The sequence below is a fragment of the Paraburkholderia bonniea genome (assembly GCF_009455625.1).
GTDB lineage: Bacteria > Pseudomonadota > Gammaproteobacteria > Burkholderiales > Burkholderiaceae > Paraburkholderia > Paraburkholderia bonniea.
Genome location: NZ_QPEQ01000002.1, coordinates 1 through 57,671, shown reverse-complemented (window position 1 = coordinate 57,671; position 57,671 = coordinate 1). Strand labels below are relative to the sequence as shown.

Sequence of the window (57,671 nt, the reverse complement as noted above, 5' to 3'; positions counted from 1 at the left end):
CGCTTTGATAAAGATCAAGACAAGCGAGCGCATCACAGTATTTGTTCCTCTCCTGACATGCCCATTCTTCTAGCGGCCCATCCTTGTTCGAGCGCGCATGGTTAAGAAAATGCAAAGCCATCTCCGGCGGGATACGCTCCTTAAGTTTTTTGGCAAGCCAGTTATCCTTTGGCGGAGCATCAAGATCCTCTCGTCCCAACCGATCTCGAACAACATATTCACAGACCCGCTCTAGCGGCGAATGACCCTCACTAGCCAGCGCGGGAATAGACACACCATATGCAAGCAACAGCGCCACGCTTTTGTAGTCGGCCAGACGCAACGCTAGCTCCAGCGTGCGATGCGACGGCACGAACCCTCCGGCCTTAAGCAGCGCCTGCGTAATATCTGAGCGCCGCAGGGTAAAAATCATGCCGCTATCAACCAGCGTCCGTTGAACCTTGCCACGGCTCCCGGCGCAATCCATATCGAGATCAATCAGCACCTCCACCGCCTGCTGCACATACTCCAGTGGCAAGTTCTTCAGAAACCACTGGATGACGGGCACTTCGTTGCTCTCCAGAACGTCTTTTCGCAGCGTCAGTTGCCATGGAGAGCACATAACGCTGGACAAAAGGCGTGCCAGCTCGGCACAAGACTCTTGCGAAGGCTCGCTCTGTATGAGGATGGCCAGTCTGTTCCAGACAGCGCCATGATCAGGCGGTGCCGCTCGCTTGCTCGTGGCGGAGAAATCGAGCACGGGGAGAACAGACATCGGGCCAGCACAGATTTCCTGCCCTTGTTGCAACGCCCGGGGCTGTACAGGCTCAACAACAGCGCCAACGTCCTCCATCGAAATGTCCTGCTTTGACGCACCGCCTGATCGAGATACACCGTTTAAAGACATAAAAATTTATTCAAATTGGACCACTATTCGTAACGCCCATCAGGCAAACGTTCCGCTAGCACATTCTCTATTGCGCTCTATTTCTGGTGTCATACACTTCGTCAGGCCAACCGCTGAGCAGGGCAACCATTTCCCTCTCGCGTGTTGTGCGTCTACTCCATCTAGCGCGCTCACCACGGCCCGCGCATCCCGCTTCGATTAACCCGCCCCACCTCAAGGAGCACCTGATGTCCTCATCTTCCGTCAAGCCCATTCCTGAAGGAATGCACACCATCACGCCCTATCTGGTGTGCGGCGGTGCCGCTCAGGCAATCGAGTTCTACAAGAAAGCCTTCGATGCGCTCGAATTAATGCGCATGGCAGGGCCAGGCGACAAAGTGATGCATGCCGAGCTGAAAATTGGCGACTCGGTGCTTATGCTCGCGGACGAATCTGCCGAATGCGGCATGCCTGGGCCCATCGCACTCAAAGGCTCGCCAGTAGCGCTTCATCTGTATGTCAAAGACGCGGATGCGGTATTTGCCAAGGCCACCGCAGCCGGGGCCACGGTCAAGATGCCGCTGACCGACATGTTCTGGGGGGACCGTTACGGTCAGGTGCAAGATCCGTTTGGCCATGTGTGGTCGATCGCCACGCATGTGCGCGATGTCAGCGAAGAAGAAATTCAGGCCGCGAAGGCCGCGATGCTAAAGCAATAGGCTTCTGCCAGCGCGCACGCCACGGTGGCGTGCGCCTGGTTTAACAGCGGGTTTTAAGCGGGTGGTTAAACCCCGCGTTTGTGATTGTGACAAGCCGGGCAAATCTCACAGGCCCCGGCGCGAGATGTCGGCGGCAGCGCCGCAGATACGGCTGTACCGGCGTTAGCTTTTGCACCTGCACCCATGCCCACGCCCGTGCCCGTGCCCGTGCCCGCCTCAGCTTCAGGCACGCCGCTTTGCCGCAGCAACGCGCGCAACTCGTTAATCACCGGGAACACCTCGTGATTCCAGTCAGCGCCCTGGCGGTCATGCGCTTGCTGCTCCTGCTCAACAATCCAGCGATCTTCCTTGAAGATGCGTTCGGTGAACCACACCAGTAGCGGCCAGGCCAGATCCAGCACCAACGGCATGCCGGGCCGCTTGATCGACAGCAGTCCAAACGTGCGGTTAGTGCGCTGCGCCGCATCGAGCGGCACGTAGACAATCCACAGATCCATCACGAGCGTCGCATCGGCCGTGCGGATTTGCAGCGTCTGGTACGGATACTGCGTGCGGATCGTCATCACGTCCTGATCGTTCTGCTCTTTGCCTTGACGGTTCTGGCCAAACACCAGCGCTTCGCCCAAGGGCTGCTTGCCCTTCATCCGCGCGAAGGTGTAATCGACTTCGACCCAGCCTTCGCCACGCCTGCGTCCCAGCGAGCGGGCCCGCATTTGGCCCATTTGCCGCCGGTGCAAAAACTGGTGGTTCATGTCCATCAAGTTCTCGTGCATGAACGAATAGTGACAAGCCACTTCACGGCCAAAGCGACGCGTCTTGTAGGCCTTGTCACCGGCCGAACCCAGTTCGGGCAACGCGCGCTGGGCAGCCAGCGCAGCGTTGCCCGGAAATACAAACACCAGCCCTTGCGCTTCACGGCACGGATAAGCCCGCACGCCATTGGGCAAACGCTCGCGGCCCAGATACGGCACATCGGTGCAACGGCCGCTGCTGTCATAGGTCCAGCCGTGATAGCCGCAACGCAGCGACTCTCCATCCACCACGCCAGCGTGCAATGGCACCTGCCGATGTGCGCAGCGGTCCTCCAGCGCGAACACCGCCCCGGACGCGGTGCGCACCAGCACGATCGGCTCCCCCGCAAAACGCACCCCATGCGCCTTGCCACGCTTGACTTCGCGCGACCACGCCAGCGGATACCAATGATCGGGATGCAACGGCACCCGGCGTAAATCCCGCACAGCGGCAGATGCAGATTCAGGAGTAGAAACAGATTCGGAAACGGGCTCGGTAGCGGGGCTTTCGAGCGGATGAACGATATGCATGGGTAACGCCTCCAGATACAGCAGCACGTAACAACGCGTATTGGAACTGAGGGAACTGAGCTTGATACACCACGGAGAACGACGAAAAGACAGGAAGACAGGAAATGACAAAAGAAAAGCGTGGCAAAACCGTGAGCGCCGCCCAGTCTACTCGAAGCCTTGTCCCGCGAAAGCGGCTGAAACCACGCGATGCCTCACACCATCCTTGCATGCAGCAGGTTCTTTCCTAGACTAAGAAGCTAGCGCCACCGTTTGCTCAAGGAGCCATCATGCGTCTGACGATTTTGCTCAAAGGACCGGACCCCGGCACAGCACGCGATTACGCCGTGCTCTGGCTAGATACCGAACAGCATCGCTGGTCGAGAGAGGCTCACGATGGCGTTGATTTACCGGCGTGGGGCAAGCTGCGCGAAGAGCATGGCGTCACGATGTTGTGCGCCGCAGGCAATGACGTGCCGTTGTGCACGCTGTATGACCTGAATGTCTCCGCCGTCGACGATGCCCAGGCGCGCGGGCCTGTGGCATGGCCGGGGCTCTCAGGGCACCATGCGCCACCGGGCGGCTCGTGGCGGCTGCAGGCCATCGACCGCCAGCCAGTCCGCGCCGAACGCAGCCTTTTTGCTCATTAAGTTTGCTCATTCAGCCCATGCATTAATTTCGCTCATTAATTTCGCTCATTAAGCCGATCGAACTCACTCCCGCCACTGAACTCGCTACGCGCTCCAGGCCTCGTCCCGAGCTTGACGCCAGCGGTGAACGGAACGCTATACTCTCGCCCCCGTTCACCGCTCGTCTGCTCCGTCTGATTCATGAAGAAATGGCTTGTCTGTTTGTTGCTCGCGCTGGCGGGCCATGCGGTGGCGGCACCGTCATGCACCGAATTCACGCCCAATGGGCAATGGCCGGTTCTGACCAACCCGAAGATGGTGCCCGGCACGCGCCTGCTGTGCTACAGCGATTTCGCAGTGCTGCATTCCGGTATCACGCATGGGCCGCTCTGGTCGGCTGAACACCTCAGCCGCGCGCATATCGAAGCCGCCAAAGACATGGTGCGCACCAACCGCTTTTTTGAGGATGCTCGGCTGCCTGAAAGCGAGCGCGCGACGCTGGCCGATTACCGCCGCAGTGGCTTCGACCGGGGCCATATGAGCCCGGCGGGGAATCGCTGGAATGCGGAGGCGATGGCGCAATCGTTCTCGCTGGCCAATGTCGTGCCGCAAAACCATCTGCATAACCAGCAGTTGTGGTCACGGCTTGAAACCGCTGTGCGCAAACTCGCGCTGAAAGATGGCGAAGTGTATGTGCTCACTGGCCCGATGTTTGTCGGTGAACAGTTGCAAACCATCGGAGCCAATGGCGTATTCGTGCCGACGCAATTGTTCAAGCTGATTTATGTGCCGTCACGGCAACTGGCGTTTGGCGTGGTCAGTGACAACGCCGCCACACGCAGCTATCAGATCAAAACCGTGCATGAGCTGGAAGCCGCGAGCAATCTGCGTTTCCCAGGGATTCCAGAGAATCTGAAAGACCAGCGTCCAGGAGGGCTAAAAGGTGTTTAACGCGTATTCGAACGACGATGTGCTGAACCTTCAGGGTGACGCGCTCACGGTCAGCAATAGTGCGACCCAGGTTGAAATTAGCGGCACGCTGGTCTTGACGCGCGACCAGCGCAGCCTGAAAGCGGCGCTGGCGTTAAAACAGGCGCTGGATAGCGTGGTGGCCACATTGCAGGCGCAAGCAGAACTGCCCGAGCGCCGGGCAGCCGAACGTGAGCACGAACGCGGAGAAAGCGGGCATACGTCAACGCCAGAGCTGGTGAAGAACCCGTTCAAGCGCTAACTAGGCATTCTTGCCATGAACTCTGAACTGGATATCTCTTTCAATGACGAACAACCGCTCCAGCCTCGCATAGGCATCGTTCATCAATTCAGGATCAAATTTCTTGCACGCTGTGATCAGTTCGAGGTCTTTCAGCGATTCTGCTGGCAGCCATTTGTGTTTATTTTCCAGATTTATCACTAGATCGGTTATCAGCTTGCGATATTGGGCCCGCGCGTTGAGGGCCAGCGCTTGTTGCTCACTGGTCTGCTTTAGTACATAAGTAATAATATCTCGCACCGCCTCGAAATTCTGGTTGAATATGGAACTCATATAATCAAAAATCTGGTATGCCAGATCATTCCATTCGTCGTAGCGAATATCAATATTCTCATCCTTCAACCGATTTAAAATATCCTCTCTTTTCTCATCCGTCAATTTGACGCGATCTTTTTTCATTAAAGCAAACATCTGCAGCAAATCATCTTTGTTTTTCCTGCGAGCGCTCTTCAGCACACTACCACGCTTAATAGAGTTCGAATAAATTCTGATAAATTCCAGGCTATCGGCTACTTCTTTTTCAGTGTCACCCGGATGCGCGGTTAGTTTTAGCGCCAGATTTCGAATGAAAATATCATGCTCACCAAAATTTCCTGCCTCTATTTTGTCACTTAACGCCAAAAATATCTGGCACAAAAAAACTGAAGGGTATTGGGTATTTTTTAGCTTACGTCCTTTTTCTTCAAGTTCTTTGAGAAAATTGTCAGTCAACTGGTCAAATGCAGCAAAATTCGGGGGTTTTTCCCGTGTCGCCTTGATAATATTCAGCGCGCACTGCACCGTATCTTGTTTGATTGCCGGATATTGGCTAACAATACGCTCAAGCATCAGCACCGCACTTGAGCGTCCGTTGTGATCCTTCTGGTGAGGGTCCGCGCCCTTGCCCAGCAGGTGCCGGGCCATGCTGTCATCGCCGTTTTCCAGTGCGAGATGTAACGGTGCCTGGCCGTTCTTATTAAGCTGGTTGAAATCAAGATTATCTATATCAGCCAGAATTTTAAGAACGAGTTGATTACCATTGCGCGCAACTTCATGCAGCGGTGTATCACCGTTATCCGCAACCACGTTACAGTCGACATCATAATTTAAAAGCTCCCGCACTATTTTGCGCACTCCGGGGAAATTATTCCTGATTACCAGATGCAGCAGCGTATAACCATCTGAAAATTTTTTCTCAAAAGTTAAGTAATTTGAATTTTTAATAAAATGGATAATATCGGCACAAGTTCTCCGGTTAAGTATTGTTTTAATATCAGCGGAATCCCCCGCTTCAATTTTCTTAAGCTCCGCTTGCAACTCAGTATTTCTGGAAACGCCTGGCATGCAGTTATTCCATACTCTGCCAGATGAAAGATGATTGATTTCCTGCTTATGCAGATCACTGCGTGATGCCTCAACAGAGACATTAGCTAGATATAGTTGTGAATTTTCCTGGGCTCGTGGCATTTGCCGCATGCCAACCAGATTTCTGAAAAACTGCTGTATCTCTCTCATTTTTATACTTTCAATTTAGCCAACCCACCTCCCGAATGCAGTTTTACATTGCGAGAGCCTCTATGCGCAATAGATAACACGTCAAAATTAAAATCACAATTAATTTATTATCTGCATGCGGCAGATAATAAATTTTCAAAACTGGTTTTAAACAAGCCACAACGGCAAAATACAGCGCACGGCAACCACCAAGCGAGGCCTCGCCATGAAAACGCTGACCAGCCAGTTCGCGCAATACGCGGCCTACCATCAGGACCGGCGCAATCTCGTCACGCACTTCGTCGGCATTCCACTGATTGTGCTGGCGCTGGTGCTGCTGCTCAGCCGTCCGGCGCTGCCACTGACGCCATGGCTAGCCCTCTCGCCTGCGTGGGCGCTAGTGGCTGGCGCAACGCTGTATTACCTGCGGCTCGATCTCGCGCTCGGCCTGATGATGGCGGGCATCTTGCTGCCCTGCCTCGCGTTTGGCCAATGGCTGGCCGCGCACGCCACACTCGCCTGGCTCGGCAGCGGCATCGGCCTATTCGTGCTGGGATGGATTTTTCAGTTTGCCGGGCATCTCGCTTATGAGCATCGCAAGCCCGCCTTTGTCGACGATCTGGCTGGTCTGCTCATCGGGCCGCTGTTTGTGCTCGCCGAAGCGCTGTTCAGTTTCGGCTGGCGGCCCGCGTTACGCGCGGCCATCCATGCTGAACCCACGCGCCGCGTGAGCGGGCCATCCGTTGATTAGTGCTGGTTGACTAGTGCTGACTTAACCGCTATTACCGCTGCGCCCGTCGCAACCCGCCCCCAAGCCCAGCCGCACCTTAATGCTGTTCGAAGCGGTCGTAACGTTTTTCGCTCGCCCGCTCTTCGCCGCTGACCTCCGTCACCCGCGCCGCTGGCGGCCCATGCCGCAGCCACGACAGCATCCGGTCCACCTGGTTGGCCGGCCCTTGCAGCAGCGCTTCCACCGAACCATCTTCGAGATTGGCCACCCAGCCGCCCAGACCCAGCGCGTGAGCCTGGCGCACGGTCGCATGACGAAAGCCCACACCCTGCACCATGCCGCGCACTTTCACGTAATAAGTTTCGATACGTGTATCCAGATCCGGACCGCTCATGCCTGCTTCTCCTGACAATTTTTCGTGCGCGCATTCTAGCGCCAGCGCGGCCGCCTCGCGGGCACTGCCGCGCCGCCACGCCACGTACAATCCGGCCACCGCTTTGCATGGAAACCTGAAACAGCATGACTGACCCGAATCGAGATCTCGTCCTGGTAACCGGCGCTACCGGTTTTGTCGGCTCGGCCGTAGCCCGCATCGCCTTGCAAAAGGGCTTTGCCACCCGCGTGCTGGTTCGTGCCACCAGCCCCCGGCACAACCTCGAAGGGCTCGGCGCTGAGATCGTGATGGGCGACATGCGCGACGAGCAAGCAATGCGCGCTGCGTTGCGCGGCGTGCGCTATCTGTTGCACGTCGCGGCTGACTACCGGCTCTGGGCTCCCAACCCGCAAGACATCGAACGCGCCAATCTGGATGGCACCCAAGCCACGATGCGGGCCGCACTGCGTGAAGGTGTCGAGCGCATCGTGTACACCAGCAGCGTCGCCACGTTGAAAGTCACCGGTTCGGGGGCTTCAGCTGACGAGCGCTCGCCGCTCACCGCCAGTCAGGCTATTGGGGTCTACAAGCGCAGCAAAGTGCTGGCGGAACGCGCCGTCGAACACATGGTCGCGCACGACGGCTTGCCTGCCGTGATCGTCAATCCGTCCACCCCCATCGGCCCGCGCGATATCAAGCCCACGCCAACCGGACGCATCATCGTCGAAGCCGCGCGCGGCAAAATTCCCGCGTTCGTCGATACCGGGCTCAATCTCGCGCATGTCGATGATGTCGCGGCAGGCCATTTTCTGGCGCTCGAACGCGGACAGATTGGCGAGCGCTATATCCTCGGCGGCGAAAATCTCTCCCTGCAAACTATGCTGGCCGAGATCGCCGCGCTGACCGGGCGCAAGCCGCCCACCTTCAGCCTGCCGCGCTGGCCGCTGTACCCGCTGGCGCTGGGCGCAGAGGCCGTGGCGCGCTTCACCCGGCGCGAGCCGTTTATCACGGTGGATGGGCTACGGATGTCGAAGAACAAGATGTATTTCAGTTCGGCCAAGGCGCAGCGTGAACTGGGCTACAGCGCCCGGCCGTATGGCGAAGGGCTGCGTGATGCGCTCGACTGGTTTCGCGCGGCGGGGTATCTGGATTAGCGGGTGCGGGTGCGGGTGCGGGTGCGGGTGCGGGTGCGGGTGCGGGTGTCAGTGTCAGTGCCGGCACTGGTGCGGGTGCCCGTAGCCATGCCTGCCGCTTGAGAGCGCACGATTTTGCGACGAATCAAGCGTCAAACTGCATAGGCGCAGGTAGAATCGCCGCACTTCTCAGAGGCCTACGCATGAATCTTCAGGAACAGATTGGCGCACTCGAAGCGGGCGTAGCCCAGCTTATTGATGCAGTAGCCGCTCCCAGCACCGGGAGCGCGGCCGAACAGCCACCCGCTACAGCCACACCAGCCACTGCCCCAGCCGTGGCAAACAGCAAGCCCACACTGCAAATTGCCCGCCCAAGCCAGAACCAGATCACGATGACCGTGGGAGATCACACCGTCTCGCTGCATCCAGAACAGCTTGACCAGTTGCTCGATGAACTCGCTAGCGCCCGCGCCTCAATGCAGCCCGAAGTACCGATGAGCCTGCCCGCAGGCTGGCGTTTCGCCGCCACCCGCAACCCGGTGATGGCGACGCAAAAACAGTCGAACGGCGACCGCATGCTCATCATGCGGCACAGCGGCCACGGCTGGGTGCCGTTCAGCTTCTCGCCCGACCAGGTGATCCAGATGTACATGCTGCTAACGCAGCGTTAAGCACCAGGCCGCTGGCCTCGGTGCTTTCATGCATTCAAAAAGCAGCTCAAACAGCTCGGCTCGCATGGCTCGCCTGATTCAAGCGCACCTAAACACGCACCTTAGGCACGCACCTTAGGCACGCGCCTTAAACGCACCTTAAACACGCCCCAAAGCACCCCACACACCTCACTGGGCAAACCCAGGAGGATTCGCCAGCGTGGTGTCCTGTGGCTTCTCCCTTTGCACCCCCAGTGCCCGCTCGAAACGCTGCGTGCGCTGGCTCACTTTTTCAGCGTAAGCGCGCGAGCCGCCGTAACTTTTCAGCGCGGCTTGAAGGTCTCCGCCCGCCGCTTGCAAATAACCATGCAAAATCGCTGAGCCCAGCTCGATATTGACGCTGGGCTCAGTCAAATCCTTCACCCCCTTCAACAACCGCCGGTGCGCGGATGGCACGACCTGCATCAAGCCAGTCGCACCATTCGCGCCATGCGCTTTTTCCTTAAAGCGGGATTCGATCGAAATAATCGCCAGCAGCAAAGCAGGCGGTAACGCGTATTTTTCAGCCGCGAGCTGGACTTCAGCGGAGATCAATTCGGCTTTCGCCTGAGCGACACCAAATTCACGCACCAGATAATCTGGCACCGGCTCGGCTTGCGCCAGCGGCGCAAACGTTAATGCCAGCGGCAGCAACGCGAATAAAAATAAAAACGGCCGGACAGCAGAAGGCATCACGCACCAGACAAAAAAGAAATAGCGCGCATCATCCGGCGAAAACAACCACAGGTCAAACCCAGCTGAAAAGCACCCAGCGGTTTAAAACACAGCGATGGAACGCAATCGAGGAAGCTGTTACTAACTCACCCGCAATGCATAACCGGCACGCCACCCATCCTGTGACAAGGGCCGGTAATTGTTCCTGCAACGCAGCCAGGGCATCGCACCGCAACGCCCTGGCTGGAATCAAACCGCATCGTTCGTGTTTGAACTGCGGTCATAAAAATGATCGACATCGAGAGACGCATACTGTGACGCACATACTTCGCCCTTCCCAAATTCACCCTTCCCAAACAACGCAACGCGCCCCTTTTCAATCTCCGTGGCCCTGCACACCGAAATGGATGAGGCAAACCGGAACGTCACGCACCTTCAGCTGTTCCACTGCTCCAAGCACTCGAATTCAATCGCTGACCACCACCCATTCATCTGGAACATGCCGCCGGGTGCTATCTCCCCAGCAAAAAACTCTGCAAGACCAGCTCAGCGCCATGCTGGATGCCGCAGAGATGAAAGACAAAGATGGTGGAATGGATCCGACCGAATTGGCAGCCATCAAAGCCACCCTTACCCAATTGGACAGCTTCAATCTTCAATATGGAAAAAAGGGCAACCTGCTGCATCGGCTGGCAGCCTTACCCGACATGCAATCGGGGCTGAAAAGCATTGAAAAAATGTTGCTGGAAAAAGATCATGAGAATTTGTTCACACAGAAAAATAACGACGGCATGACTCCGATGATGCTTGCCATCCGGCATGGCAATGTTTCTTTGGTCGAGCTATTTTGCAAATTAAATGCTCATGAAATTCATGATGAAAACTCCGATTCGCCACTGCATTACGCTTGCAAGAAAATTATTCTGGAAGAATCTGAAAATTTGAACAATGCTTTTTTAAAAATTATTGCGATTTTAATCAAAAATCAATGCGACCCGCATGAATTAGTCAACGTAGAGAATATTGAAAATAAAGCCTATCTTTCCGAAATATTAATCAAAACAGGCAATCTTAATATTTTCCGGAAATTCTTTAATCCGGAAAATGCTTTTTCCATTTTTGACGCAAATGGCAACGATCTGGTTAAGTTTCTGAAGCAAAAAATCGCTGAAATGCAGAACGCCCGGAACGCCTGGATACCCGGTACGCCCGACGATTCTTTTAGAAAACTAGCGGATTACGAAGGCATCCTGTTTTTGTTCCAGATGAACGGCACGGCAAGCGCATAGCGCTAGCAGCGCCCATCCATTCGCGCGGGCCTGGCTGCGCATCACGCCATGCCAGCACATGGATGGCCGGCTCCGTCACCTGCGCTAGCGCTCCTGAACCGGTGCCTGGACCCGGGCTTTCCACTGCCCGCCCTTACCGCGCCAGTACCGCCACGCCGAGGCGCAAGTCGCGCCGACATAAAACAGCGCCACCAGCGGCAAGAATGGTGCCCATAGTGGCGAGCGGCCGTAATAGCGCAGCATCGGCGCATACGCGCAGCACATCGCCGCCCATGCCAGCCAGCCCGGCCAGCCCAATGGTCCAAGCACCAGCGCGGCCAGCGGGGGCACCAGGTAAATCAGCGTCATCCCCAGCAAGGTGCCCGCCAGCCGCCACGCGCTATAGCGCAGTTGCGTGAAAGCGGTGCGCGCGATCATGTTCCAGATCTCGCGCCAGTCGTTATATGGCCGCAGCGAGACGCTGCGCACCGCCAGATCCAGCCGGATCGGATGCCGCCCAGTGCCGCGGTGCTTGATGCGCGCAGCCAGGCTGCAATCATCAATCAGCTCAGCCCGAATCGACTCGATGCCACCCGCCTCTTCTAGCGCCGTACGCCGTACCAGCATGCACCCGCCCGCAGCAGCGGCCGTGCGGCGACGCGGATGATTGACCCAGGCAAACGGGTAGAGCTTGGCGAAGAAAAAGACAAACGCTGGAATCAGCGCTTTTTCCTGCAACGAATCGCAGCGCAGCCGCACCATCAGCGACACCAGATCCCGTTGTTCCGCCTCAGCGCGGGCGACAAGCTGCGTCACGGCATCCGCTGGGTGGCCAATATCAGCGTCGGTCAGCAGAAAAAAATCCGCTGGGGCACCCCGCGCACGCGCCGCCTCCAGACCCTGCGCCTGGGCCCAAACTTTGCCCGACCAGCCTGGTGGCAAAGGTTTAGCCGTCAACACCGTGAGCCGCTCTGGGCACTGAAGCCGCAACGCGGCCGCGCGGGCCACGTCCGCCGTGCCATCCGTGCTGTGGTCATCGACGACGATCACGTGGAACGCCCCGGCGTAGTCCTGAGTCAGCAGCGAGGTCAGCGCCTCATCAAGCACATCGGCCTCATTGCGCGCCGGAACCACCGCGACCACCGCAGGCAGCGGCTCAGCGGCATCGTGCGGCGCTAAGCCCGATAAAGCCGATGCCGCCGGGGACACCGGCCGCACCAATGGCGCGAGCGGCCGCGCGAGCCGGACCCGCCAGAAACCACCCCGAGCCAGCAGCAGCACGCCCCAAATCAGCAGCGAAACGCACGCCAGACTAAACAGAAACAAGATCGCCAACGTGCTCATACGCCCCCCTCCAGCGGCGGCCGTGATCCCATCCGGCGCGATACGCGCATTGCCAGCGTGCGCACAGCGATCACGCACCAATCGAAACCGCCCAGCACCGGACGCCGCCGGAACACGTCGTAATCGGCTTTTTCAATCCGTTCGAGAATGCGCAGGCCGCCTTGCACCACGCTGCATAGCTCCAGCCCGAAGCGCCCCGGCAAGCGCAACGCCAGCGGCGCGCCTCGCACCAGCAGCGCGCGCGCCTCAGCGACTTCATGCGCCATGAGCGCGCGCCAGGCATCGTCAACCCGGCGCGCTTCGATCTGCGCTTCGGTGACGCCAAAACGCGCCAGATCGGTTTGCGGCAGATAAACCCGGCCTTTGTTCCAGTCGATGGCAACGTCCTGCCAGAAATTGATCAGTTGCAGCGCGGTGCAGATCGCATCTGAATCCGCCAGGTTGGCGGGCGTTGCCGCATCGAACAGATGCAGCATCAAATGCCCCACCGGGTTGGCTGAGCGGCTGCAGTAGTCGAGCAGCGCGGGCCATTCGGCGTAACGCGTGGTGTCGATATCCTGGTCGAACGCGGATACCAGGTCGTAAAACGGCGTCAGCGGCAACTGGTATTGCGCCACCACGCCCGCCAGCTTGCCAAACAGATGTGCATGAACCGGTGCCGCCCGCCCAGCGGCCACTGCATCCAGTCCGGCGCGAAAATCTGCGAGCCGCGCGTGACGCTCGGCGGGGCTCCAGTCGCCTTCATCCGCGATGTCGTCAGCCGTGCGGGCCACGTGATAAATCACGCCCACCGGTGCACGCAACGCCTTGGGTAACAAAATGCTGGCGACCGGAAAATTTTCGTAATGATCGACTTCCATCTTGTGGGCCTCAACAGACTTGGAGTAATCGTTGTGAAATGCAACGGCGCATGCTGCGCCGCAAGGCCGCCTAGTCTAAGGCTTCCCGGGGCGCATGGACACGCCCCACGCTGTCTTTCGCCCAGACGTTCCACGTCACGCGCTTGTGGCTATCTGGCGCTGCAGCACAGGGGCAGCGATAGCGTTAGAATGCGCGTCTGGTTCACAAGGCACCCGGCACCCGGCAGCTAGATTCAGGCCCGCTTCAAACGCCTGGCGTGCATCGGGCCAGATTCTTTCCGCATTCCCCTAATTCATCTAAACCCGCGTCAGTCGGAGTTCGTCTGCCTATGCAAGTCATCCTTGCCCAGCCTCGTGGCTTCTGCGCGGGTGTGGTCCGTGCGATAGAAATCGTTGACCGCGCGCTGCAACAACATGGCGCGCCTGTCTATGTCCGCCACGAAATCGTGCATAACCGGCACGTCGTCGATAACCTGCGCCACAAAGGCGCACGTTTTGTCGAAGAACTGGACGAAATTCCTGAAGGTGCCGTCGCCATTTTCAGCGCGCACGGTGTCGCGCAAAGCGTCGAAGAAGCCGCCGGGCAACGCGGGCTGGATGTGCTCGATGCGACTTGCCCGCTGGTCACCAAGGTGCATGTGCAAGGGCGGCAGTATGTGGCCGCTGGCCGCACGCTGATTCTCATCGGTCATGCAGGCCACCCCGAAGTCGAAGGCACCATCGGCCAAATCCCCGGGCCCGTGCTGCTGGTGCAAAGCGAAGCCGAGGCCGACAACATTGATCTCGCAGCGGATGCCCCGCTGGCCTACGTGACCCAGACCACGCTGTCGGTAGACGACACACGCGGCATTATCGACGCGCTGAAACGCCGCTTCAGCAATCTCGTCGGCCCCGATATCCGCGACATCTGCTACGCCACGCAAAACCGCCAGGCGGCGGTGCGCGAACTCAGCCAGCAAGTCGATGTGCTGCTGGTGGTGGGCGCGACCAATAGCTCGAACTCCAACCGGCTGCGCGAGATCGGCAGCGAAATGGGCGTGCCCAGCTACCTCGTGGCCGATGGCTCAGAGGTCAAAAGCGCATGGTTTGCGGGCGCACACAAGGTGGGCCTGACCGCAGGCGCATCCGCACCCGAAGCCATGGTCGAGCACGTGATTCAGGCGCTACGCGCGCTCGGGCCCGTCGAGCTAACGACGATGGCGGGCCGGGAAGAAAAAGTCGAATTCAAATTGCCGTCGAAGCTGACGCAACCTCTCGCTGCACGCGAAGTTTAAGGAGGACCCCTTGTCTATTCCGCTGCTACAGAAAGTCCGGGTTGGCGCATACATCATGCGTCAGCATCTGTCACGCAACCGGCGCTATCCGCTGGCCTTGATGCTTGAGCCGTTATTCCGCTGCAATCTGGCCTGCAATGGTTGCGGCAAGATTGACTATCCCGATCCGATCTTGAACCAGCGCCTGTCGCTCGAAGAATGCCTCGGTGCCGTGGATGAATGTGGCGCGCCGGTGGTATCGATTGCCGGTGGCGAGCCGCTGTTGCACAAAGAAATGCCGCAGATCGTACGCGGCATCATCGCGCGCAAGAAGTTCGTTTACCTGTGCACGAACGCGCTGCTGATGGAAAAGAAAATGGACGACTACGAGCCGAATCCGTATTTCGTCTGGTCGGTTCACCTGGATGGCGACCGTGCGGCGCACGACCATTCGGTGTCGCAGGATGGGGTGTATGACAAGGCCGTGGCGGCGATCCGCGAAGCCAAGCGCCGTGGTTTCCGCGTGAACATCAACTGCACGCTGTTTAACGACGCAGTGCCAGAACGCGTGGCCGCGTTTTTCGACACACTGGGCCCGATGGGCGTGGACGGCATCACCGTGTCGCCGGGCTACGCTTACGAGCGCGCGCCAGACCAGCAACACTTTCTGAACCGCGACAAAACCAAGCAGTTGTTCCGCGAGATTTTCAAGCGCGGCAATCACGGCAAGAACTGGTCGTTCAGCCAGTCGGCCATGTTCCTCGACTTTCTCGCGGGCAACCAGACATACGCTTGCACGCCCTGGGGTAACCCGGCGCGCACCGTGTTTGGCTGGCAAAAGCCGTGCTACCTGGTGGGCGAAGGCTATGTCAAAACCTTCCGCGAACTGATGGACACCACCGACTGGGATGCCTACGGCACAGGCAACTACGAAAAATGCGCGGACTGCATGGTGCATTGCGGTTTCGAAGCCACAGCGGTGATGGACACCGTAGCTCATCCATTGAAAGCGCTGAAGGTCAGCCTGCGCGGCCCGAAAACCAGCGGCGCATTCACTGAAGATATTCCGCTCGATAAACAGCGCCCCGCTGAGTACGTGTTCTCACGTCACGTCGAAATCAAGCTGGAAGAAATTGGCCGCAGTGCTGGCAAGGGCAAAAAAGTGCAGGCCGCAGCCGCTGAGGTGCATTGAGCTTTGCTGCTGGACGGTGCCGAGCGGTGCTAAACGGTGCTGGACGGGTATGAAACACAAACCCCACGCTTTTCATCGGAGCGTGGGGTTTGTTTTTTTGCGCAGCGTTGCAGGCGTTGAGATCGAATGTCTTGCTGGCACGGCCATGACAAGATCGGTGTACTTCGCCAGCCAAGCATCTGCAGCAAGCAAACGACGTAGCCGCCAACACAGCCTGTGCGGCTAGAAGCCCATCAAATGAATCACGCTGCCTGCCTCGCAGATCACCCCATGAACCAGCGCAACCTGAAGTGGGCTTATCCATGCAGGCGTTCACGGTAAACTCTGCGTCCCTCACGCCAATCACTACAACGGACGCGTCAATGTTGTCCGCCGCATCGCGCCTGCCAAGATGAGCCAAAAAATAATCCCGACCTCGTATTTCAGCAGCATTCAGGCGTTACGGGCTATCGCAGCGTTGCTCGTGCTGGCCTTCCACCAGTACGCCGTCGAAGGCAAGTATTTCGGCGCGCATGCGATACCGCACGTCCTTGGCTTGTTTGGGACTTGTGGCGTCGATCTGTTTTTTGTCATTAGCGGGTTTGTGATGACCAGAGTGACGCGCGGACGATTCGCTTCCCGCGAACAGTCAAAGGTCTTCCTGCTACACCGGTTTTTGCGGGTGTACCCGATCTACTGGTTCTATAGCTTGATTGTTCTGGCAGTGATGCTGGTCATGCCACAGTGGGTCAATGCAACGACGGGGCATCAGGCGAACCTCCTGAGCTCATTCCTGCTTCTGCCAAGCAGCACGCTGCCATTGCTGCTGCAAGGCTGGACCCTGACGTACGAGATGTTCTTTTACCTCGTGTTTGCCGGTCTGGTTGCGTTCATCGCCGAACGCTTTCTGCCGGTAGCGTTGCTCATCTGGGCGATATTGACTGGTGGCCTTGCCTTCTGGCTGGGGCGCGCTCAGCTCACCAACCCGTTCCTGGAGGTTGTGAGCAATCCGCTTGTGCTTGAGTTTATTGGGGGGTGTTTCTGTGCGTTGCTCTGCCCGGCCGTGAAGGGCGCGCGCTCAATAGCGGTGCTCGTCATTGGCCTGGCTGCGCTGCTTGCGGCATTCGTTATAGGCGAGCACGCGGGCTTATCTGCGGTGGTCCAGTGGCGCGCGCTCTATTTCGGCGTGCCCGCATGTCTGCTGGTGCTCGGCGCAACGTCCTGGGAAATGAACACCGGGCGCACAGCGCCCCGGTTCCTTCGTCTCCTGGGCGATGCGTCTTACTCGCTCTATCTCTCACATGTCCTTGTTATTTCGGCAGTTGGGCGCTTGTATGCGCACCTGGCACCCGCGGCGCTTCCCGCTGCATTCGGCACGTTGCTATGCCTCTGCGCCGCAATCGCAAGCGGCTATCTTGGCTACCGGTTGATTGAGCAGCCATTGAATTCAAAGATCAGGCAACTGGTGCGCCGCTCAAAATTCATGTCCGCAGCGTAGATGAGGGCACGGGTGCGAAATGAACGTTGCGCTGGCAGCCGCCATCTCTGTCAGCGAAACATGCTGGGGCGGCAATGATGCTCCCGCGCTGGCCAAAACGATCGGTAGCGGTTGAGTTGAGCTGAGCTCAACGCCTGGAACACCGGCGCCAGTGAAACAGGCAACGCTGGAATGGCGGGCCTACTTCAATCACCCTCGATTGCTGGGGCCCCTTCCGTCATAGCCCGCTCGCTGAAGCTGAGACAGGCTACTATCGGCAACCTGCAACCTCTGCCGCCAAACCCGCAGCCACTTAAACCAGCCAGCCTCTACGATTTTCGGGGCGGTGCCCCGTGCGGCATGAGCGTCGCACTTTCCGACTGGCCTACCCATCATTAGCCTATGAGCAACGCTGCGCGTTTTCCCCACTTCGACACCCTTCGTCTCGCCTTTGCCATACTCGTCATTTTTTCGCACAGCTTCGAGCTGCTGCGCTATCCCGAGCCCCTGCTTCACTACGGCGGGCTTTCTTCGTTAGGCGGGTTGAGCGTCGCTGGCTTCTTCCTGATTAGCGGCTACCTCATTACCGGTAGCTGGCTCGCTGATCCATCCATGGGCCGGTTTCTACGCCGTCGCGTGCTGCGTCTATATCCAGGATTCATCGTCGCTTCGCTCATCTCGGTGATGATCGTGGGCCCCCTCGGGGCTGAGGTAAGCCAATATTTCAACGACCTCAACATCGGGAAATCACTGCGCGGCCTGCTCACGCTGCGTGACCCGCAAACGCCGCGCGTTTTCGCGGGCACCTACGCTGAAGCCGTCAACGGCTCGTTGTGGACCATCTCATTTGAATTTCGCTGCTATCTGCTGTTGCTCGCCATCGCCTTGCTGGGCATTTTCAAGCAACGCCTGGCGTTGCTCTGCCTCACCGTCGTCATCGCTTTCGCCGCCTGCTATGCACGCGCGAACGACCTGAGCCATGTCACGCTTGGCCTGCGCATGCTGCGCGTGTCCGATTCGATGATCTGGTTTGCGGCGCTCTTTCTCACCGGCAGTTGCGCTTATGTCTTCAGGGAGCGCATTCGTTATAGCGTCGTACCCTGCATCGTCGCGTTCGCGGTGCTGGCGGCTTGCGTGACCGACCCAATATTGTTCCGCCCCGCCGTGCTGCTCGCCGGGGCCTATGTGGTGTTCGCCGCGTCAACCTCACCGGCATTGCATCGCTTTGCGCCGAGCCGCATCGACCTTTCATACGGCGTCTATCTCTACGGCTTCCCGGTGCAAAAACTATTGAGCTGGTACCTGCCAGCCATTACGCCCCTCGTGCTGTTTGCCGCGACACTAGCGCTCTGCCTCCCGCTGGCCGCATTGAGCTGGCGCTATATCGAGTTGCCAGCGCTGCGGCTCAAACCGCGCCGGGCCCCCAGCTCAGCAACACTTTCCCGCCCCTGAGCGATAGCGTGCGTTTTGCCGTTCACGGAAAAATTCTTCGTAAGTCATCGCTTCTTGTTCCGGGTGAGTCGTGCGCATATGCGCCACATACGTGTCGTAATCCGGAATCCCTACCATCAGCCGCATCGCCTGGCCCAGATAGCGGCCTGCGGTACGCACTTCGTCTCGCAGATCAGAAAACATCGCGGACCTCCTGCCCAGTCGGGCATCAATGAACCTGTGAGCAGCTCAAAGGTGAGTGCAGCGCCTTGACGCACTCCACTCACCTCAAGCTGCATTAACGCGCTGCGCCGGTGTTCTGGCTCGCTGGCATCGCTTCATACGGGGTTTCGCGCACGGTCGGGTGATTCGTCCGGCGAGCCCGCACCACAGCAAGCACACCATACGCCACGATGCTCACCACGACAAAGATGAAGAGCCCGCACAACGCCGCATCGACGTAATCGTTAAACAGCACGCGCCGCATTTCTTCCAGTGACTTCGCCGGTGCTATCACCTTGCCGGCATCAATCGCTTCACGCAGCTTGGCAGCATGGGCGAGGAAGCTGACGCGCGGGTTGTCGTCGAAAATCTTTTGCCAGCCCGCCGTCAGCGTGCAGATCAGCAGCCAGACAGTCGGCACTAACGTCACCCATGCGTAACGTTCGCGTTTCATCTTGAACAACACCACCGTGCCAAGCACCAGCGCAATCCCGGCCAGCATCTGGTTCGAAATGCCGAAGAGCGGCCACAGCGTGTTGATCCCGCCCAGCGGATCGACTACGCCCTGATACAGGAAATAACCCCATGCGGCGACGCACAGCGCCGTGGCAATCAGGTTCGCGGGCAGCGACTCAGTACGCTTGAGCGCCGGGTGGAAGGTGCCCAGCAGGTCTTGCAGCATGAAACGGCCCGCGCGGGTGCCCGCATCCACTGCGGTCAGGATGAACAGCGCTTCGAACAGAATCGCAAAGTGGTACCAGAAGGCCATCATCCCAGGCCCGCCAATCAGTTGATGCAGGATCTGTGCCATGCCGACGGCTAGCGTCGGTGCGCCGCCAGCGCGCGCGATGATGGTGCTTTCGCCGACCGCTTTGGCGGTTTGCGTCAGCATCTCCGGCGTCAGCACAAAGCCCCACTGGGTGACAGTTTGCGCCACGGCTTCCGGCGTTGTGCCGAGCACCGCAGCAGGCGCATTCATCGCAAAGTAAATGCCAGGTTCAATCACCGAGGCAGCCACCAGCGCCATGATCGCCACGAACGATTCCATCAGCATCGCGCCATAGCCGATAAAACGCGCATTGGCTTCGTTGTCCAGCAGCTTGGGCGTCGTGCCCGACGAGATCAGCGCGTGGAAACCCGACACCGCGCCGCAAGCAATCGTGATGAAAAGGAACGGGAACAGGTTGCCGGACCATACCGGGCCGGAGCCGTCGATAAAGCGAGTGAGGGCAGGCATCTTCAGCTCAGGCGCGACAACCAGAATGCCGATGGCCAGCCCGAGGATGGTGCCGATCTTCAGAAAGGTGGACAGGTAATCACGCGGCGCGAGCAGCAGCCACACCGGCAGCACCGAAGCCACAAAGCCATAACCGATCAGAATCCACGTGAGCTGGGTGCCGGTGAAATCGAACCACACTGCCAGTGCCGGGGTGTCATGCACATACTGGCCGAACACAATCGAGGCCATCAGTAGCACAAAGCCGATGATCGACACTTCGCCAATCCGGCCAGGCCGGAAATAGCGCATGTACAAGCCCATGAAAAGCGCAATCGGGATCGTCGCGGCGACGGTGAAGGTGCCCCATGGCGAATGGGTCAGCGCCTTCACGACGATCAACGCGAGCACCGCAAGAATAATGACCATGATCAGGAATGCGCCGAAGAGCGCGATCACGCCCGGCACAGTACCCAGTTCCATCTTGATGAGATCGCCCAGCGAGCGGCCATCGCGGCGGTTCGAAATGAACAGCACGATGAAATCCTGCACCGCGCCAGCGAACACCACGCCCGCCAGAATCCACAGCATCCCAGGCAGATAGCCCATTTGCGCGGCCAGCACGGGGCCGACCAGTGGCCCCGCTCCGGCAATCGCCGCGAAATGATGGCCAAACAAGACGTACTTGTTGGTCGGCACGTAGTCGAGCCCGTCGTTGTACTTGACGGCCGGTGTCATGCGCATGGGGTCGAGCTGCAGCACCTTGCTGGCGACAAAACGGCTGTAAAAGCGATACGCGATCAGATAGACGCACACGGCGGCAATCACGATCCATAGCGCGCTGATGCGCTCACCTTGCGCGAGCGCAATCGTGCCCAGCGAGAATGCGCCAAGTAGTGCAACCACGCTCCAGAGCAGAAATCCGGAAATCCGGTTCATGAAACCCCCTGTTAATAAATTATTCTGTCCGCCGGTTTTAGCGGCAGCAGCCTTGCAACACGCTTATTCCGCACTGCGTGCGTTATGGCGCGTCAAATATTGAATCAGTCCGTCAATCCCGCCCTTGGCAAGCTGGTCGGCGAACTGCGTTTGATACACCTGAATCAGCCACGCTCCCATCATGTTGATGTCGTAAATCTTCCAGCCGTTTGCAGTTTTTTCCAGGCGGTAGTCGATCGCATCGTCACCGCCGTTGGTCAGCACGTGCGACTGAATCACGGTGTCTTTCGCATCAGCCGCCGCGCTGGAAGGTGCAAACCGGAACTTCACGTCCTGATCGCGCAGCTGCGACAGCGACGCCGCGTAAGTGCGCACCAGTAATAACTGGAACTGCTCATAGAGTTTTTGCTGCTGCTCGGGCGTGGCCGTGCTCCATGCACGGCCGACGGCAATGCGGGTGGTGCGCTGAAAGTTGGTCGAGGGGACAAAACGTGTTTCAACGATGCCAGTGATTTTCGCCATGTCGCCGCCCCGCGCTTGCGGGTCGGCTTTCATCGCACTCACCGTGCCTTCGACAGCACGCTTCACCACGACATCTGGTGCGCTTTGCGCAAGAGCCGTTGAGCTCAGCACGGCAGCAGCCAGAAAAGCAGATAAATAACGTTTCATGGGCTCGTCAGGAGAATTGAAAAAGGTCCCGGCCCCCCGCTGGGCAGACCGGTGCCGCAGTGTATAACGACTTAATTCAGTTGGCCTTTTAGCGCACGTGCATCGTTCGGCCATTGCTCCAGCTCGCTCTATATCCGCTCTAAACCCTTCCCACACCCGCTCCAGATTCACCTCAAATCCAACCTCAAGACTGACCTGCCGCACCGGTAGCGGCCATGTCGCACGCCGCCGATGGCTCTGTATACTCTGGCACTTCCGTTTGCCTACCCGTTTTGCCCGAACCCCACTTGCCTCCATGCTGAAGTCCTCCATCGTTCGCCTCGTCGCCGGGTCGGTGCGTCATCCCGCGCGGGTTATCGCGCTGTCGCTAGTGCTGGCAGTGGCCAGCAGCGTGTATGTCGCGCAGCACTTCAAGATCAATACCGACATCAGCCGCCTGATCGACACCGATCCGCAATGGTCCGCCCTCGATAACGCCACCAACCGGGCCTTCCCGCAGCGCGGCCAAACCGTGCTGGTCGTCGTCGAAGCCGCTGCGCCAGAGTTCGCCGACGCCGCCGCCAATGCGCTCACCACCGCGCTGCAAAAAGAGCCCGGGGAATTCGCCTCGGTCACGCAACCGGCTGGCGGAGCGTTTTTCGAGCGCAACGGCTTGCTGTTTGCTCCGCTCACCAAGGTCGAAAGCACCACCACACAACTCATTCAAGCGCGCCCGCTGCTCAACGCGCTGGCCAAAGATCCGAGCCTGACCGGGCTCGCAGGCGTGCTTAGCACCAGCCTGATGCTGCCGCTGCAATTGGGCCAGGTGAAGCTGGCCGACATGGAGCCACTGCTCAGCCGCAGCGCCCATACCCTCGATCAAGTGCTGGCGGGCCAGCCCGCTGCGTTTTCATGGCGCGCGCTGCTCGACACAAGCGCGGCCAGCGTTCCTGCGCGAGCCTTTATCACCGTGCAACCCGTCGTCGATTACGGCGCGCTTGAAGCGGGCGCGCGCGCCTCGCAGTCAATTCGCGCGACAGCGGCCGCGCTCAATCTGACGGGCCAATACGGCGCACATATCCGCCTCACCGGCGAGCAGCCACTCGCGGATGAAGAATTCGCTTCAGTGCAAGATGGCGCGGTGCTCAACGGCATCGCCACCTTCCTCGTCGTGCTGTTGATCCTGTGGTTAGCGCTGCGCTCCGGGCGGCTGATCCTCGCCGTGTTCATCACGCTCTTCGTCGGGCTGGCAATCACCGCGGCACTTGGGCTGATGATGGTCGGCGCGCTGAACATGATCTCCGTGGCGTTCATGGTGCTGTTCGTCGGACTGGGGGTGGACTTCGGCGTGCAATTCGGCGTCAAGTACCGCGAAGAACGGCACCGCGATAACCGCCTGCCCGCTGCATTGATGAATACCGCGTACAGCATCGGTGCACCGCTGACGCTGGCCGCCGTGGCGGTCGCCGAAAGTTTTTTCTCGTTCATGCCCACCGCTTACCGGGGTGTATCGGAGCTCGGACAGATCGCCGGGGTCGGGATGTTCGTCGCGTATCTGAGCAACATGACGCTGCTGCCAGCGCTCATCAAAGTGTTCAACCCGCCTGGCGAAGCCGCCTCGCCGGGCTTTAAGCAACTGGCCCCGGTCGATGACTTTCTCGCCCGGCAGCGCAAGCCGGTGCTGTTCATCACGCTGGCGCTCGTGGTGGGTGCACTGCCACTGCTCGCTCATCTGCGCTTCGATTTCAACCCGCTACACCTGAAAGACCCGAATACCGAATCTATGGCAACGTTGCTGGCGCTGAAAAATTCGCCGGAAGCAGCGGTCAATAACGTGCATGTGCTGGCCCCTTCGCTGGTGGCAGCCAACCGGATCGCCACGCGTCTGGCGGCACTACCAGAAGTTGGCCGCACCACCACGCTCTCCACCTTTATCCCCACCGGGCAACCACAAAAACGCGCGCTGATCGCCACGGCCGCGCAACAATTGCTACCCGCGCTGACACAGCCCACCGCACCACCTGCCAGTGACGCCGTGCGCGTCGCCGCGCTGAAACGCGCCGCAGCCCAGCTCGCATTTGCCGCCGAAGACCACCCCGGCCCGGGGGCCGCCGCAGCGGCACATATGTCGGCCACGCTCAAGCAGCTTGCCGCCGCCGACGCTGCCACCCGCGAGCGCGCCGAGCATGCGCTCAGCACACCACTGCGGCTGGCGCTTGGGCAACTCACCCTGCTGCTGCAACCCGGCGAGATCAACCGCGCGACACTGCCCGCCAGCATCGTGCGCGACTGGCTCTCGCGCGACGGTCAGGCGCTAGTCGATATCGCACCCAAAATCCCACCTGGCGCAGACCCCGGCGACGATGCGCTGCTCCGCCGTTTCGCCCATGCGGTAAAGGCCGCCGAACCGCTAGCGATCGGCGGGCCAATCTCGATCCTGCATTCAGCCGACACCATCATCACCGCCTTCCTGCAAGCCGCCTGCTGGGCTATCGCAGCGATCACCATCCTGCTGTGGCTAACACTGCGGCGCATTGGCGACGTGCTGCGCACGTTGGTGCCGCTGCTGGTTTCGGCCGTGGTCACGCTGGAGTTATGTGTGGTGTTCGGCATGCCGCTGAATTTCGCCAACATCATTGCGCTCCCACTGATGCTGGGCGTAGGCGTGGCCTTCAAGATCTACTTCGTGATGGCTTGGCGCAACGGCCATACCGGCTTGCTGCAATCGAGCCTCACCCACGCCGTGCTGTATAGCGCCGCTACCACCGCCACCGCGTTTGGCAGCCTGTGGCTGTCACACCATCCCGGCACCTCCAGCATGGGCAAATTGCTGGCGCTGTCGCTGTTCTGCACCCTGATTGGCGCGGTGGTGTTTCAACCTGTGCTGATGGGCCAGCCGCGCATGCCACGAGCACTCGGCAACAAGCAGGAGCAACGCCCATGAAGCTGAAGCTACGTCCCCTCGTTCTCGCGGTGCTGGCCGCGAGCCTCGTCAGCGGCTGCGCCAGCGGGCCCACGCGCAAGCCAGGCGACCCGCTGGAGCCAATGAACCGCGCGTTCTTCAAGTTCAACGATGCGCTGGACACCGCAGTTGCCGTACCGCTTGCCAAGGGTTACCAGAAGGTGACGCCGCAGCCTTTGCGCACCGCCGTGAGTAATTTCTTTTCGAATCTCGGCGATCTCTCCAATGCCGCGAACAACCTGCTGCAATTAAAAATCACCGATGCCGCCGAGGACGTGATGCGCTTTGCGTTCAACTCGACCTTTGGCCTAGGCGGGCTGCTCGACTTTGCCACGCCAGCGGGCTTGCCCAAGCATCGGCAGGACTTCGGTTTGACGCTGGGGCATTGGGGCGTGCCGTCGGGGCCGTACCTGGTGCTGCCGGTATTCGGGCCGAGCTCGCTGCGAGACAGCATGGGACTGGTGGTGGATGTGCGCTTTAATCCGCTGAATTATGCGGAGCCTGCGGTGCGCTATCCGCTGTATGTGACGCAGTTTGTCAGCGTGCGTTCGGACTTGCTGGGAGCGTCGGAGCTGTTGAACCAGGCGGCCCTGGATAAATACTCATTTGTCCGCGATGCGTTTACCCAGCAGCGGCGCGCCCGTTTGCAGGGGGCGACCACCGCGCCGATGCCATTGCCGGATTACGGTGATTACGGTGATCCCGATGACGATACTGGTGCGGCGGGGGCGGCGAATGGGCTGGAGCCATCTGCTGTGACTGGTGCTGTGGTGGGAAGTCGTGAGGGTGATGCGGCTACCACGGCTACCACGGCTGGCTCCGCTGCCAGCGTTTCTGCTACGGCTATCGCCAACTCCGCTGCCAGCGCCATCGCTCCGGCTACGGCCAACTCCGCTGCTAGCGCCATCGTTCCGGACACGGCCAACTCCGCTGCCAGCTCCATCGCTCCGGACACGGCCAACTCCGCTGCCAGCTCCATCGCTCCGGACACAGCCAACTCCGCTGCCAGCTCCATCGCTCCGGACACGACCAACTCCGCTGCCAGCTCCACTAACAAACCAGCCGTGGCCCCTTGAGCAATTGATGTCTGCCATCGCGCTCCCAACCCTCTATTTGATTACGCCCGAGCCGGACCTCGCGCAGAGTGGCTCCGGAGCGTTTCTTGAGCGCCTTTCCACCGCGCTACTCCGTGGCATCAAACTCGTGCAGCTCCGCGCCAAAACCATGACGCCCGAGGCTTACGCCCTGCTCGCGCACGCCGTCGCGCAACGCTGCCACGCGCACCACGCCAATCTGATCCTGAATGGCCCGGCGCTATCGCACGCCACCCTCGACAGCATCGGTGCCGATGGCATCCACCTCGGCAGCCGGCAACTCATGGCAGCCTCCGCCCGCCCCAGGCCATTGATGCGGTGGGTCTCGGCCGCCTGCCATACCCCTGCCGAATTACGGCACGCCGAGCACCTCGGCCTCGACTTCGTCACGCTCTCGCCCGTGCGCCCCACCGCGACTCACCCCGAAGCCCCAGCGCTAGGCTGGGAGGCTTTCGCCACTATGGCCAGCGCTGCCCGCCTGCCGGTGTTCGCGCTCGGTGGCATGACGCCCGCGCACCTCACGCAGGCCCAGTCATGTGGCGCACATGGCATCGCTGCGATTCGCGGGCTATGGTGAAGGGCAAATAAGGCGATAGGGCTAACCAAAATTCTGGCTGAGCTGGGCCACGAGGAATTTCGTGACCCAGCGCCCAATACCGCTACCTCACGCAGCAGAGGTTTTTATACCGATGACCTGGCTTTAAACTGGCGGAGAAATTCCTGTAAATCTGTATATTTCAGCCACCTTGTCATTTTCAAAGATTTTGCATAAATAGCCAAAGCCATGAAATGAAGAAACTTCTCCGCTGCGGGGTTTTTAGTGCTGCATTTATTATATTGCGCCATAACAGGCCGAATTGCATTTTTATACCCCCCTGTTTCCACACGGGTTTCCTTCACATTCATCTTGGCGATATTAAAACCAACATCATCAAGAAATTTCTCAAGCGCTTCTTTTATAATCACAACCTCATTCTTCGATTTTTCACTTTCCTTCAGATAATGATAAAGCTCCGGCACCTTTTTTAGCTTTAAATTCATCTCGTTATTTTGCCGGCATAATTCATCAATTTCCACTCCAGTCATATTATCTGCGTACGATGAAATAAGCAATTTTATTACATCGCGCATTTCTTCATGTCTTTTCAATGAAAAACCAGGCTTTTCTTCAAAAATGTTAGAAGTGACAAACTCTAATGACCGATAGGAGTGTTCGGAATATTTGGTCGGATCATTCAATATAAGATCTGCATAATAGTCAAAAAACAGCTCAGCCAAATTTATTTCGCTTTTATTCCAGGACGAAGTCCCATTAATGCTTTTCACAGAAACAGCTCGCACCTCTTTCTCTTTATCCTTCGTGTCCAGGCAGCAGTTAACAAAGATATTTTCGATATCACCCAAAAAATGGTTAAGAATTATCGAATTTTCTTCTTCTTCTTTTTTTCGAGCTGAAACTTCCGACTCAGTTTCATTAGGGGAAACAGCTTTAGTTATTGAAGCGATCAGACTTTTTTTAGGGGGATTGGATTTATACTGATCGGAAATTTTTGGCAGGGAAAAATTCTCTGATACCAACTCAATAAATCCCTCAGGATTTATTTTATTTCCTCCTTCTCGATTAAAATTTTCAACCAATATTCTGAAATTTTGCGGTAAAGAATGTTGATTGTTTGATGAGTTTAACAGCTCATTAGAGTGGGACTTGTCCAGCCCTTGCGACATAATATTGTTACTGGAACATGCTTCCGACAACGGATCGGAAATAATACTGCTTTTACTCAATTTTCCAGAATTATTTTCTTCAATAAGAACAGGGTTTTTCCCGCCGATATCGGCAGAAAAACTATTTAAACCCTCTTGACCCAAGGCTTTATTATCCCCAGACTTTACAATCTGGATTTCATTATTTTTCGAATCATTATCTTTGTTGGTCTGCAATGTATGCGACCGGCTGCGCCCTACGTTAGAAGGCAATCCCGATTTATTTAAGCTCATTTAATTATCCGCCTGAAAAATTAATAAATTTACGCATTCCACCATGACCATTGATGCAACTGGCAACCTCAAATTCCCTTTGTCGAATGCGCCGTGCCCCGCCCATTTGAGAGCTTGGGTTAACCCTAGGTAACCTGGCTGACCAATCCGTTCCATTGTTGGTCAAATTTTCCCGTCATTTCCTGGGACAATTATTTCAATGGCATAACAGAGCCGTGAAAATATATTGCTCTTTCAGGCCAAAGCAAGCCACGGATCGTTTTGTGGTCTGGCCCAAGTTTTATCCATGCAAAAATCGGCCAGGAACGGTGGCGACCAGGACAAGCTGAGCAAGAAAATTATTTTTCTGCTTGTGTCCTGGTATAAATTGCATAGCACCGGCAGACTTGAAAATCCCGATAAAGTCCGATCCAATCATCAGAAATAATTAAATCCCTGATTTTCAAAAAAATCGCCCGCAATATAAATTGCAGCAATTTTTTCACAATAATATTTTGCTCAGCGGAAGCCTGATATCGCTTTATTTCCAGTCGGATTTTTTCTTTATGGGTATTTATTGCCACATGGCCATGTGGCATTGATCCAGATTAAATTTAATATTTTTCATGCAATTACTTCTCATACTTGCCGCGCACTTCAAGGCCAATGGCCCGGCGCTATCACACGCAGCCTTCGACAGCATCGGTGCCGATGGCATCCACCTCGGTCTCGACTTCATCACGCTTGCGCCCGTGCGCCCCACCGCGACTCACGCCGAAACCCCGCCGCCAGGCTGAAAAGCTTTCGCCACTATGGCCAGTGCTGCCCGCAGCCAGTGTTCACACTCGGTGGCGTGACGCCCGCGCACCTCATTCGGGCCCCGTCATGTGGGGCACATGGCATGCGGCAATTCACGGGCTGCGGTGAGGTGCAAACAAGGCCAAACAAGGCGAGAGGGCTAAACAAAATGCTGCCTGGACTCGGCCACGGGGAATTTCGTGGCCCGGCGCCCAATACCGCTACCTCGCGCAGCTAATATTTTTAACTTGATGCTTTCGGTTTAAATTGGCGGAGAAATTCCTGTAAATCTGTATATGTCAGCCATTTTTTCATTTCCAAAGATTCCGCATAAACAGCCAAAGCCATGAATCGAAGAAATCTCGTCACCTCGGGATTTTTATCGCTGCATCCATTATATTCAAGCATTGCAGATCGAATTTTCCTCTTATAGTCCAACGTTTCCACATGGGTCTTCCTAGAGACCTCAGTTTTCGCAATTTTTATACGGATATTAAAATCAATATCACCAACAAATTCTTCGAGGATTTTTCCTCTTTCTTCATTACTCGCTTGACTGCAATTTTTCTTCAGATAATCACAAACCCCTAAAGACAGTATATTGGACATTTCCGCCAAAGTACTTTCTCCATACTTATATTTACCCGCTGCCTCTTCAAGCAAATAATTCGGATACCAATCAATAATGCCTTTTATTGTGTCGCGCATAATATTATATTTTTTCAATGAAAAATCACCAGGCCCCTTCGAAGTTTGAAGGCAATTGAATTTCAATTCCTTATAAGACTTTTTAACATATTTAATTTCATTATTCGATATGAGATATGCGTAATAATCAATAAACAGGTCCATCAAATTTTTTTCGGAGCTGCTTCCCGGAATATCATCAACACTTTTCACAGAAATGGCCACTTCATTTTTATCGCTCTCGAGCAAGCCGCATTTAATGAATATATATTCGACGGCGTCAGAAAAACCTTCAAGTTTCTTCGAATTATTTTCTTCTTCTGCATTCAGTGCAGCTTTTCTACCGGAAAAAACGCTGACAACTGGGGCGAACAGGCTTTTTTCAGGAGGATCATTTCCAGACAAATCCTCAATGTCTGGAAACGAAAAATCTTTTGATAATAATTTAAAAAACCCCTCGAGATTTCTTACACTCACCCCCGCTTCTTAATATTTTCAACCAAATCCTTGAATGCTGGCTGTACAGCGTCCCGATTATTTGATGAATTTAATGACTCACTGGGCTGGATCTTATTCAGCTCTTGCGCCGGAATACTGTTACTGAAATTTTTTTCAAACAGATTATAGTCGCCAATTTTATTGACATTCTCAGATAACGAATCGCAAGCGATACTACTTTCATCCAAGCCCCCAGAAACCCCGGAATTTCTTTTTGAATTGCTTTCTTCAGCAAGAGATAGACATTTATTGTCGAGCTTGTTATGTGGCGTATCCTTCTGCTCGTGCTCCAAAACTCTAATATCACCAGGTTCCAAAACAGTGTATTTGTTATTTTTCGAATTCTTCTTTCGATGAGCCGATAGCATATTAATATCAGGCTGATTTGTTACCATCATCACACCCGACTGCCATGTAATTTCGCCCATATACCCATCCAACTGAAAATAAATAAAGTTCTGCATTCCACCATTACCATAAATACAATTGATAATCTCAAGTGCTCTTTGATCGAATGCGCTATGTCCCACCAATTTAATGGCTTGGGTTAACGCTAAGTAACCTGGTTGCTCAATTTGTCCCACCACTTCCCCGGGACAATTATTTCATTGCATAACAGGACCGTGAAAACATCTCGCTCTTTCAGGCCAGACCAAGAGACGAATCGTGGTCTGGCCTGATTATCAAATTAGGCAAAAAGCATGCTAAATGCAGCGGCAACCAGAACAGGCTGCTCAGGCAAAATTATTTTTCTGCTTGTGCCCTGATATAAATTGCACAGCATCCGTCAGACTTGAAAATCCCGATAAAGCCCGATCAAGTCATCAGAAGCAACCGAACCTTTGATTTTCAAAAAATTGCCAGCAATATAAATTGCAGCAATTTTTTCACAGCAAAATTTTGCTCTGCGGAAGCCTGATATCGCTTTATTTCCAGTCGGATTTTTTCTTTACGGGTATTTATTACTACATGGCCATGTGGCATTGATTCAGATTAATTGAATATTTTTCATGCAATTATTTCTCATGCTTGCCACGCACTTCAAGGTCAATGGCCCGGCGCTATCACACGCAGCCTTCGACAGCATCGGTGCCGATGGCATCCACCTCGGCCTCGGCTTCATCACGCTTGCGCCCGTGCGCCCCACCGCGACTCACGCCGAAACCCCGCCGCCAGGTTGAAAGGCTTTCGCCACTATGGCCGGCGCATGCCTGGCCGGTGTTCACACTCGGTGGCGTAACGCCCGCGCACCTCATGCGGGCCCAGTCATGTGGCGCACATGGCATGCGGCAATTCACGGGCTGAGGTGAGGTGCAAACAAGGCCAAACAAGGCAAGAGGGCTAACCAAAATGCTGCCTGGACTGGGCCACGGGGAATTTCGTGGCCCAGCGCCCAATACCGCTACCTCGCGCAGCTAATATTTTTAACTTGATGTCTTCGGTTTAAATTGGCGGGTAAATTCCTGTAAATCCGTATATTTCAGCCATTTTTTCATTTCCAAAGATTCCGTATAAACAGCCAAAGTCATGGATCGAAGAAATCTCTTCACCTCAGGGTTTTTATCGCTGCTTTTCTGATATTCAAGCATTGCAGATCGAATTGCCTTCTTATGGCTCCCCGTTTCCACATGGATCGTCTCAGAGCCATCCGTTCCCGCAAGAGCCTTATCTACACTCATCTTTTCGATATTAAAATCAATATCACTAACAAATCTTTTGAGAATTTTTTTTATTTCCGCACCATTCAAATTACTACAAAAATTCCTCAGATAAACATAAACTCCGAAAGAACTTCTATCGAGCATTTTCTGGTATGTACTTTCACCAAATTTACAAATCTCCATTCCAGTCGAACTATCATGGCACAAAAGAATAATGTGCTTTATTGCACTGCGTATAGTTTGATATTTTTCCAATGAAAAAGCAGGAGTTTCCCCCCGAATCGTCAGAATCAATAAAAGTCAATTTCCTATATAACTTCCCAATATATTTAGCCGGATTATTAGACACGAGATATAAATAATAAGCAATAAATAAATCCATCAACTTTCTTTCGGGGCCACTCCCTGGAATTTCGTCATTCATTTCCACAGATATGTTTTCTCCATTTTTAGCACTTTCGAGCAAGCCGCATTCAGTGAAAATATTCTTGACAACATCAGAAAAATCTTTAAGTTTCTCATAATTATTTTTTTCTTCTAAAATTAGATACTCAGCTGCCACTTCAGTTTTTTTATCGGAAAAAACGGCGATTACTGAAGTAATCAGTTTTTTTTCAGGATGACAATGTTCATAAATATCATTAATTACTGGAAATGTATCATTTTTTGATAAAATATTAAAAATTCCCTCAAAATCCTTTACCTCTGCCCCCTCCTTCATAAAATTTCCAATCAAATCCGTGAGTGTTAGCTGAACAGAATCCTGATTATTTGATGACTCACTGGGTTGGATCTTACTCAGCTCTTGCGCCGGAAGACTATTACTGGAATTTTTTTCATGCAGATTAGAGCCGTCAGTTTTATTGGCATTTTCAGATAATGAATCGAAAATAATAACATTGTCATCCAGGCCCCCAGCAACCCCGGGATTTCTTTTTGAATTACTTTCTGCAGCAAGAGATATATCTTTACCGTCGAGCCTGTCAGTTATCATAGCCACAAACTCGTCATGCGGCATGTCCTTCAACATATCGTATGACATGACTCTATTATCGCCAGGTTCCGAAACAGTGTATCCGTTATTTTTCGAATTATTATTTCGATGGCCCGATATCGATAGTGTTTCAAGCTTACTGCCTACGCTTTTCACACTCGACTTCCATGTAGTTCCAACCATATACCCATCCAACTGAAAATGAATAAAGTTCTACATTCCACCATTACCACAGATGCAATTGACAGTCTCAAATGCTCTTTGATCGAATGCGCTATGCCCCACCAATTTAATGGCTTGAGTTAACGCTAAGTAACCTGGTTGCTCAATTTGTCTCGCCACTTCCCTGGGACAATTATTTCATTGCATAACAGGACCGTGGAAACATATCGCTCTTTCGGGCCAGACCAGGAGACGATCCGCGGCCTGGCCTGATTATCAATTTAGGCAAAAAGTATGCCAAATACAGCGGCAACCAGAACAGGCTGGTCAGGCAAAATTGTTTTTCTGTTTGTGCCCTGATATAAATTGCACAGCATCCGTCAGACTTGGAAATCCCGATAAAGCCCGATCAAGTCATCAGAAGTAACCGAATCCCTGATTTTCAAAGTTTTCAGATAAATCGCCAGCAACATAAACTGCAATAAATTTTTCATAGCAGGATTTTGCTTAGCAGAAGCCTGATATTGTTTCATTTCAGACCGGATTTTCCCTTTATGGGTACTCGTTACCACATGACCATACTGCATTTTATCCAGATTGAATTTAATATTTTTAATCTGAATTTTTAATGCTTGAATATCTGCCCATGGATCAGAGCTGTCATAGCGCTGCATATACGCATCCAGCTCTTTGAATTTAGAAGAAACCACTATCGAATGACGCTTTAGATAATATTCATATAACGTTTCTCCAGCCCAGTTTTTTTGACATCCAGATACAATATTTTCTACCTCACGCAACACATCTTTATAATAGCTCCTCGAAAAAATATTATTCTTTTCCGCAATCTCTTCATTAATAAAATCGATTTTTATATACGATTTACCAACAAAATCATTTTTACTCCGCTGAACGAGATCGAAATAGTATAAAAAAACCAAATCAAGCAATTTTTTCTCTTGCTCGCCGCACAATCCGAAACCTTTGATATCTGCGGCAGAAATGACTTTCTCCTTTTCATTCTCTACCCGAATACAGCATTTTGTAAAAATCTGCTCTACGTTGCCAAGAGATTGTGTCAACACCTCCAAATTGTGCGCCTCTTCAATTTTTCGAGCTTGTTTCTGTGCAGAATTCTCTCCGCCAAACAATTTTTTTACAGAAAACAAAAAACCCCACACCCCTTTCTCATTAGAGTTATTTTTTAATGCTGGTAACTTACAAATAAAGTTATCGTCACAAAGCGCCAATAAATCTTTAATTTCAACATTTTCTTTTTTTAGCAGATCTTCAATTTTGTCAGCCAAGTTCACAGCATTCGCAAAATCGCTGACAGGTAAATTGCTTAACTCAACAGCGCATGGCTCAAAAAATTTATCGTCTACAGTCGAATCGCGCCCCGTCTTTAACAAAATACCAACCAAATTTTTCTGCTCGAGTGCAGATTTACTAACATACACAGCCTTACCGTCTCCGGATTTTTCAAGACTAAATCGACTAGAAAAATCTTTACTCTCAACATCATTTTCAACTTTCTTCTCGCCACCAACCATTGGTGCTGCACTAATATTCATTACTTTATCCCCCAAATAATCAACTCCCCGCTTCCCACCATGGGATAGAAAACAGGCAATTACACCGGCATTTAATTAAATACGCTGTTCGTTCTTCAGTGCCGTCTACTGATCCCACTCAGTAACCTGACTGACAAGTCCGTTCCAAAATCGCGCAAGAAAACTTCGGGTTAACCAGATATCGAACACAGATGCAGAACAGCCCCTTCGGTTGAACTGGCCCACGTGACCATCGCAGCGGCCCTCCGCCACGCCAGAGTAGAATGCCCAAGCATCGCCCCGCCCGCCAGGGCACCTCACCGGCAGTCCCTGCTACTGCCCCGCCGTCCAAAACGTGATCTGCCTGCTGTTTCGTCATACCCAGCAATAACCAGAAATAACCAGCAGGACCCGCCGTTTCCGTCGCTGGCACACGTTGCGCCGCATCGGCGCACATGCGGTCAAAGCACTCCGTCACCGCTCGTCAGCCCCATTAATGCTTGTTCCACAACCAGCCTAATGAGCCATACAGAGCCGTCCCCCGCCGTTCTACTTCAGCGTCTGCAGGCCGTGCGCCGCCGTAGCGTCGCACTTGCCGCCACACTCTCAGCCGAAGATCAGTGCATTCAGTCGATGCCCGATGCCAGTCCCACCAAGTGGCATCTGGCACACACCACCTGGTTTTTCGAAACATTGCTGCTGTGTGTTTATGTGCCTGGCTACACGCCGTTCAATCGCGCGTTCCAGTACCTGTTCAATTCCTATTACGAGGCGCTCGGGCCGCGCCATACCCGTGCGGAACGCGGGCTGCTGTCGCGCCCGTCAGTCGCCGAGGTCAACGCCTATCGGCAGCATGTCGATCAAGCGCTACAGGCGTTGCTCGAAACCGCCGATGACGCGCTGTGCGCCACGCTCACGCCAGTGCTGGTGCTTGGCCTGGCGCACGAGGAGCAGCACCAGGAATTGCTGGTGACCGACATTCTTCACGCGTTCTGGTGCAATCCGCTGCTGCCCGCTTACCAGCCTGCGCCGTCGGCGCTCGCACTCGCGCCCGTGGCCTGCCACGAGGCCGCGCCTGCATCACGCACCACAGACTGGCTCAGCCATCCCGGCGGCATCGTCGAAATCGGCCACAGCGGCACCCGCTTCGCGTTCGATAACGAGGCACCCGCGCATCCGGTGCTATTGCAGCCCTTTGCGCTGGCCAGACAACTGGTGACGTGCGGGGAATACGCGCGCTTTATCGCTGACGGTGGCTATCAGCGCAGCGAATTCTGGCTCTCGGATGGCTGGGCCATGGTCCAGGCGCAGGGCTGGCGCGCCCCAGCCTACTGGCTCGAAGCCGATGATCCACGGCTCACGCTCGCAGGCCTCGAACGGCCGGGGCTGTCAGGCTGGCAGGTTTTCGGCATCGGCGGCGTGATGCCATTCGATGCCGATGCTCCCGTTACCCACATCAGTTTTTATGAGGCAGCGGCCTACGCTGCCTGGGCGGGTGCCCGCCTGCCTACCGAGTTCGAATGGGAAGCAGGCGCACGCCTGCCCGGCATGCAGCAATTGACGGGACACGTGTGGCAATGGACCCGTTCTTCCTACGATCCCTACCCGGGGTTTGCGCCGTTACCCGGGGTGGCTGCCGAATACAACGGCAAGTTCATGGTCGGGCAGCGGGTCTTGCGCGGTGGCAGCCTCGCCACGCCCGCAGGCCACACACGTCCGAGCTACCGCAACTTCTTCCCACCGCCTGCGCGCTGGCAATTCTCGGGAGTACGCCTTGCCAAAGACCTCTGATTTACGCCATCAGACCCGCTCCGCCGCTCTGACAGATGCCGCGGATGCCACCGATACAGCGGATGCCACTGCGGCAACGAACACAGCGTCGCTCAAAACATCGGCCGCCACCCTGCTCGCCGGGGCCACTGACTCGGCAGTCGTGATGCTCAGGCCGCACGCGCAAATAGCGGCCAGCACAACCTTTGCTGAAGACGTGCTCGCGGGTCTCGGGGCAACGCCACGCAGTGTGCCGCCCAAATATTTCTATGACGCGGCGGGTTCGGCGCTGTTCGACCGCATCTGCGACTTGCCTGAGTACTATCCGACGCGCACTGAGCTGAATCTGCTGACCCGCTACGGTGCGGCCATGGCACAGCAGATCGGCCCGGATGCGGAGCTGGTTGAATTTGGTGCGGGCTCGCTCACCAAGGTTCGGCTGCTGCTGGATGCCTTTGCACCCGGCACCGCACCCCGGCGCTACTTTCCACTCGATATTTCCGCAGGCCATCTCGCGGCGGCGGCCGAGCGCTTGCGCGCGGATTACCCGCAACTGGAAGTAGAGCCTGTTGCAGCCGACTACCTGGCACACCTGACGCTGCCACCCGTGCGCGCAGCCAGCGGCCGGCGCGTGGGCTTTTTCCCGGGTTCGACGATTGGCAATTTCAGCCCGGCGCAAGCACATACCTTCTTGCGCCGCGCGGCAGGCTGGCTCGCGGGGGGAGGCTTGCTGGTGGGCGTTGATCTGGTGAAAGACCCCGCGCTTTTGCACGCGGCGTACAACGATGCGCAAGGAATCACCGCGCAGTTCAACCTCAACTTGCTTCGCCGGATGAACCGGGAGCTGGCAGCAGACTTCGATCTCAACCAGTTCGCGCATTACGCGTTTTATCAGCCGCTGCTGCGGCGCGTGGAAATGCATCTGGTTAGCCAGTGCGCGCAGTCGGTGCAGCTAGCAGGCCATGTGTTCTCGTTCGCGGAAGGCGAAACCCTGCATACCGAGAATTCATACAAGTTCACGCTTGACGGGTTTCGGGCCATGGCCCTCGCGGCCGGATTCCGCCCTGGGCCGGTGTGGACCGATGAGGCGAAGCTATTTAGCGTGCATTGGCTGGAAGCACCGGGTGGGTAAATAGCCACGCAGCGGGCGATGGTTCAGCGGTGAGCCCATATGGCCAATGGGCTGGGCTGGGGCTGGGGCTGGATTCACCGGCACAGCGGATTGCGCTTCGCTGCGGATCTTGAGGCGGCGTTCCCCCCAAGGTTTTTAGAAATTTCCCCCTCGGTTTTACGCAGCGGCGGCGTCAACGGGAAGACGCACCGCACTGCTGCGCAAGAGCCGGTGTTGCTCCAGCCGCGTTTCCAGCCGCGTTTCCAGCCGCTGTTTCCAGCCGCTGTTTCCAGCCGAGTTAACGGCCCACGGCTGGCTGCTGCACGATCACGCCGTACCAGCCTAGCCCTTGATAGGTTTCGTAACCTGGCGTCGCGGCGAAAGCGATCAACGCACCCTGAGCATCACGATAAGCGCCGCTGCGCTGGCCTCCGGTGCTCAAGCGGCAAGTTTCCTGCAACAAGCCCTGACCATCCGAGCTAGCCAGCACCCGGTGTTTGGCATCCACGATCAGGCAACGCGTGCGCTGCCATTCCTCTTCTGAGAGCCGCACGTTTTTCACCACGTTCGAAGCCTGAGGTGCCCAGTCGAAAAAAATCAGCAACGCCCCCAACGGCTCACCATTCGCGCTCGCATCACGCCGGATCGCGGTGCCGTAAATCGCCACGTGCGCGCGCTCCAGCAGCGGCAATGCCGTCACATCGCTGGCGACATAAGCCGCACTACTAGACGTTTTCAGCGCCTGACGAAACCACGGCGCGTCCGCCACATTCGTGCCCGCTACGGGATAACGCCCACCACGGCCATTCGCCACAATCGTGCCCGCAGCATCAACAATCCAGATATCGCGGTAGACGGTATAGCTTTCGAGAATCACTGCCAGACGCTGGGCAGCATGCGCGCTCGCGGCAGCGGAGGCATGCGTCAGGCAATCGACCATCGCTGAATCCGTGGCCCACCAGCGCACATCGCACGAACGCTCGTACAGGTTGCGGTCAATCACATCAATCATGTTCAACGCCAGATCAGCACAACGCTGGCCATCCAGTGAGTGCAGGTGAACCATCATCTGGTCGCCCAGATCGGTAAGCCGGGTCATTGCACCCGCCAGTTCACGGTTCAGCGAGGTGGTGACGTCCGAGATACGCGCTGCGACCTGCTTGACCTGGTTAGCCACCACCGCAAAGCCCTTGCCCGCATCCCCTGCGCGAGCAGCCTCGATCAACGCGTTGAGCGCCAGAAAAGTGGTCTCCCGGTTGATGTCATTGATATCCGCGATCTTGCCGGTGGTCAGGCGTTTGACCTGATGAGCGAGGTCGACAATTTCTTTCGGGTTGGACATGAGGGGCTCACGGGTCGGTATTGCAGATCGCGCCAAAGACGGCGCGTGGAATCAATCGGGGCTGGATCGCGGATGTTATCAAGCAAAAGCTGGGCCCGGCTAGATTGAGCTTTCTTATGCACAAAAATGCGGCGCGGGTGTGGTGCGCCGGTGCGTGGCAATGGCACGCTGCGCCGGAGGTGCGCTAGCGTGGTGCGCGGGCGCGGCCGGCTGGAGATGCAGATGCAGATGCAGATGCAGATGCAGATGCAGATGCAGCGAGGATTCGGGACTCATTCTGCTTAATCGTCACCTGAAAGCTGGCGCGAACGTTTTACTCATATCCACGAAGCCTTTATGCCGTTAGTTCGCGCCTTGATTTGCTGTATGCGCCTTAAGACTTTGCCCAACTAATTTCGCACCAGCTTCTTAAGCGAGACGCTTTAATTTTTATAGCTGGGAAGCAGAAATATTCGAAATAAAATTCAGAATAAATGCCCGCAGCCACCTCACTAAACCAAGACAGTACGGGTTGAAAAATCCCTTTAGCGTGACTAGGCCTGCAATTATTCACAGCCCGCTGGCAATCTTGCACTGGGGGTCCTGAATTTCCTCTGCCGATATGCCTTGCTCGGCCGTACCGGAAGCAACAAGAACAACAAATTTGTTGATGCCGACGTTGACCAATGCTGCACCGGTATATGCCATTTGTGTACCATCGGCCACAACCTTGCTATTAATCACCTGAAATAAATTTTCATTTCTTAGCTCATCCATATTGATTTTTTTAGAATAATAAATATGGCCATTAATTTTTTCAGGCAAGGCCCGCCATTCGCTATCAGCCTCATCAAAATTGACCCGAGCCAGCACTGCCCCCACCTCCTGGGAAAGACATGAAATATGAATATGCAACTGATCTTGCGAACGCGCATTGGCTGCATTAATGGCCAATGATATATTGCGCTCCGCCAGCGAACGCTCTAATGCCGAAGTTAAAAATGTCCGGGATTGCCACGCCAGATAAAAATAATTTAATGCCCCGCTACTTAGCAACTGGGCATCTTCTATACCGCTAATTTTTTGAACCGGCAAAAGCAAATAAGGATATTTCTCACCATCCACCTTATATATCGTGTAATTTTTATCGAGATCAACAAGGGCGCATGGCGCATAAACATCTTTATCAAGATAATTTTGCACGCATTGCAGATGTATTTTATTCCACAGAATATTCCGGTCTGCCGCACATGCATTCAGACCGATAAATATAAAAGCCAAAGCCATATATTTTAATACCCTCATTTAATCTCCCTTTATTAATTCAAATAAAGGCCAATAATAAATCTCAAAAATTGGCTGCGCAATCATTTGTTGAATTATTTATAGAGAAAAACCTCCAGCAACTTTCACCTTGCAGAGCTGTAGTGAATTTCTCAACTCATCTGCAATGGTCAAGTTATTTTAGGCAGGCAAACCACTTTATTAACTACCGGTTTCACCTCAAAGGCAGCGAACAACAGCGAGCCCAAAGCCGAGCACAAGCGCGAGATTGTGAAAATCCACGATGGATTAGCCGATATCGCGCTAAAACGCCAGACACTCTCCGTGCCACTCAGGCTTTTACACGCCAATGGGAACGAGCCAGACACGTCCGTTACCAAGACAGCACCCAAAGCAATAAAGCGCCCCAAAAATGTTTGCTTCAGGAAGCGATTCAGCAGAAAACACCGCCCGACTCATCAACGCATCAGGCATATCGAGACTCGCTGGACGCAGGCATCACCTCCCTCAGCTTCGGTGCATGGGCCTGCTCCAGATCAAACGCCTAATTTGGGATGCTATCTAGACACGCCATGCTAGTTTTGCCGCGCTTCGGCACCGCCGCCCCGGTTTCGCCCGGTGCAACAGCACACAACAGTGCCGCAGCAAGACTTAACCTAACTACCTTGATTAACCCGTTACTGGAGCAACAACGCCATGACACTATCCAAGCGCCTCACCGGCCTCACTACTTTGCCAGGCCGGACATTCAAAACGCTTCACCGGGTCGCCCTCGGTTTCGCTATCGTCGCGGGAGCCTGCGCACTTCCGGCTAGCGCCGCACCAACGACAGCCGCCGCGAGCGCCACGCCCGCCGTATTCAGCGAACTGCCCGAACAAAAGCCCTATCAGGCTGCCTGGAAAGCCATGCTGAAGAATGAGAAGCGCGTACCGAGCTGGATCAGCAAAGCGCGCAATGCCACAAGCTCGCCTTATTCGACCGCCAGGATTGGAAACGCCACCTACATCAGTGGTTCGATGTGCAAGCAACACGACTGCGGCAATAACCGCTTTCTCGGACTGTTCAGCGAAGACAAGCGCCAGGCATGGGGCCTGCAAGTTACCGTCAAAGACACGCCCGACGCCGTTAGCACGCCCAGCAAGTTCGCTACTTATCGCTGGTTTGGCAAGCCGGACGCCGCCCTCAAAACCTATCTGACAGATCAGCTCAAAACAGATCCAGACTGGAAGTAATTTCCCTGGCCGGCAGTACGCTGCCGGCCAGCATTACCCCCTGCTCCTTCATCGGCTTATCTGCCTGCCTGCTTGAAAGCACCATCAACATGACCACCCAAACAGCTCGCCCACGCTTCATGCTCTGCGCCCTTGGCATAGGGCTTGCGTCGCTCGCCAGCCTGACGGGCTGCTCAAAGGTGACCGGCAAACCCAAGCCGGAGAACGATCCTCTAGTCAAATATCAATGGCATCTGAAGAACACCGGCCAAGCGGTATTCAGCGATGTCCGGCCAGTGCCGGGAGTCGATCTGAACATGGGCACGCTGTTCGAACAGGGCATCACCGGCAAAGGCGTCACCGTCGGTCTGCTGGATCAGGGCATGGCAGATGCAGACCACGAAGACCTGGTGAACAACATGGTGCTGCCGCATGAGCACAACACCTCATCCCAGCCCGCCGTCACCATGCACGCTACGGCGGTGGCGGCCATCATCGCGGCCACGGCGGGCAACGGGAAAGGCGGCCGGGGTATCGCGCCCGATGCCAAAATCCTTGACCTGTCCGCCAACGTTCCCTCCAACACGCCCGCGCCACGTCTGGTTAACCGCCGCACGGACGATCAAGCACCGCTCTTTTTGCCGTATTCGCTCACCCAGATCCGGCACGACGACGCTCAACTGAGCAATCCTGAGCAGACCTTGATGTTCAAGGCGTCAGGCAATTCATTTCTGACGCTCGGGCCCAACACGACGCCCTCACTGTGTGCTGAGACCACGCGTGGTTCTGGTGTCGGTTGCGTCTCGGCAGGCGTTGATCTCGTCAACTCGAATCCGTTATCCGTGACCGTCGCGGCAGTCAATGCGCTGGGCCGCAAAAGCTCTTACTCAAGCACAGGCTCAGTGCTGTGGGTGTCTGGGCTCGGCGGCGAAGCCGGCTCACAACGCGCATACCGGCTGCAAAACGAAACGCCCGCTCAAGTGCAGCAGTTGCCAGCCGCCGCGTTTGAGCCCGGCATCGTGACGGCCGATGCACCGGGGTGTGACCAAGGCTTGCATCAAAGCGACAGTCATTTCAACGCACTCGACAATGGCAGCCACTCGGCCATTGACCCGCACTGCAACTACACCGCGCGTTTCAATGGCACAGCCGCCGCCACCCCAACCGTAACGGGCGTGGCAGCGCTGATGCTGCAGGTCAACCCCAAGCTGTCGTGGTGGGATATCAAATACATCCTGGCGAGCACGGCGAAAAAAATTGATCCCGACCGCACTGATCTTCGCTGGCAAAACATCACGCTGGACAGCGGCTGGGTCACTAACGCAGCGGGGCACGCGTTTAGCAACTGGTACGGCTTCGGCCTGGTCGACGCGACGCGCGCGGTCACTGTCGCCCAGCATTTCGCCCCCTTACCCGCACCGCGTTTTAGCGCATGGCAATCGTCGATCAGCAAGCCCGTGGCGATTCCGTATCGCAGCGGGAGCGACGGCTATTCGACGATTTCGCTGGATGACAACCTGCGATGCGACACCGTGCAAATCCGGCTTAAAACCACGCACAAGATCCCCGGCAATCTACGCGTCGCACTGGTGTCTCCTTCCGGCACGCGCAGCATTGTGCTGCCCGCACTCACGCTGCTGATGCCGGCACCAGACGGCTTCGTGATTGATCTGCTTGCCAGCAATGCATTCCTCGATGAAGCCTCCAAGGGCATCTGGAAACTTCAGGTGATGGACGTGCTCGACCCGTCATCCGATGGCAATGCAGTGGTGACGTCCTGGCAGATTCGCGTTCTGGGCCGCCCGGCATCGTAGATGCAGCAGCCTCCCGCGCAGCGGCCCCTGACTGGCCGCTGCGCCCTTATAATCCGGCATGACTTTTCTCCCGATCCCCTCTCTCTTCTCTTCCGCCCGCCTGCCAGCACCACACAGCGCCTCGCCACAACCGTGGTTCAACCGGTTTGCCCACCCCTCACTGCCGTCACCCTGTGACGTCCTCAGGACGCCAGCATGAAAGTTCCAAAGCGGCTCCTCCCCTTGCTCGAAGAAGGCCTGATTGACGAAGTCATTGGTCAGTTGATGAGTGGCAAGGAAGCGACGGTGTATGTCGTGCGCAGTGGTGACGCCACACGTTGCGCGAAGGTCTACAAAGATGCGAAGCAGCGCAGCTTTCGCCAGGCAACGTCTTATACGGAAGGACGCAAGGTCAAGAACAGCCGCCAGGCACGGGCGCTGCAAAAAGGCACACGCTACGGCCGCCAGATGCAGGAAGAGTTGTGGCAGAACGCGGAAGTCGATGCGTTGTTCCGCCTCGCCAATGCGGGAGTGCGGGTACCCCAGCCGTATATCTGCACGGATGGCGTGCTGCTAATGGAGCTAGTGCTCGATGAGGCCGGCGATGTTGCACCGCGCCTGAACGATGTCGCACTGACCGAAGCGCGCGCGCTGGAACTCCACGCGATGCTGCTCAACCAGGTGGTGCGCATGCTGTGCGCTGGAGTGATTCACGGCGACCTGTCGGAATACAACATCCTGCTGGCAGCAGACGGCCCGGTGATTATCGACTTGCCTCAGGCAGTGGATGCAGCGGGCAATAACGAAGCCGCCGCGATGCTCAAACGTGACGTCGATAACCTGGCGAGCTATTTTGGCCAGTTCGCGCCGCAGCTTCTCAGCGCGCGTTATGGCGAAGAAATCTGGCAGCGCTTCGAGGCCGGTGCATTACATGTCGAAACTGAACTGACGGGCCAGGTCGAAGCAGACACCACCCCAGTCGACCTGGAAAGCGTGCTGCACGAACTCGAAGAAACACGTCTGGAAGAAAACGAGCGGTTGCGCCGTTTGCAGGAATAACGTGGCGTAGCGCTACTACGTGCCATTGCGCTGGGTTGAGCTGGGCACAACTCAACCCAGCCCAGTCAATCAAACTGAATACAACGCGCCCGTTTCGGCCAGCACCTGGCGTGCCTGCACCAGGGTCGAACGCGCGGCACGCGCATCGGCAGCCACACGCAGCAGCGCCCCAAGCTGCGATGGCTCACGCAATAGCTCCCGCAACACTGGCAGCACAGCCGTGCTGCCATCGGGCAGCAAACCGGCCATCGCCGCTTTCGGCAACGTGCGCCAGGCTGGGTCCACAATCGTCCGGCATGCCGCGAATGGCAGCCCATGCGCTTGAGCCACCTCTGCCGCGATATACGACTCCATATCCACCGCATCTGCGCCGGTTACCCGATGCAGCGAGGTTTTATCCGCTGCGCTCAGCAAGGGCGCAATCGCGGCCAGCAGCAGGCCGCGTTGAGTCTTCCCGGCCAATGACGTCGCCATCAGCGCCGCCATCAAACGCGCCGACCACGCTGGATCGGTGGGGTAACGCCCTAACGGGCCTTCCACGGCATCCGCCACCAGCAGCGCGCCCGGTGCGAGTTCAGGTGACAGCCCCCCTGCTGTGCCAATACTGATGATGCCGCTACAGCCACGGGCCACCGCCTCGGCCAGAGCCTGCCTCAGCACCCCAGCCTGAACCCCATACACCACTTCGACGCCCTCGCCGCGCACGATCTGCGCTTCGAACGCCATCCCGGTGACGGCAATCAGCGGCAGCGCGGCCGTGGTGGATTGCTTGACGTTGGCTTGCGTCATCACAGGCCCACCGTCACGCGCACCGCACCATCGCGCTTCAAGTTGCGGTAGCGCGCCAGCGCCCAGAGCGGGAAAAATTTGCTGTAGCCGTGATAGCGCAGATAAAACACACGCGGAAACCCGGTCGCACTAAAACGGGTTTCATCCCACAACCCATGTGCCTGCTGTTGCTGCGTCAGATACGCGATGCCGCGCGCCACGGCGGGATGATTCACCGCGCCGGCGGCCATCAGCCCCAGCAGCGCCCAAGCGGTCTGTGAAGCGGTGCTCGGCGCGCGCTCATAACCGCGATAGTCGAGTTTGTAGCTCGCGCCATCTTCGCCCCAACCGCCGTCTTCGTTCTGAATCGACAGCAGCCATTGCAGCGCGCGCTGCATGCGCACATCGTCATGCGGCATCCCGGCGCTGTTCAGCGCGCACAGCGCCGTCCACGTGCCATAGATGTAATTCATGCCCCAGCGGCCATACCAGCTACCGTCGGCTTCCTGAGCCCGGAGCAGATACTCGAACGCACGCCGGGCAGGCTCGCTAGTCGCGGGCTGCTCGCCGAGTTGCGCCAGCATCGACAGGCAGCGGCCCGACACATCCGCAGTGGGTGGATCAAGCAGCGCGCCATGATCCGAGAACGGAATGTTGTTGAGATAAAACTGGGTATTTTCCGGCTCGAAGGCCCCCCAGCCACCGTCGCTGCTCTGCATCCCGACGACCCATTCGCGCGCGCGCGCAATCGCTTCACGGTCTATCTCAGAAGAGCTCAGTACAGCCGCACGATGCAGCGCCAGCGCCACGACTGCCGTGTCATCCACATCGGGGTAGTGCGGGTTCGCGTATTGGAAGGCCCAACCGCCAGGCCGGACCTCAGGCCGCCGCGAGATCCAGTCGCCGCGCACGTCGAGCACCTGGAGCGGGCGTAGCCATTGCAGCCCGCGCTGCACCGCTTGTTCAGCGCGCGGCGTCGCGGTTTCAAGCAACGCGTGCGCTGCCAGCGAGGTGTCCCATACCGGCGAAAGACAAGGCTGGCAATATGCTTCGTCATCCTTGATTACCAGCAGACGGTCGATAGCGCGGCGGGCCTGGGCACGCTGCGGATGATCTTCGGGATACCCCAGCACGTCGTACATCATGACCGCGTTGGCCATCGCCGGAAAAATCGCGCCAAGGCCATCTTCGCCATTCAGCCGTTCATCAACGAACGCGCGAGCGGCCTGGATCGCCCGCTCGCGCGTGTACGCCGGAAACAAGCCGTCAACCAGACGCAGCGTGCCATCCACCGCACCGAAGAAACGGAACCAGCCCTGATGCTGGTGCGCCGCGCGCGGCAGCAAACCCGTGGTCACCGGCGCACCGCGAAACAGCTCATCGAGCCGCACACCACGCGGATTACGCGCGACCGGACGCTTGGCATGCAGCACCAGCAGCGGCACGATCACGGTTCGCGCCCAGTACGACACTTTCGATAGATGAAACGGAAACCACTTGGGCAACAGCATGATCTCGGCAGGCATCATCGGCACCGCGTACCACGACACCACGCCATACAGCGCCAGCAAGATTCGCGTGAAAACGTTGACGGCTTCCGCACCACCGCTTTGCAAAATCGCCTCACGGGCCCGGCACATGTGCGGAGCATCAGGCGCGTCGCCAATCATCTTGAGTGCGAAATAAGCCTTGACGCTGGCACTCACGTCCATCGCGCCTTCAGCAAACAACGGCCAGCCGCCATCCGGCAGCTGAATGCGACGCAGATAGCGCGCGATCTTCTGTTCGAGTTCGAGGTTGGGAGCTTCGCCCAGATAGTGAACCAGCAGCACGTATTCAGATGGAATCGTCGCGTCGGCTTCAAGCTCGAAAACCCAATGGCCATCAGCGGACTGTGCTGCGAGCAACGCATCACTCGCGCGCTCGATGGCCTGCTCCAGGGTAGCGCTGTCCGTGCTGCCGCTGCCAGCGAGTGCGCTGGCAGCGGCGGACATGGCCAACGGGTCCGTATCAGGCGCGCTCAGCAATTCATTGCGCCACGCCACAGAAAGATCATTCATCGAGAGTCCATCGGTTCATTCAGCAGCAAATCCGCAGCCTTCTGGCCTGAGCGGATTGCTCCTTCGATCGTTGCGGGCAAGCCAGTGGCCGTCCAGTCACCAGCCAGCATTAAATTGCTCCAGCGGGTACGTGCCGCGGGGCGGCGCATTTCTTCCTGCGGCAACGCGGCAAAGGTCGCGCGTTTTTCTATCACGACCTGCCAGGCGGGCAGCGGCTCCAGCGCCAGGCCAGCGACCTGCGCTACTTCGGCCCAGACTAGCCTCGCCAGATCCTCGCGCGCTGTCTCCAGCAAACGGTCCGCGCCACTGATCGTCACCGAGAGGCGGCCGTCAAAAGCGAACAACCATTCGGCAGTGGCATTCACCAGACCGGTAAGCGGCGCGAGCCCTGGCGGCGGTTCAACCGCGAAATGCAAATTCACAATCGAGGAAAAACGCTGCGGCGTCTGAATGCCTGGCACCAGCATGTGCGCGATGTTGGGTGGCACAGCCAGCACCACGGCCTGACCGGGCTCAAGCACGATGCGTTGCTCGGCGAAATTCAACGCCTCGGCCCGCTGCGGCCCGCTTTCGCTGAATTCGATGTGCTTAAGCCGCGAGCCCAGCCGGATCGACGTGCCGCCATGCTGTAGCAGGCGTAGCGCCGGATCAATAAAGGCACTGCCCAAGCCATTGCGCGCCACCAGCGGGCGGCAAGCGGCACCACCAGCCGCAAGGGTTTCGCGCAGCACCGCCGCGGCAAGCTGGGCCGTGCCGTCACGTGGCTCGACATTCAGCACCGCAAGAAACAACGGGCGCAACAAGTGGTCCCACAGCACGCCATTGCAACGCATGGTTTGCGCCATCGTGCGGCCCGGCCGCGCGAGCAACAGCGGCGCCAGCGACAGATAATCTGCAGCCCGGGTGCCGGGCACGCGCGCGCCCGGATCGAAAATCCATCCAGGCAAGCGGCCCGGCGACAAGCGCACGGTCCAGCGCGCCTGCGTCGCCAGATTCATAAAGGCGAACTCCGGCTGCGCCGGGCCGACGAGTTGATCCGCCGCTCCAATCGCCCGGACGTAGTTGAGCGTCGCGTGATTCCCTGAGAGCACCAGATGATTGCCGTTGTCGATCGTCGCGCCCAGCGCCCGGTCGTAGTAAGAACGGCAACGGCCACCGGCCTGATTCGCGGCTTCGTGCAGCACAACCTGCGCGCCGCGGCGTTGCAGTTGAACCGCTGCGGCGAGCCCGGCAAGGCCCGCGCCTATCACATGAACGAGTTTTGACATCAGAAAAACATATAACGAGCGACGATCCACAGCAGCCGTGCGCGCGGCTTGCGGAGTTTCGTCCGGGGAGCGGCGAAACCGCGCCGCACGGTGCGCTCAAGCAGGCAGCGGTAAACCCCGGACATGATGCGTGGCGCACGCACCTGAGCGCGCGTGGCGGCATCCATCACACGCTCAGCGTGAGCAAAATGCTGCCGCGCCCGCTCCACCAGGCTCGCGCAGACGCGTGGCAACGCCGGATGCGCGGCAATCATGGCGGGGCTAGCCGGAGAAATGCCTTCACGTTCGAGCAATTCGAGGGGGAGATAACAGCGTTGAATCCCGGCGTCTTCGTCGATATCACGCAGGATGTTGGTAAGTTGCAGCGCCCGGCCGAGGTGATGCGACAGCTCAAGGCCAGCCGCTTCTGGCATCCCGAATATCCTCACCGATAGACGGCCTGCGGCACTGGCCACGCGATCGCAATAGAGATCAAGTGTGGCTTCGTCTGGCGCACAGATATCAGCAGCGGCGTCCATCGCCATGCCATCGATCATGGCGTGGAAATCGGCCCGCTGCAGCGCAAACCGCTGGATCTGCTGCGCTAGCGCGCGTAACGCGGCGGGGGGCACACCGGCATAGCAGGCGTCGATATCGGCCCGCCAGTGTTCGAGCTGTGCCTGGCGTTCGGCACGCGGCAAGGTGCTATCGGCAATGTCGTCGACCGCGCGGCAAAACGCATAAACCTGATACATCGCCTCGCGCTGGGCCGCGGGCAAAATCCGCATCGCCAGATAAAACGAGCTGCCGGATGTAACGGCAGCCGCGTGGGTAGTAGTGTCGTCTACGACAACATGGGTAACGGCCAAGACGATCTCCGCTGGGATGCTTGCTGGAAACGGCCACGTAAAACATGCCGACCCGCAGGGCAGGCTGCGCGCGGAGCACGCGCGGGAAAAAAATACACCGGCCAAGGGCCGGTGGAGACGGGCGAAAGTATAACAACCTTTGCAAGATATCGCTGTCCAGAAAGCCAGACCAGGAGGCTTTTCGCCTGTTCTGGCCTGCCTTCGCGCTGTTTTTCGCTGGCTTTTTACCGATGCCGCCACACCCCCTGTGGCCCACCCGCAAACGAGTTCCTGGCAGGCATCTCGTATGATGCTTGCTGGCTATCTCATTTTTACCCCCTGATTCCTCTCATACTTTTCCTTCTGCTGCCGTCATGACGCTCCCAGATCGGCTTCCCGAGGCACCTTCTCCGGCTTCACGGCCGAACACGTCACCGTATCCAGCGGTGCCGGAACAGAACTTCGCGGTCCGGCGCATTACGCTGATCGCCTTGCTGGTTGCGGCCATCGTGCTGCCTTGCATCTACGTCGCGGCCATGGCTTACAGCGACTGGCGTACGCGCGAAGCAGAAGCTACGGACATTGCGCTGCGCACCGTGCGGCTAGCCGAAGAACACGCGCTCAAAGTGTTCGACATGAACGATGCGCTCGTTGCCCGGATCATCGATCTCACCCAGGGATTGGATGACGCGGGCATCCGCCAGCATGAGGAAGCGATTCACGACAAACTACGCGCCATTGGCGGCGGCTATCCGCAAGTCGCCGCGCTGTCGATTTTCAGCCGCACCGGGACGCTGCTGGCCAGTAGCCGGAGCTATCCGGTGCCACCACGCTCCATCGCAGAGCGTGACGATTTCATCGGCATCCGTGATGGCAAGGTGCTCGAACATATTTCAAAAGTGATGATGGGCCCCGCCGCGCTCGAAAAAGTGTTCAACACCGGCGTCGCCCGGCGCACAGCAGATGGGCAATTTGCCGGCGTGGTCTCGGTGGCACTGCGGCCGTATTACTTCAGCGCGTTTTACCGTGAGCTGCTGGGCGATAACGACGGTCCGATGACGATGGGGCTAACGCGCACAGACGGTGCCATCCTGGCGCACTATCCAGCCCGCCCGGATCAACCCACGATGGCAGCTTCTAACTCGCCATTTGCGCATGCGCTGGCACAAGGTCAGCGCGCAGGCATTGTGCGGATGCGTTCGAGCATGGATGGCAGCCCGCTGATTCTGGCTTTTCGCCGCGTCGGCGCGTACCCGGTGTACGTTTCGAGCGGCTATCGCACCGCGGCGATCTGGAACGGCTGGTATCGCCATCTGAGTGTGCTGCTGCTGTCGATGTTCACGCCATCCATCGTGCTGTGGTGCGTGATCTGGCTTTCGCTCAAACGCCTCGCGGCAGAAAGGCAGGCGTGGGAAAGTTGGCAAGCCGAAGCATCCAAGCGCCGCTCGCTTGAATCGGCCTATCGCCAGTCGCGCAAGATGCAAGCGCTTGGCAACCTGGTGGGCAGCGTCGCCCATGATTTCAATAACCTGCTGATGATCGTCTCAGCCAACGTCCAGATCGTCCGGCGTCGTGCAGTGCCTGGGCTGGAGCGCGAGCTGTCCGCTATCGAGCGCGCGCTGAAAAGCGGCCAATCGCTGACGCGGCAGTTGCTAGGCGTGGCACGCAAGCAGCCGTTGCGCAGTGAGACCGTCAGCGTCGAGCGCTGGCTGCCCGCCTATCGTGAGCTGCTGCAAGCCTCACTCGGTGCCAAGATTTCGCTCGTGATGAACATCAGCGCTAACGTCTGGCCCATGCGGGTCGACGTCGCCGAATTTGAACTAGCGCTGATCAACATTGCCATCAATGCACGCGATGCGATGCCACACGGCGGACGCTTTACCGTGCGCGCCAGCAACCTGAATTTCCGCGAAGAAGATGGTTTTCCGCTAACCGGCGAGTTCGTCCTGATCGCACTGGAAGACACGGGTGTCGGCATGCCTGCCGACGTGCTGGCACGCGCCTTCGAGCCACTCTTCACCACCAAGCCCAAAGGCATGGGAACCGGGCTCGGCCTGCCGCAGGTTTTCGCTTTTTGCGAACGCTCCGGTGGCCTGGCCGCTATCGACAGCGCCACCGGAGCAGGCACCTCGGTACATTTGTATCTGCCGCGCGCGGCAGAACTTCAGATCGCGCCTCAAGCACCTCCTGTTACTACCGCCAGCCAGCCACAACGGGGCTTGCGCATCATGCTGGTGGAAGACAACGACGAAGTGGCTGCCGGCACAGAGGCGCTGCTCCAGATGATGGGTCATCAGGTCAGCGTCATCGCCAACGCCGATCTCGCGCTCCAGCGCTTTGCGGCATGCCAGGAATCTGGCGCAGCGGCACCCTTCGATCTGGTGATCTCCGATATTCATATGCCCGGCACGATGAACGGCATTGATCTGGCAGAAGCCATGCAGGCGCTCGAAAACCGCCTGCCGGTGATTCTGGTCACGGGTTACGCCGAAGAAATTGAACGCGCACGTCATGTCGGAGTACGAGTGCTGTCTAAACCGTTTGATATCGCACTGCTCGAACAAATGCTGCAGTCGATCCAGCGGGAGGTGCCCGAACCGGATCGAACCGTCCATGGGGCATGAAACAGACGTGACGGTTTATCGCGCATGAATTACACGGCTTTGTAAAAGCATCCGGGCTACATGCGGCATGCGCTATGGAACACCCTATGCTGACAAACCATGGCCGCGCTGGCACGCTGATTGCTGTAGAGACGCATATCGCTGCTGTATGAAATGAAATAACCGGATGCTGGCCGTCTTGCCGCATGCTCAACGCACCCCCTGGAGGTTTCGATGCGACACACCGTAATTGGCCTGTTCGATACCCTCGCGCATGCGCAAACCGCCCAGGCCGCGTTGCTGCAGACCGGCTTTGGCGCAGACGATATCGTCGTGCAAACCAGCGCCGGACTCGCAGCCGAAGCGCCCGCCGACCGCCCGGGCATGCTCGCGGATATCGAGCGTTTTCTGGCCAGCCTGTTTGCCGCAGGCCCGCGCCAGACGGAAGCGCAGCGTTACATGGAAGCCGTGCGGCGCGGTGCGGTTTTGCTCTACGTCGATACCGCAAACGAAGCGCAAACCGATCTGGCCCGCAGCACACTCACCCATCTTGGCGCGACCGATATTGGCGAGCGCACACCGGAATGGGATGTGCTCCAGCCCGGGCCCGATCCGGCACGCGAACACTCGATACTGGACGAGCTTGGCATTGGTGCGCTTCTACGCCCATCCGCTGGCGCGGTGGCTTCTGCGTCTGGGGTTGCGCCGGTGTCTGAGCCGGCACACGAGACTTTTTCTTCCACCGCAACACCCGTTTCGCCTGATGAGCTTCCTGCCGCCGCGCCCACCACTACGGCCATTGCAGCTGGGGCAGTTGCCGGGTTAGGTGCGGTGTTTCAGCCAGCACCGCCACAAGCTGAAAAAGCTCCTGTTGAAGCTACTCAAGAGACGCTGCAAAGCGGCCAGATCCCCGATGAATTTCTGGAATACGAAGAAGATTTTCGCGGTCACTACGACACGCAATATGCTGGTGAAAGCGCACGCTACGAAGATTACGTTTCGGCCTATCGCTATGGCGCAACCATCGCCCAGGATCACCGGTACCAGGCCCAGCTATGGGATGAGGTCGAGCCACACGTTCAGCGGGAATGGGAACACACGTTGCCCGGCAGCGGGACGTGGGAGAAAGTAAAAGCGGCGGTTCGGCATGGCTGGGAACGAGCAAGCACTCACCGCACAAACGGATAACTGGGCGGGTGGTGCAAACAAAACGGTGCGTCTGGAGTTAAGCCCAGACGCACCGTTTTTTTCATGCGTCAGTGACTTGACGCTGATTCATACGCCATGCTGTTTGACCCATGACACGTAGCGGGTCATGAAGGATTGCAGGAATTTCCGAGTGTCATCGTTCACGATATTGCCGGAATCATCAATCTGGGCAGCATTGTGTTTAATGAACATTTCTGGCTGCGCCAGCGTGGAAACATCCAGATAAGCCAGCACGTTACGCAGATGCTGCTGCGACAGCGCCGTGCCTACCGCCCCCGGCGAGGTGCCCGCGATCGCACCCGGTTTGCCTGCCCATGCATTTTTACCCCAAGGGCGTGAACCCCAGTCCAGTGCATTTTTCAGCACTCCGGGAATCGAACGGTTGTACTCGGGCGTGACAAAAAGCAGGCCACTGGCTGCTTCTATTTTTTGCTTGAACTGACGCGCGACCTCAGGAAAGTTGGCATCGTAATCCTGGCTATATAGCGGCAAGGTGCCAATCTCGACAAAATCAAACGAAAAATCAGCTGGTGCCAGCGAAGTTAAAGCCCGAGCGAGCTGCTTATTAATCGAATCTTGTCGAATGGAGCCCACAATAACGGCGATGTTGTAAGCCATGATTTCGGTTCCTTGATAAACGCGCCAGGCGCGAAAAGAGTGACCCCACGGGCCAGGTAATGAATCTCATGCGCCGCCATTCAAACATAAATCGTCTTACTTTTGAGGTGGAGTTTTAGCTTTAGGGGCAATGAAGTGTGCCCAAACCCGTCGCCATCTGTCTGTCACGGTTTCGAATCAGCCGATCTGTATCTAGGGGTTTGTCTGCGATGGCATTTGCTCAGCGGCTATTCAGCTAGCGAAAAATTGCACACGCGGCGAGAGGCTTTGCTCCGCGTTATTGATGCAACGGTAGTACCTGTTGCTGCTAGCGGACTCGCAAGCAACAGATGGCCGGTGGCTGCTGGATGGCCGCATGCTGCCAAGCGCCTCAGACACCATAGGAAAACGCCTAGCCATGGGAGCAAGAAGCACGACGCACAATAAGCGTTACAACTCTTTTATGAACGAGCTGGGTTTCATCCAGGTCTTAAACAGGACAAATGCCAGACAAACATCACATTAAAGGGGGACATATGGACTATCCAGCTGGTTCAAACCGAGCATCACGCGACAAAAAAGCCGAATTAGATCTTGCCGATGAGACACGTGCGAAACAACGCAAGCAAGATGCTAAGCATATTGATTCGAAAGCCAGCAAATGGCGTTATCAACCGGTGCCACACGGAACAAAAACACCTTATTAGATCTGGAGCCTTTGCCGGCCGAATGATTCTGATTTCTGAAAATGGATGAAAGCGCTGAGGTTATCTCAGCGCTTTTTTTATGGCTTTAACGAGAGCCGACTGCTGCCATGAATTCGAGCGTTATTTTTCAATAACCTTCATTCAAGGCAGCGCCATTAGTTATTTATTCAAAAAGAATTTTTATATTTTCTGCTGGACGCCCAATCACGGCTCGTCCAGCGTGCACGACAATTGGACGTTGAAGTAATACAGGGTGCTGCGCTATCGCCTGAAAAAGCGCGTCATCGGTTGTCTCCAGATAATCCAGATGTAGTTCCGTATAAGGCGCTTCATCAGTTCGAATCATCTCTCGCACAGGACATCCCAACATCTGCCTGATCTCTCGAAGTTGCTGGACGGTTAATGGCGTGGAAAGGTAATCGACAACCTCAACAGGCTCATTATCCTTATTGAAAACTGTCGTGATTAGCTCATACGCCTGTCTGGATTTTGAGCATCGTGGATTGTGATAGATCGTAATCATAGGTCCTGAAATTACAGAGTTAACGTGGTTTGAATAAGTGGCGAGGCGAAGAGAGCCGAAGGATAACAACGTGTTCTCTAGATGCTGTCAACACCGCAGTGACGGCCAAAATATGAATGAACAACCACCGTTACAGCGCCAGCACCGTCCATCCTGACTTGTTACTTGTTCGTTCCCGCATCTGATGCCCCATCAGCTCCGCACGAGACGTGCGTGCTGTCTTTATGCGCATAAACCACCCTAGCCAAATGGCTAGCGCTCAATATATTTATTAAAAATATTTATAAATATGGGTTGATGGCGTAAAATTCAAAAATTCCGAAATTAAGGGGAGAAAAGTGTCAGCAGAAATTATTGCGGTAACTCAGCAAAAAGGCGGCGTTGGAAAAAGCACAATTGCCATGCATCTTGGCGCGGCCTTTCATGAAAAAGGAAAGCGCGTTCTGGTAGTCGACGCAGATGGCCAAAACACTCTCGTGCAATGGGCCAGCGCTTCATCCGAAGGCGAGTCGGGCATTCCTTTCCCGGTCATCAACCTCGCCGAAGCTGGTGGACAAATTCACCGCGAGATCAAAAAATTCGTCGCTGACTACGACATCATCGTCGTCGATTGCCCCCCATCTATTACCGAAAAAGTCTCAGGCGTCGTGCTACTCGCAGCATCGGTCGCAGTAATTCCCACCTCATCGTCGCCAGCGGATTATTGGTCCAGCATCGGTCTGGTCAAACTGATCCAGCAAGCACAGGTGATGAACGAAGATCTACGTGCCGTGTTCCTGCTGAATAAAACCGAAGAAAAGCGGATGCTCACGCGTGAATTGAAACGCGCCCTGGAAGAACTCGGCTTCCCACTACTTAAAACGCAAATCCCTACGCGTGAGGCGTACAAGCAAGCCATGGCACTCGGCCAAACGGTACTGCAGATGAACGACCGTGGAGCCAAACTCGCTAGTCTTGAAATTCGGGCCTGTGCCGAAGAAATCGCCACGTTGCTCCCTGAATTTATGCGCATAAAGGACCCTGAATGAAGCCCTCCCAATTCGCTAAAGGCTTTCAGCCACGCCCCGATACCACCAGCAGCGAAAAACGCACCGCGCTTGATCGTCTCAACGCAATCGATGAGATCGTTGAGAAAAGCAATGCCGCCGTAGCACCCGCCGCTTCACCTACGGCCAACGTGTCAGCCGCAGCTAAAACCGAAGAAACAGAAATAACCGACGAATCGGCTCATTACCGGGCATGGCGGCGGGAACATCACTACCAACCGGGACAGATAATTGAACTGGCACTCAAGTCCATCAAAGCCAGTCCATTTAATCCACGGCATTTTTATCTGAAATCATCTATTGCCGATCTGGCGGTGAACCTGTCAAAGCAGGGCCAACAACAGGCCATTCATGTGATTCCTGATTACGACAACCCAGGCACTTACTACGTGAGCGATGGTGGCCGGCGCGTGCGTGCTCTTAAGGAAGCCAACAAAGAGTGGGTAAAGGCCATCGTCATTGATCTGCCTATCGGAATACAAAGCTACAAATTGGGCTATGACCTCAATGTGCAGCGCGATTCACAAACGGTCTTTGATAATGCGGTCGTGTGGAAAATGTTTCTGGAAGAAAAACATTTTCAAAGCCAGAAAGAGTTGGCAGAGCATCTTAATCTTGATGAATCCACCATCGCGGTTGCGTTATCCATCGCCAAACTTCCTGAAGTTGTTATGCACGAGATGGTTTCCCGGCCAGACCGCTTCGGCTCGAACATGGCTTATCAGGTTGGCCGCTACCATTCCGTTCGAGGTGCCGACGCGACATTGCGTTTAATCAACAAGATTTTGTCGGACGATCTCAGCACACGCCAGGTCGCGGATATCGTTAAAGGCAGGGCAAGCGCCCAGGGCACCATCAAGCCATCCAGTCGCCAACGCTATGCGCAACGTCTGGAGATCAAGCTGGAGGGCAGAGCGGCAGGGGATCTGAAGTCATACGGCGATGACCGTATTGAACTGAAACTCAAGGGGCTTTCGCGGGAAAAACGCGACGACATCTTGCGGCAAATCGAGCAAATCTTGCTCGCAACATAACGTTGAAATCGCCATAACTAAAGCCCGGCCCGGGCGGCAAGAAAAAGCTTATGTCGCCCGTGACTGGCTCAAGGTGAACGCGAGCAAATCGCCATCTGTCGGACTGCCCCAGGTTTTGCGGGCAAGCCAGTCAAAAAAGGCCGTTTCGGCCAGCTTCGATTCCAGCCCTCGTTTGCGCCAGTCGTCCCGCATATGAGCGCCCAGGTCAGGAAGCTCATCGTCCTCAAACGACCGCCGCGCGACCTCCTGCTCACTCGTTCCCTGCTCTTCGTAAAGCGCCCGCGCTTCCTTGCGCCGAAACACCGCGTATTCGCCCAGGAGCCGCGCCTTCAACTCATCAGTTGGCACGGCCGCAATCGCAGCGGCAGGTTTGGTGCCCGCGGCCGGTGCTTCTACTTCGGCAGGCGGTGCATAGCCCTTTTTCAATGCGTCCTTGAACAGCGCCGGAGCACTGCGCACCGTTGGCAACGTCGTGCTACGCATCCGCTGCTCAGTCATCTGCAACGCCGCGCGAATGCGATTTTCTTCGCTATCGGCATACAGCGTCTGCGCTTCCTTTAATGGAATGCCGATCTTGACCATGCGGTCGACCAGCGTGCTATCAAAAACGTTGGGATGCTCGTCGAGCGCGAGCATCGGCTGCTTGCGCTCGGTCACCCGAAACTGGATCTCCGCCACGCGCCGGCCTTCACGATGCTCAATCAGTTCGACAAAGATGTTCGTCACCGCATTGACTTCGGCAATGGCTGGCCGCAGGTAGTCGCGCTTGAAATATTTATATTCGCGTTTGACTTCATCACCCGCTTCCGTATCAGGCGTGCCGGACAGGATAGGACGCCACCACTCCCACGCTTCGCGCATCGTCAGGTGGCTAGGATTTGTCAGGTAACGCACGCAGATTTCGTAGAGCGCAAGGCCCGCGCTACTACGCAACTGACTTTGAAACTGCAGGCTCAGGCGCGCGTACTGAACCGGGTCGAGCAGCTTTTTCTTGATTTTGGGAGCAAATGAAAACTCAACCCAGACCCGCCGCGTAGCCGGATCTTCCAGAATTTCCGCATCGGCGATCAGCGTGGAAATACCCCATTTCCGGCCCGGCTTCTGACTTGAGGTACCCGTACTCCATTCGACCTGCACCGACACCATCCGGCGCAAATGCTCTTTGACGAGCGCGGTGTCATTCGAATCAAACGCTGAATTGGCGACGATATCGGACAATAACGCACGATAGGTGTCGCCAGAATCATCTGCCTGCTGGGCGACAGCAAGCAGAACATTGAACAATTTGCGGGTGAGCAGCGTAATTTTGCCGCTTTTCGGCTGAATGGCGATTGCCTCGACGGCTTTGCGCAATTCTGCTGAGCTGGGGCTCACGACATCAGTCTTTTTCGCGCGCTTCGTGGCCAT

General features: G+C 56.5%; 53 protein-coding genes and 1 pseudogene (1 of these 54 running past the window's edge). 27 read left to right on the top strand and 27 right to left on the bottom strand.

Going from position 1 to position 57,671, the window contains the following annotated elements:
• Positions 1-832 carry the 5' portion of a hypothetical protein gene (locus tag GH656_RS14245; protein WP_153076739.1) on the bottom strand. The gene continues 614 nt to the left of window position 1, outside the view, so the window shows 832 of its 1,446 coding nt (coding positions 1-832); the start codon lies at positions 830-832; its stop codon lies beyond the left edge, outside the window.
• A 281-nt stretch (positions 833-1,113) separates the two neighbouring features.
• On the opposite strand from GH656_RS14245, the gene GH656_RS14240 reads away from it, so the two are divergent.
• Positions 1,114-1,584, top strand: coding sequence for a VOC family protein (locus GH656_RS14240; protein WP_153076738.1), 471 nt, complete (start codon positions 1,114-1,116; stop codon positions 1,582-1,584).
• A 197-nt stretch (positions 1,585-1,781) separates the two neighbouring features.
• On the opposite strand, the pseudogene GH656_RS14235 reads toward GH656_RS14240, so the two are convergent.
• Positions 1,782-2,906, bottom strand: a pseudogene (locus GH656_RS14235) (Rieske 2Fe-2S domain-containing protein); the annotation flags it as partial.
• 269 nt (positions 2,907-3,175) lie between these two features.
• Here GH656_RS14235 and GH656_RS14230 point away from each other — a divergent pair.
• From GH656_RS14230 to GH656_RS14220, 3 genes are all read left to right on the top strand, one after another.
• The gene (locus tag GH656_RS14230) at positions 3,176-3,535 is read left to right on the top strand and encodes a DUF3564 family protein (protein WP_153076736.1); all 360 of its coding nucleotides are present in this window, start codon (positions 3,176-3,178) and stop codon (positions 3,533-3,535) included.
• A gap of 180 nt (positions 3,536-3,715) precedes the next feature.
• Positions 3,716-4,465, top strand: a complete 750-nt coding sequence (locus tag GH656_RS14225; protein ID WP_153076735.1) for a DNA/RNA non-specific endonuclease — start codon at positions 3,716-3,718, stop codon at positions 4,463-4,465.
• Positions 4,458-4,745, top strand: a complete 288-nt coding sequence (locus GH656_RS14220) for a hypothetical protein (protein WP_246184315.1) — start codon at positions 4,458-4,460, stop codon at positions 4,743-4,745. The genes GH656_RS14225 and GH656_RS14220 overlap by 8 nt, the downstream gene beginning before the upstream one ends.
• Here the strand turns inward: GH656_RS14220 and GH656_RS14215 are convergent, their stop codons facing one another.
• Positions 4,746-6,278, bottom strand: a complete 1,533-nt coding sequence (locus tag GH656_RS14215) for an ankyrin repeat domain-containing protein (RefSeq protein ID WP_153076734.1) — start codon at positions 6,276-6,278, stop codon at positions 4,746-4,748.
• Positions 6,279-6,483: 205 nt separating this feature from the next.
• Between GH656_RS14215 and GH656_RS14210 the strand changes: the two genes are divergently transcribed.
• Positions 6,484-7,008 (top strand): Mpo1 family 2-hydroxy fatty acid dioxygenase, encoded by a 525-nt coding sequence (locus GH656_RS14210; protein WP_153076733.1) that lies wholly within the window; start codon positions 6,484-6,486, stop codon positions 7,006-7,008.
• A 76-nt stretch (positions 7,009-7,084) separates the two neighbouring features.
• On the opposite strand, the gene GH656_RS14205 is transcribed toward GH656_RS14210, so the two are convergent.
• Complete coding sequence (locus tag GH656_RS14205) at positions 7,085-7,381, bottom strand: acylphosphatase (protein WP_153076732.1); 297 nt, start codon at positions 7,379-7,381, stop codon at positions 7,085-7,087.
• 125 nt (positions 7,382-7,506) lie between these two features.
• Between GH656_RS14205 and hpnA the strand changes: the two genes are divergently transcribed.
• Positions 7,507-8,514, top strand: coding sequence for a hopanoid-associated sugar epimerase (hpnA, locus tag GH656_RS14200; protein WP_153076731.1), 1,008 nt, complete (start codon positions 7,507-7,509; stop codon positions 8,512-8,514).
• Here the strand turns inward: hpnA and GH656_RS18185 are convergent.
• A complete protein-coding gene (locus GH656_RS18185) occupies positions 8,511-8,642 on the bottom strand; it encodes a hypothetical protein (RefSeq protein WP_281349666.1) in 132 nt (43 codons plus the stop codon). The genes hpnA and GH656_RS18185 overlap by 4 nt on opposite strands.
• A gap of 54 nt (positions 8,643-8,696) precedes the next feature.
• Here GH656_RS18185 and GH656_RS14195 point away from each other — a divergent pair, with 54 nt between their 5' ends.
• Positions 8,697-9,164 (top strand): hypothetical protein, encoded by a 468-nt coding sequence (locus GH656_RS14195; protein WP_153076730.1) that lies wholly within the window; start codon positions 8,697-8,699, stop codon positions 9,162-9,164.
• A gap of 168 nt (positions 9,165-9,332) precedes the next feature.
• On the opposite strand, the gene GH656_RS14190 is transcribed toward GH656_RS14195, so the two are convergent.
• Entirely contained in the window at positions 9,333-9,875 is a 543-nt protein-coding gene (locus GH656_RS14190) for a transglycosylase SLT domain-containing protein (protein WP_153076729.1), read from the bottom strand.
• Between the two features lie 296 nt (positions 9,876-10,171).
• Between GH656_RS14190 and GH656_RS14185 the strand changes: the two genes are divergently transcribed.
• Complete coding sequence (locus tag GH656_RS14185; protein ID WP_174769789.1) at positions 10,172-11,146, top strand: ankyrin repeat domain-containing protein; 975 nt, start codon at positions 10,172-10,174, stop codon at positions 11,144-11,146.
• A gap of 84 nt (positions 11,147-11,230) precedes the next feature.
• On the opposite strand, the gene GH656_RS14180 is transcribed toward GH656_RS14185, so the two are convergent.
• Both GH656_RS14180 and hpnC read right to left on the bottom strand, forming a co-directional pair.
• Positions 11,231-12,469 (bottom strand): glycosyltransferase, encoded by a 1,239-nt coding sequence (locus GH656_RS14180; RefSeq protein WP_153076727.1) that lies wholly within the window; start codon positions 12,467-12,469, stop codon positions 11,231-11,233.
• The gene (hpnC, locus tag GH656_RS14175; protein ID WP_153076726.1) at positions 12,466-13,329 is read right to left on the bottom strand and encodes a squalene synthase HpnC; all 864 of its coding nucleotides are present in this window, start codon (positions 13,327-13,329) and stop codon (positions 12,466-12,468) included. Before hpnC ends, GH656_RS14180 begins: the two co-directional genes overlap by 4 nt.
• A 329-nt stretch (positions 13,330-13,658) precedes the next feature.
• Between hpnC and ispH the strand changes: the two genes are divergently transcribed.
• From ispH to GH656_RS14155, 4 genes are all read left to right on the top strand, one after another.
• Entirely contained in the window at positions 13,659-14,603 is a 945-nt protein-coding gene (gene ispH, locus GH656_RS14170) for a 4-hydroxy-3-methylbut-2-enyl diphosphate reductase (protein ID WP_153076725.1), read from the top strand.
• A 10-nt stretch (positions 14,604-14,613) separates the two neighbouring features.
• A complete protein-coding gene (gene hpnH / locus GH656_RS14165) occupies positions 14,614-15,774 on the top strand; it encodes an adenosyl-hopene transferase HpnH (protein ID WP_153076724.1) in 1,161 nt (386 codons plus the stop codon).
• A 391-nt stretch (positions 15,775-16,165) separates the two neighbouring features.
• A complete protein-coding gene (locus GH656_RS14160) occupies positions 16,166-17,251 on the top strand; it encodes an acyltransferase family protein (protein WP_153076723.1) in 1,086 nt (361 codons plus the stop codon).
• Positions 17,252-17,632: 381 nt separating this feature from the next.
• Positions 17,633-18,682, top strand: a complete 1,050-nt coding sequence (locus GH656_RS14155) for an acyltransferase family protein (protein WP_153076722.1) — start codon at positions 17,633-17,635, stop codon at positions 18,680-18,682.
• Here the strand turns inward: GH656_RS14155 and GH656_RS14150 are convergent.
• From GH656_RS14150 to GH656_RS14140, 3 genes are all read right to left on the bottom strand, one after another.
• The gene (locus GH656_RS14150) at positions 18,659-18,865 is read right to left on the bottom strand and encodes a YbdD/YjiX family protein (RefSeq protein ID WP_153076721.1); all 207 of its coding nucleotides are present in this window, start codon (positions 18,863-18,865) and stop codon (positions 18,659-18,661) included. The two genes, GH656_RS14155 and GH656_RS14150, sit on opposite strands and share 24 nt — an antisense overlap.
• 94 nt (positions 18,866-18,959) lie before the next feature.
• Positions 18,960-21,038 carry a carbon starvation CstA family protein gene (locus GH656_RS14145; protein WP_153076720.1) on the bottom strand — a complete coding sequence of 693 codons (2,079 nt, stop codon included), beginning with the start codon at positions 21,036-21,038 and terminating at the stop codon, positions 18,960-18,962.
• A 63-nt stretch (positions 21,039-21,101) separates the two neighbouring features.
• Positions 21,102-21,707, bottom strand: coding sequence for an MlaC/ttg2D family ABC transporter substrate-binding protein (locus tag GH656_RS14140; protein ID WP_153076719.1), 606 nt, complete (start codon positions 21,705-21,707; stop codon positions 21,102-21,104).
• 295 nt (positions 21,708-22,002) lie between these two features.
• On the opposite strand from GH656_RS14140, the gene hpnN reads away from it, so the two are divergent.
• Genes hpnN through GH656_RS14125 form a run of 3 tightly spaced genes read left to right on the top strand, consistent with a single transcriptional unit; the run spans position 22,003 to position 26,319 of the window.
• Positions 22,003-24,630 carry a hopanoid transporter HpnN gene (gene hpnN / locus GH656_RS14135; protein ID WP_153076718.1) on the top strand — a complete coding sequence of 876 codons (2,628 nt, stop codon included), beginning with the start codon at positions 22,003-22,005 and terminating at the stop codon, positions 24,628-24,630.
• A gap of 2 nt (positions 24,631-24,632) precedes the next feature.
• A complete protein-coding gene (locus GH656_RS14130; RefSeq protein WP_153077331.1) occupies positions 24,633-25,724 on the top strand; it encodes an MlaA family lipoprotein in 1,092 nt (363 codons plus the stop codon).
• Positions 25,725-25,731: 7 nt separating this feature from the next.
• Entirely contained in the window at positions 25,732-26,319 is a 588-nt protein-coding gene (locus GH656_RS14125) for a thiamine phosphate synthase (RefSeq protein ID WP_174769788.1), read from the top strand.
• A 104-nt stretch (positions 26,320-26,423) separates the two neighbouring features.
• Here GH656_RS14125 and GH656_RS14120 read toward each other — a convergent pair whose 3' ends face one another.
• The gene (locus GH656_RS14120) at positions 26,424-27,740 is read right to left on the bottom strand and encodes a hypothetical protein (protein ID WP_153076716.1); all 1,317 of its coding nucleotides are present in this window, start codon (positions 27,738-27,740) and stop codon (positions 26,424-26,426) included.
• A gap of 605 nt (positions 27,741-28,345) precedes the next feature.
• On the opposite strand from GH656_RS14120, the gene GH656_RS14115 reads away from it, so the two are divergent.
• A complete protein-coding gene (locus GH656_RS14115) occupies positions 28,346-28,516 on the top strand; it encodes a hypothetical protein (protein ID WP_153076715.1) in 171 nt (56 codons plus the stop codon).
• A 244-nt stretch (positions 28,517-28,760) separates the two neighbouring features.
• Here the strand turns inward: GH656_RS14115 and GH656_RS14110 are convergent, their stop codons facing one another.
• Together GH656_RS14110 and GH656_RS14105 are read right to left on the bottom strand one after the other, a co-directional pair.
• Positions 28,761-29,681, bottom strand: a complete 921-nt coding sequence (locus GH656_RS14110; protein ID WP_153076714.1) for a hypothetical protein — start codon at positions 29,679-29,681, stop codon at positions 28,761-28,763.
• The gene (locus GH656_RS14105; protein ID WP_153076713.1) at positions 29,678-30,286 is read right to left on the bottom strand and encodes a hypothetical protein; all 609 of its coding nucleotides are present in this window, start codon (positions 30,284-30,286) and stop codon (positions 29,678-29,680) included. The genes GH656_RS14110 and GH656_RS14105 overlap by 4 nt, the downstream gene beginning before the upstream one ends.
• A 426-nt stretch (positions 30,287-30,712) precedes the next feature.
• Here GH656_RS14105 and GH656_RS14100 point away from each other — a divergent pair, with 426 nt between their 5' ends.
• Entirely contained in the window at positions 30,713-30,883 is a 171-nt protein-coding gene (locus GH656_RS14100; RefSeq protein ID WP_153076712.1) for a hypothetical protein, read from the top strand.
• Positions 30,884-31,126: 243 nt separating this feature from the next.
• On the opposite strand, the gene GH656_RS14095 is transcribed toward GH656_RS14100, so the two are convergent.
• The 3 genes from GH656_RS14095 to GH656_RS14085 all read right to left on the bottom strand — a co-directional run bounded on the left by GH656_RS14095 (position 31,127) and on the right by GH656_RS14085 (position 34,093).
• Entirely contained in the window at positions 31,127-31,450 is a 324-nt protein-coding gene (locus GH656_RS14095; RefSeq protein ID WP_217352292.1) for a hypothetical protein, read from the bottom strand.
• 109 nt (positions 31,451-31,559) lie between these two features.
• Complete coding sequence (locus GH656_RS14090) at positions 31,560-32,513, bottom strand: hypothetical protein (protein WP_153076710.1); 954 nt, start codon at positions 32,511-32,513, stop codon at positions 31,560-31,562.
• A 386-nt stretch (positions 32,514-32,899) separates the two neighbouring features.
• Complete coding sequence (locus tag GH656_RS14085; protein WP_153076709.1) at positions 32,900-34,093, bottom strand: hypothetical protein; 1,194 nt, start codon at positions 34,091-34,093, stop codon at positions 32,900-32,902.
• A 498-nt stretch (positions 34,094-34,591) separates the two neighbouring features.
• On the opposite strand from GH656_RS14085, the gene egtB reads away from it, so the two are divergent.
• Positions 34,592-35,863 (top strand): ergothioneine biosynthesis protein EgtB, encoded by a 1,272-nt coding sequence (gene egtB, locus GH656_RS14080; RefSeq protein WP_153076708.1) that lies wholly within the window; start codon positions 34,592-34,594, stop codon positions 35,861-35,863.
• A 145-nt stretch (positions 35,864-36,008) separates the two neighbouring features.
• On the top strand, positions 36,009-36,974 hold the full coding sequence (gene egtD / locus GH656_RS14075) for an L-histidine N(alpha)-methyltransferase (protein WP_153077330.1): 966 nt from the start codon (positions 36,009-36,011) through the stop codon (positions 36,972-36,974).
• Between the two features lie 277 nt (positions 36,975-37,251).
• Here the strand turns inward: egtD and GH656_RS18180 are convergent, their stop codons facing one another.
• The 3 genes from GH656_RS18180 to GH656_RS14060 all read right to left on the bottom strand — a co-directional run bounded on the left by GH656_RS18180 (position 37,252) and on the right by GH656_RS14060 (position 39,579).
• On the bottom strand, positions 37,252-38,295 hold the full coding sequence (locus tag GH656_RS18180; RefSeq protein WP_153076707.1) for a methyl-accepting chemotaxis protein: 1,044 nt from the start codon (positions 38,293-38,295) through the stop codon (positions 37,252-37,254).
• 114 nt (positions 38,296-38,409) lie between these two features.
• Positions 38,410-38,571, bottom strand: coding sequence for a hypothetical protein (locus GH656_RS14065; protein ID WP_153076706.1), 162 nt, complete (start codon positions 38,569-38,571; stop codon positions 38,410-38,412).
• Positions 38,572-38,844: 273 nt separating this feature from the next.
• Positions 38,845-39,579: a CDP-diacylglycerol diphosphatase gene (locus GH656_RS14060; RefSeq protein ID WP_153076705.1), complete on the bottom strand. Its 735-nt coding sequence runs from the start codon at positions 39,577-39,579 to the stop codon at positions 38,845-38,847.
• 675 nt (positions 39,580-40,254) lie between these two features.
• On the opposite strand from GH656_RS14060, the gene GH656_RS14055 reads away from it, so the two are divergent.
• The 3 genes from GH656_RS14055 (at position 40,255) to GH656_RS14045 (ending at position 43,622) form a co-directional block, all read left to right on the top strand.
• Complete coding sequence (locus GH656_RS14055; protein ID WP_153076704.1) at positions 40,255-40,791, top strand: inhibitor of vertebrate lysozyme family protein; 537 nt, start codon at positions 40,255-40,257, stop codon at positions 40,789-40,791.
• Between the two features lie 89 nt (positions 40,792-40,880).
• Positions 40,881-42,584, top strand: coding sequence for a S8 family serine peptidase (locus GH656_RS14050; RefSeq protein ID WP_153076703.1), 1,704 nt, complete (start codon positions 40,881-40,883; stop codon positions 42,582-42,584).
• A 195-nt stretch (positions 42,585-42,779) separates the two neighbouring features.
• Entirely contained in the window at positions 42,780-43,622 is an 843-nt protein-coding gene (locus tag GH656_RS14045) for a PA4780 family RIO1-like protein kinase (RefSeq protein ID WP_153076702.1), read from the top strand.
• A 69-nt stretch (positions 43,623-43,691) separates the two neighbouring features.
• Here GH656_RS14045 and GH656_RS14040 read toward each other — a convergent pair whose 3' ends face one another.
• The 4 genes from GH656_RS14040 to hpnD are packed head-to-tail and all read right to left on the bottom strand — an operon-like array spanning position 43,692 to position 48,566.
• Positions 43,692-44,411, bottom strand: a complete 720-nt coding sequence (locus tag GH656_RS14040) for a phosphorylase (protein WP_153076701.1) — start codon at positions 44,409-44,411, stop codon at positions 43,692-43,694.
• Positions 44,411-46,450 carry a squalene--hopene cyclase gene (gene shc / locus GH656_RS14035; protein WP_153076700.1) on the bottom strand — a complete coding sequence of 680 codons (2,040 nt, stop codon included), beginning with the start codon at positions 46,448-46,450 and terminating at the stop codon, positions 44,411-44,413. The genes GH656_RS14040 and shc overlap by 1 nt, the downstream gene beginning before the upstream one ends.
• Positions 46,447-47,718 (bottom strand): hydroxysqualene dehydroxylase HpnE, encoded by a 1,272-nt coding sequence (hpnE, locus tag GH656_RS14030; RefSeq protein ID WP_153076699.1) that lies wholly within the window; start codon positions 47,716-47,718, stop codon positions 46,447-46,449. Before hpnE ends, shc begins: the two co-directional genes overlap by 4 nt.
• A complete protein-coding gene (hpnD, locus tag GH656_RS14025) occupies positions 47,718-48,566 on the bottom strand; it encodes a presqualene diphosphate synthase HpnD (RefSeq protein WP_153076698.1) in 849 nt (282 codons plus the stop codon). Before hpnD ends, hpnE begins: the two co-directional genes overlap by 1 nt.
• Positions 48,567-48,919: 353 nt before the next feature.
• On the opposite strand from hpnD, the gene GH656_RS14020 reads away from it, so the two are divergent.
• Complete coding sequence (locus GH656_RS14020) at positions 48,920-51,169, top strand: hybrid sensor histidine kinase/response regulator (protein ID WP_153076697.1); 2,250 nt, start codon at positions 48,920-48,922, stop codon at positions 51,167-51,169.
• 213 nt (positions 51,170-51,382) lie between these two features.
• Positions 51,383-52,336 (top strand): hypothetical protein, encoded by a 954-nt coding sequence (locus tag GH656_RS14015; protein WP_153076696.1) that lies wholly within the window; start codon positions 51,383-51,385, stop codon positions 52,334-52,336.
• Positions 52,337-52,423: 87 nt separating this feature from the next.
• Here the strand turns inward: GH656_RS14015 and GH656_RS14010 are convergent, their stop codons facing one another.
• A complete protein-coding gene (locus tag GH656_RS14010; RefSeq protein WP_153076695.1) occupies positions 52,424-52,975 on the bottom strand; it encodes an NADPH-dependent FMN reductase in 552 nt (183 codons plus the stop codon).
• A 515-nt stretch (positions 52,976-53,490) separates the two neighbouring features.
• Here GH656_RS14010 and GH656_RS17810 point away from each other — a divergent pair.
• The gene (locus GH656_RS17810; protein ID WP_174769787.1) at positions 53,491-53,661 is read left to right on the top strand and encodes a hypothetical protein; all 171 of its coding nucleotides are present in this window, start codon (positions 53,491-53,493) and stop codon (positions 53,659-53,661) included.
• Between the two features lie 163 nt (positions 53,662-53,824).
• On the opposite strand, the gene arsC is transcribed toward GH656_RS17810, so the two are convergent.
• The gene (arsC, locus tag GH656_RS14005; protein ID WP_153076694.1) at positions 53,825-54,184 is read right to left on the bottom strand and encodes an arsenate reductase (glutaredoxin); all 360 of its coding nucleotides are present in this window, start codon (positions 54,182-54,184) and stop codon (positions 53,825-53,827) included.
• 338 nt (positions 54,185-54,522) lie between these two features.
• Between arsC and parA the strand changes: the two genes are divergently transcribed.
• Together parA and GH656_RS13995 are read left to right on the top strand one after the other, a co-directional pair.
• Positions 54,523-55,212, top strand: a complete 690-nt coding sequence (gene parA / locus GH656_RS14000; RefSeq protein WP_153076693.1) for a ParA family partition ATPase — start codon at positions 54,523-54,525, stop codon at positions 55,210-55,212.
• Positions 55,209-56,264, top strand: coding sequence for a ParB/RepB/Spo0J family partition protein (locus tag GH656_RS13995; protein ID WP_153076692.1), 1,056 nt, complete (start codon positions 55,209-55,211; stop codon positions 56,262-56,264). Before parA ends, GH656_RS13995 begins: the two co-directional genes overlap by 4 nt.
• A 48-nt stretch (positions 56,265-56,312) precedes the next feature.
• On the opposite strand, the gene GH656_RS13990 is transcribed toward GH656_RS13995, so the two are convergent.
• A partial coding sequence (locus GH656_RS13990; protein ID WP_153076691.1) for a replication initiation protein occupies positions 56,313-57,671 on the bottom strand: 1,359 nt, incomplete at its 5' end.

Bases quoted from the DNA above. Each gene is read 5' to 3' on its own strand.
- GH656_RS14240 (WP_153076738.1), top strand. From the start codon at position 1,114: ATGTCCTCATCTTCCGTCAAGCCCATTCCTGAAGGAATGCACACCATC.
- GH656_RS14230 (WP_153076736.1), top strand. From the start codon at position 3,176: ATGCGTCTGACGATTTTGCTCAAAGGACCGGACCCCGGCACAGCACGC.
- GH656_RS14225 (WP_153076735.1), top strand. From the start codon at position 3,716: ATGAAGAAATGGCTTGTCTGTTTGTTGCTCGCGCTGGCGGGCCATGCG.
- GH656_RS14215 (WP_153076734.1), bottom strand. From the start codon at position 6,278: ATGAGAGAGATACAGCAGTTTTTCAGAAATCTGGTTGGCATGCGGCAA.
- GH656_RS14210 (WP_153076733.1), top strand. From the start codon at position 6,484: ATGAAAACGCTGACCAGCCAGTTCGCGCAATACGCGGCCTACCATCAG.
- GH656_RS14205 (WP_153076732.1), bottom strand. From the start codon at position 7,381: ATGAGCGGTCCGGATCTGGATACACGTATCGAAACTTATTACGTGAAA.
- hpnA (WP_153076731.1), top strand. From the start codon at position 7,507: ATGACTGACCCGAATCGAGATCTCGTCCTGGTAACCGGCGCTACCGGT.
- GH656_RS14195 (WP_153076730.1), top strand. From the start codon at position 8,697: ATGAATCTTCAGGAACAGATTGGCGCACTCGAAGCGGGCGTAGCCCAG.
- GH656_RS14190 (WP_153076729.1), bottom strand. From the start codon at position 9,875: ATGCCTTCTGCTGTCCGGCCGTTTTTATTTTTATTCGCGTTGCTGCCG.
- GH656_RS14180 (WP_153076727.1), bottom strand. From the start codon at position 12,469: ATGAGCACGTTGGCGATCTTGTTTCTGTTTAGTCTGGCGTGCGTTTCG.
- hpnC (WP_153076726.1), bottom strand. From the start codon at position 13,329: ATGGAAGTCGATCATTACGAAAATTTTCCGGTCGCCAGCATTTTGTTA.
- ispH (WP_153076725.1), top strand. From the start codon at position 13,659: ATGCAAGTCATCCTTGCCCAGCCTCGTGGCTTCTGCGCGGGTGTGGTC.
- GH656_RS14160 (WP_153076723.1), top strand. From the start codon at position 16,166: ATGAGCCAAAAAATAATCCCGACCTCGTATTTCAGCAGCATTCAGGCG.
- GH656_RS14155 (WP_153076722.1), top strand. From the start codon at position 17,633: ATGAGCAACGCTGCGCGTTTTCCCCACTTCGACACCCTTCGTCTCGCC.
- GH656_RS14150 (WP_153076721.1), bottom strand. From the start codon at position 18,865: ATGTTTTCTGATCTGCGAGACGAAGTGCGTACCGCAGGCCGCTATCTG.
- GH656_RS14145 (WP_153076720.1), bottom strand. From the start codon at position 21,038: ATGAACCGGATTTCCGGATTTCTGCTCTGGAGCGTGGTTGCACTACTT.
- GH656_RS14140 (WP_153076719.1), bottom strand. From the start codon at position 21,707: ATGAAACGTTATTTATCTGCTTTTCTGGCTGCTGCCGTGCTGAGCTCA.
- hpnN (WP_153076718.1), top strand. From the start codon at position 22,003: ATGCTGAAGTCCTCCATCGTTCGCCTCGTCGCCGGGTCGGTGCGTCAT.
- GH656_RS14125 (WP_174769788.1), top strand. From the start codon at position 25,732: ATGTCTGCCATCGCGCTCCCAACCCTCTATTTGATTACGCCCGAGCCG.
- GH656_RS14120 (WP_153076716.1), bottom strand. From the start codon at position 27,740: ATGAGCTTAAATAAATCGGGATTGCCTTCTAACGTAGGGCGCAGCCGG.
- GH656_RS14115 (WP_153076715.1), top strand. From the start codon at position 28,346: ATGCAATTACTTCTCATACTTGCCGCGCACTTCAAGGCCAATGGCCCG.
- GH656_RS14100 (WP_153076712.1), top strand. From the start codon at position 30,713: ATGCAATTATTTCTCATGCTTGCCACGCACTTCAAGGTCAATGGCCCG.
- GH656_RS14085 (WP_153076709.1), bottom strand. From the start codon at position 34,093: ATGAATATTAGTGCAGCACCAATGGTTGGTGGCGAGAAGAAAGTTGAA.
- egtB (WP_153076708.1), top strand. From the start codon at position 34,592: ATGAGCCATACAGAGCCGTCCCCCGCCGTTCTACTTCAGCGTCTGCAG.
- egtD (WP_153077330.1), top strand. From the start codon at position 36,009: ATGCTCAGGCCGCACGCGCAAATAGCGGCCAGCACAACCTTTGCTGAA.
- GH656_RS18180 (WP_153076707.1), bottom strand. From the start codon at position 38,295: ATGTCCAACCCGAAAGAAATTGTCGACCTCGCTCATCAGGTCAAACGC.
- GH656_RS14065 (WP_153076706.1), bottom strand. From the start codon at position 38,571: ATGAGTCCCGAATCCTCGCTGCATCTGCATCTGCATCTGCATCTGCAT.
- GH656_RS14060 (WP_153076705.1), bottom strand. From the start codon at position 39,579: ATGAGGGTATTAAAATATATGGCTTTGGCTTTTATATTTATCGGTCTG.
- GH656_RS14055 (WP_153076704.1), top strand. From the start codon at position 40,255: ATGACACTATCCAAGCGCCTCACCGGCCTCACTACTTTGCCAGGCCGG.
- GH656_RS14050 (WP_153076703.1), top strand. From the start codon at position 40,881: ATGACCACCCAAACAGCTCGCCCACGCTTCATGCTCTGCGCCCTTGGC.
- GH656_RS14045 (WP_153076702.1), top strand. From the start codon at position 42,780: ATGAAAGTTCCAAAGCGGCTCCTCCCCTTGCTCGAAGAAGGCCTGATT.
- GH656_RS14040 (WP_153076701.1), bottom strand. From the start codon at position 44,411: ATGACGCAAGCCAACGTCAAGCAATCCACCACGGCCGCGCTGCCGCTG.
- shc (WP_153076700.1), bottom strand. From the start codon at position 46,450: ATGAATGATCTTTCTGTGGCGTGGCGCAATGAATTGCTGAGCGCGCCT.
- hpnE (WP_153076699.1), bottom strand. From the start codon at position 47,718: ATGTCAAAACTCGTTCATGTGATAGGCGCGGGCCTTGCCGGGCTCGCC.
- GH656_RS14020 (WP_153076697.1), top strand. From the start codon at position 48,920: ATGACGCTCCCAGATCGGCTTCCCGAGGCACCTTCTCCGGCTTCACGG.
- GH656_RS14015 (WP_153076696.1), top strand. From the start codon at position 51,383: ATGCGACACACCGTAATTGGCCTGTTCGATACCCTCGCGCATGCGCAA.
- GH656_RS14010 (WP_153076695.1), bottom strand. From the start codon at position 52,975: ATGGCTTACAACATCGCCGTTATTGTGGGCTCCATTCGACAAGATTCG.
- GH656_RS17810 (WP_174769787.1), top strand. From the start codon at position 53,491: ATGGACTATCCAGCTGGTTCAAACCGAGCATCACGCGACAAAAAAGCC.
- arsC (WP_153076694.1), bottom strand. From the start codon at position 54,184: ATGATTACGATCTATCACAATCCACGATGCTCAAAATCCAGACAGGCG.
- GH656_RS13995 (WP_153076692.1), top strand. From the start codon at position 55,209: ATGAAGCCCTCCCAATTCGCTAAAGGCTTTCAGCCACGCCCCGATACC.